This is a genomic window from Streptomyces sp. bgisy027, from assembly GCF_057710365.1.
In genome coordinates this window covers 56,717-112,964 of record NZ_JBYIVZ010000029.1, presented here as the reverse complement: position 1 = coordinate 112,964, position 56,248 = coordinate 56,717, and the positions used below count along the sequence as shown (strand labels likewise).

The window sequence follows — 56,248 nt, the reverse complement described above, 5'->3', positions numbered from 1 at the left end:
CTGCCCGCGGCGGAGACGTCGACATCGGGCTCGGCGGCCAGGGCGGCGGCGAGCGACTCGGCGAAGATGCGATGGTCGTCGACGACCAGAACTCGGATGCGAACCACGAAACCCCCTTCCCCAAGCTCTCGAAGAGCAGGGGATACCCCATCGCCGAAGGACGACACCGGGAGACGAACACCGTCGCGGGAACGACGTCCGAAGCGCGGATGGCGCACGGCCGCCGCCGTGCAGAAACAGCTACCCCCCACTTCGGGCGTCGAACCCGACCTGTCTCGCCCCCTGATCAGCACCGGCCCCCACCGGTGCTGTTCATCAGGGTACGGCCGGGGGGCAGGAGCGGAAGGTAATTTGCAGAACTGGTTGGCCGACGCGTTTATGGTGAGCCGCATGTTTCGTCTGGAGACAGAAGTCGACAAATCTCGGCACGATCTGCTTCGCCGTCGGCTGCGGGACGCCAACACCGCCGCCTCCCCGGTCCTGCGCGCCCTGCGCGGAACCCCAGGTGAACGTGAACTTCCGCTCCAGGTGTGGGCGTTGGACGACTCCGGCGCCGTGGCCGGCGGTCTGGTCGGCCACACCTGGACCAGTTGGCTTCACGTCACGTATCTCTGGGTCGACGAGAGCGCCCGCGGGACCGGTCTGGGTTCGCAACTGCTCGCACACGCGGAGGACACGGCCCGGTCCGAACGGGGCTGCACCGAGGCACGCGTGGAGACCTGGGACTTCCAGGCCCCGGGGTTCTACAGGAAGCAGGGGTACGACGTGGTCTGCGTGATCCCGGACTATCCGCCGGGCATCACGGAGTACACGCTGACCAAACATCTGGCCGACCCGGGCTGAGCGGAGGTGCCGCGACCAACGAACGGGGCCGACGAAGCCGCCCTCGGCCCCGCTGCCCCGTCCGGGCTCAGCGCACGCGTCGCGCCCCGGCGGCCGGTACCGCCTCGAAAACCCTCGGTGCCGTGAACCCGGCGGCGGCGAAGGCGTCCTCGACCGCCTTGGTGACGCTCTCCACGTCCGCCGCCTCGGCCAGCACGATCGCCGAGCCGCCGAAGCCGCCGCCCGTCATGCGCGCGCCCAGGGCGCCGCTCGCCAGGGCCGTGTCCACGACCAGGTCCAGCTCCGGGCAGGAGATGCGGAAGTCGTCCCGCAGGGAGGCGTGCCCCTCGGTCAGCACCGGGCCGATCGCCCGCGTCCCGCCCGACTCCAGCAGGGCCACGACCCGCTCGACACGCTGGTCCTCGGTGACGACGTGGCGCACCAGACGGCGCACCTCCTCCTCGTCGCCGAGCCGGTCGAGGGCCGCGGCCAGGTCGTCGTAGGCGATGTCGCGGAGCGCGTCCACGCCCAGCAGCGCGGCGCCCTTCTCGCAGCCCGCGCGGCGCTTGCCGTACTCGCCCTCGCTGTGGGAGTGCTTGACCCGGGTGTCGACGACCAGCAGCCGCATGCCCTCGGCGGCCAGGTCGAAGGGGATCTGCCTCTGGGAGAGGTCGCGGGTGTCGAGGAACAGCGCGTGGCCCGGCTCGCAGCACGCGGACGCCGTCTGGTCCATGATCCCGACCGGGGCGCCGACGTACACGTTCTCCGCGCGCTGGCACAGCCGGGCCAGCTGCCAGCCCTTGAGGCCCAGGTCGTACAGGTCGTTCAGGGCGAGCGCCACGACGACCTCCAGGGCCGCCGACGAGGACAGGCCGGCTCCGGCCGGGACCGTCGAGGCGAGGTGGATGTCGGCGCCGGTCACCGCGTGGCCGGCCTGGCGCAGCGCCCACACCACGCCCGACGGGTACGCCGTCCAGTCGCGGTCCGACTCGGGTTCGAGGTCGTCGACGCGCAGTTCGACGACGCCGCGCCCGACGTCCTGCGAGTGCAGCCGCAGTACGCCGTCGGTGCGCCGCGAGAGGGCCGCGACCGCGGTGTGCGGCAGCGCGAACGGCATGACGAAGCCGTCGTTGTAGTCGGTGTGCTCGCCGATCAGGTTGACCCGGCCCGGCGCGGCCCACACCCCTTCCGGCCGGGCCCCGTACAGCTCCTCGAACCGCTCGGCGACCGCGGCTGCCGTGTCGACGTTCATCCCCTGCCCCTGACCTTCCGTGCTGAACCGGCCGAAGCGGCCGGTGAGTTGACCGACCGCACGACCTGAGAACCTACGGCCGGCGGCACCGGCCGTAGAACTTAACCTGCGTCTCGCTGCGCGAACCCCCACGCATCCGCGACGATGCCCGCGAGGTCCGCGCGGGACGGGTTCCAGCCGAGCCGCTCGCGGGCGGTGTCGGCGGAGGCGACCAGGACCGCCGGGTCGCCGCCCCGGCGCGGGGCCACGACCTCGGGGATCGGGTGCCCGGTGACCTGCCGGACGGTCTCGATGACCTGGCGGACGGAGAAGCCGTTGCCGTTGCCGAGGTTGCAGATGAGGTGCTCGCCCGGGGTGGCGGCCCTGACGGCCAGCAGGTGGGCCTCGGCCAGGTCGGCGACGTGGATGTAGTCGCGCACGCAGGTGCCGTCCGGCGTCGGGTAGTCCTCGCCGAAGACGGAGATCGCGTCGCGCCGGCCCTGGGCGACCTGGAGGACGAGCGGAATCAGGTGCGACTCGGGGTCGTGGCGCTCGCCGTAGGCGCCGTAGGCACCCGCGACGTTGAAGTACCGCAGGGACACGGCACCGAGGCCGTGGGCCGCCGCCTCGCCGGTGATCATGTGGTCGACGGCGAGCTTGGAGGCGCCGTAGGGGTTGGTGGGCCGCGTCGGCGCCGACTCGACGATCGGCACCTCGGCCGGCTCGCCGTAGGTGGCGGCCGTGGAGGAGAAGACGAGCTTGCGCACGCCCGCCTCGCGCATGGCGCCGAGCAGTGCCATGGTGCCGGCGACGTTGTTGTCCCAGTACTTCTCGGGCTTCACGACCGACTCGCCGACCTGCGAGAACGCGGCGAAGTGCAGCACCGCGTCGAAGGAGGCGTCCAGCCACTTGGCGGCGTCGCGGATGTCGCCCTCGATGAAGGACGCCCCCGGCGGCACACCCTCGCGGAAGCCGGTGGAGAGATTGTCGAGGACGACGACCTCGTCCCCGGCCTCGATGAGGTGCTGCGCGACCACGCTGCCGACGTAGCCGGCGCCGCCGGTGACCAGAAACTTCCCACTCATCTACCCGCTACCTCTCGCAGTCGCTCGGCCGCGCGCTCCGGCGGCACGTCGTTGATGAACACATTCATGCCGGACTCGGAACCCGCGAGAAACTTCAGCTTGCCGGAAGTGCGGCGGATGGTGAAAAGCTCGAGGTGAAGCGCGAAGTCCTCCCGCACGACGCCCTCGAAGTCCTCCAGCTGACCGAACGGCGCCTGGTGCCAGGCGGCGATGTACGGCGTCGGAGGCTCACCGTCACCGAAGATCCGGTCGAAGCGCCTCAAGAGTTCCAGATAAACCTGGGGGAACTCTGAGCGCGCCTCCTCGTCGAGCGCGAGCAGGTCGGGCACCCGGCGCTTCGGGTACAGGTGGACCTCGTAGGGCCAGTGCGCGGCATACGGCACGAAGGCCAGCCAGTGTTCACTCTCCAGGACGACCCGCTCGTCGGCGAGTTCACGCTCCAGGACGGCGTCGAAGAGGTTCTGCCCGCCGGTCGCCTCCTTGTGCGCGGCGGCCGACCGCAGCATCAGGGCGGTGCGCGGGGTGGTGAAGGGATAGGCGTAGATCTGCCCGTGCGGGTGGCCGAGGGTGACACCGATCTCGGCGCCGCGGTTCTCGAAGCAGAACACCTGCCGGACGGAGGGGAGGGAGGACAGTTCCGACGTCCGGTCCGTCCACGCCTCCAGCACCAACCGCGCCTGCTCCTCGGACAGATCGGCGAAGGCCGCGCTGTGGTCGGAGGTGAAGCAGACGACCTCGCAGCGCCCGGAGTCGCCGGCCAGCGAGGGGAAGCGGTTCTCGAAGACCACGACGTCGTACGACGAGTCCGGGATCTCGCTCAGCCGGTCGCCCTCGGAGGGGCACAGCGGGCACTGGTCGGCCGGCGGGTGGTAGGTGCGCGCCTGCCGGTGCGAGGCGATCGCGACCGCGTCGCCGAGCAGTACGTCGTGACGGACCTCGGACGAGGTGACGGTCCGCTCCAGCGGGCGGCGGTCGACCGCGTCCCGCACGGCGTCGTCACGCAGGTCGTAGTAGATGAGCTCACGACCGTCGGCCAGTCGGGTCGAGGTCTTCTTCACGCCGGACTCCATTTCGAGCCACTCAGGGGTCTTCCGAGTCTCCATCAAACAGAACTAAACACAGCGAAACACAACTCACCACCTAAGTCAACATCACAATCAAACAAAGAGCATCACCAGATGTGTTCAATTACTGAACACCGGCGCGTAGGTTCCGCTCTGTATCGATTCGCGAGACGAAGCGAGCACGCATGCAAACCCCCACAATTTCCCCCACGCTTTCCAGCATCTCCCCCACCTCCCCCGCCTCCCCCACCTACCTCGCGGCCGAGCTGCGGCTCCCCACGAACTGGCTCGACTACACGCTGCTCGGCATCTACTTCGTGGTGGTGCTCGGCATCGGCTTCGCGGCCCGCCGCTCGGTGCAGACCACCCTCGACTTCTTCCTCTCGGGGCGCTCCCTGCCCGCCTGGGTCACCGGCCTGGCCTTCATCTCCGCCAACCTGGCCGCCACCGAGATCCTCGGCATGGCCGCCAACAGTGCCCAGTACGGTGCCTACACCGTGCACTGGTACTGGATCGGCGCCATCCCGGCCATGGTGTTCCTCGGCCTGGTGATGATGCCCTTCTACTACGGCAGCAAGGTCCGCTCGGTCCCCGAGTTCCTGCTCCTGCGCTTCGACAAATGGGCACACCTGCTCAGTTCGATCCTGTTCGGCTTCGCCGCGATCCTGATCGCCGGAGTGAACCTGTACGCCCTGGCGATCGTGGTCGAGGCCCTGCTGGGCTGGCCCCAGTGGGTGGCCATCGTGGTCGCCGGCTTCTTCGTCCTCGCCTACATCACCCTCGGCGGCCTGTCCTCCGCGATCTACAACGAGGTCCTGCAGTTCTTCGTGATCCTGGCGGCACTGATCCCGATCACCGTGCTGGCGCTGAAGAAGGCCGGCGGCTGGGACGGCCTGACCGACAAGCTGACCGAGGCCCACGGCGACAACTTCGTCACCGCCTGGGGCGGCACCGGCATCGGCGAGGCGAACCCGCTGGGCGCGAACTGGCTGACGATCGTCCTCGGCCTCGGGTTCGTGCTGTCGTTCGGCTACTGGACGACGAACTTCGCGGAGGTCCAGCGGGCGCTGTCGGCGAAGAACCTCTCGGCAGCCCAGCGCACCCCGCTGATCGCGGCGTTCCCGAAGATCTTCATCGTGTTCCTGGTGATGATCCCGGGACTGGCAGCCGCGGCCCTGGTCCCCGGCTTCGGCACCCAGGAGTCGGGCTACCAGTACAACGACGCCATCCCGTATCTGATGGAGGGGCTGCTGCCCAACGGTGTGCTGGGCATCGCGGTGACCGGTCTGCTGGCCGCGTTCATGGCCGGCATGGCGGCGAACGTGTCGTCCTTCAACACGGTGTTCACCACAGACATCTGGGCGAAGTACGTGGTGAAGGACCGCGAGGACTCCTACTACGTGCGCTTCGGCCGCCTGATCACGGCGATCGGTGTCATGGCCTCCATCGGCACGGCGTTCCTTGCCTCGTCGTTCTCGAACATCATGAGCTACCTCCAGACCCTGTTCTCCTTCTTCAACGTGCCGATGTTCGTGGTCTTCATCGTCGGCATGTTCTGGAAGCGGGCGTCGATGAGGTCGGGCTTCTGGGGTCTGCTGGCCGGCACGACGGCGGCGATGGTGAACTACTTCGTCCTCTACAAGCAGGACGTCATCTCGATCCCCTCCGACCAGGGCGCCAACTTCGTCTCCGCGATCGCGGGGTTCGTGGCCGGCGCGGTCGTCATGGTCGCCGTCTCCCTGTTCACCGCTCCCAAGCCGGCGGAGGAACTCCAGGGCCTGGTCTACGGCACCCTCCCCCAGACTTCGTCCGGGGGCACCCCCACCCCCGGGACGGCCGAGCCGCCCGCGCCGGGGGACGAGGCGTGGTACCGCAAGCCGGCGTTGCTGGGCTGGGGTGCGGTCGTGCTGGCGGCCGCCTGCTACATCCCGTTCTCGTTCTCGCTCTGACGACGGAGGACCGACACCATGACCGACCACCACTCCGAACACCCCAGGCACTCCGGGTACTCCGAGCAGGACGTCCAGCGCGAGGTCAGCGACCTGAAGGAGAAGTCGGCGACGGCCGCCCGGCTCTTCGACATCCGGCGCATCATCGGCGGCCTCTTCGTGCTCTACGGCGTGATCGTCACGATCGCCGGGCTCACCGACGACGACGCCGCGATCGACAAGGCCGAGGGCGTGAACATCAACCTCTGGACCGGGCTGGGGATGCTGCTCCTCGGCATCTTCTTCCTGGCCTGGCTGAAGTTGCGGCCCACGGCCCCGCCGCCGCCCGACGTGGAGCCGGGGGAGGAACCGGGGGAGGAACCGGGGACCGAGCCGAAGGGCTGACTCCGGGTCCTCCCGGCCCCGACCGGCGCTACGGCTCCCCCGGTGTCTCCGGCTGCGGCACCGGCCCCGCCCGGTCCAGCAGGCCCGTGCGGGCCGCCAGGGCCGCTGCCTCCAGGCGGGAGCCGACGCCGAGTTTCATCAGGACGCGCTGGACGTGGGTGCGGGCCGTGGACGGGGCGATGCCCATGCCGGCGGCGATCAGGCGGGTGTCCTCGCCGTCGGCCACCCGGACCAGGACCTCGACCTCACGGGGCGTGAGCATCTGGAGCAGGCGCTGGCCCTCGTCGTCCGGTTGCGCGGCCGGGTTGAGCAGTTCGCTGAACGCACCCTGGAGCAACTGCGGCGCCACCGCCGCCTCGCCGGCCCGCGCCTTCATGATCGCCCGCTCGACGCCCTCTATGCGCTCGTCGTGGCGGACATAGCCGGAGGCCCCGGCCGCGAACGCCGCCGCTATGCCGCGCGGGCTCGGTACCGGGCCGAGCACCAGCACCGCCACCTGCGGGCGTTCCCGCTTGATCTTCACGACCGGGTCGAACATCCCCGGCTCCGCGGGCGTCGCCGTCCCCAGCAGGCACACCTCGGGCGCCCGCGTGATCACCAGATCCGCCGCCCCCGCGGCGGGCGCCGCCGCGGCCAGCACCCGGTGCCCCCGCAACTTCAGTGCCGAGGCCAGCGCCTCGGCGAGCAATCGGTGGTCGTCGACCACCATGAGCCGAACTCCCATCGAGCAACCCCCCAGTCCCCCCAATGGATCCCCATCGACACCCAGGACCGCCTGCGCCGGTCCGGCTGCCCCACTATGGATGCCCACTGGTCCGCGCGGACAGAAGCCCCCTCCCGGCTCCCCCGCCCTTCATGCCCCCGGAAGCTACACGCTTGTTCGACGTTGCGCTCCCCCTACCGGCGAGAAGTGCCCCGGAACGGCGGATTTTCTGGCTTTCCGCGCATTCGAGGGCGATGAGGCGGTACGCGAACGGCTCCGCCCCCGAGCAGGGACGGAGCCGTCTGCACGACCGGGCGCGGCGGCCTCAGCCGCTCGCGCCGAACGCGATCACATGGGCCTTGCGGGTGTCCGAACTGCCCAGCTCGCTGGCGAACTTGGCGGACATGTACAGGTGCCCCTGGGCGTAGAGGATCTCGGAGTACTCCGGCGACATCCGCATCTCCACGTCCCGCACCGGCCTGGCGGACGGGTTCTCCAGCAGCTTCGTCTCCTTGAAGCTGCCGCCGTCGATGCTGACGATCTGCCCGCCCTTGTCGTACGGGGGCCGCTTGTACGCGATCACGTTGCCGCCGTCCATGCGCAGCGGGGTGATCGTGTACCGGTCGCCGGCGTCCGCGCGCTGGCCGGTCTGCTTGCCGGTGGCCAGGTCGATGGCGACGATCTCGTTGGTCTTGCCGTACTCGCCGCCGCCGTCGTGCTGTTCGGTCTCCACGTAGAGCCGGTCGTTGCCCACCACGACGCCCGTGCACGACTCGATCGTGGTGACGCCGGAGCAGCGGGCCGCGTACTGGTCGCCCGGCACGGAGATACGGATGCGCAGCTTGCCGGTCTTGTTGTCGATGGAGAAGGCGTCCGTGATGCCGATGGCGTCCTCGGACCGGCCGGCCTCGGCGGCCACCACGAGCGGGTCGGTGGAGATGACGCTGGCGTACTCGACGCCCTCGGCCATCTTGTACTCGGAGATCACCTTCCCGGTCTTCGGGTCGATGGTCTGGATGTGCAGCTGGGGCTGGTCGTAGGAGCCGCACTTGCGGACCGCGACCATCTTCGGGCCGCCCGCGTACCCGAGGTCGTAGCAGCTGTCGTCCGCCTTCGGGACCCACAGCGACTTGCCGGTCTTCAGGTCGAACGCGGCGCCGCCGCTGGTGCCGCCGGCCGCGACCGTGCCGCCGCTGACGGTGATGTTGTCGTAGCGGATCAGCCCGTCCTCGTTCCGGGCTGTCTTCGACCAGAGCTTCTTGCCCGCGTCGAGGTCGATCGCGGCGACCTGGGTACAGCCGTGCGAGGGCTTGTCCTTGGTCGGCATCGCGGGTTCGAAGGCGACGGCCGTCACGCCGTCCTCGCTGATGTGCTTGGCGGCCTGGCAGACCGGGCCGGGCAGCTTGACCGACCACAGCTTGGAGCCCTTGTCGGGGTCGTAGCCGACGATCTCCGCGACCCCGCTCTTGACGTACGCCTTGCCGGTCAGCCAGGAGCCGGACACCACGATGCTGGTGTCGTCGTCCACGTCGGGCGCCGGGACCTGGAAGAGGACCGAGGAGGCGGTGTTCGAGGGCACCTTCTCGGTGCCGTCGGGGGCGTCGAAGCCGCCGCCCTGCGAGTCGTCGCCCCCGCCGCCGGTGCCGCCGCTGGAGCCGGCGGTGTCGTCCTTGCCGCCCTGGTCACCGGACTTCGCGTACCAGACGCCACCGCCGATGATCAGGGCGATCACCACGACCGCGGCCGCGATGATCACGGCCAGCTGCGAGCTGGACCGGCCCCCGCCGGGCTGTCCGGGCTGTCCGGGCTGTCCGGGCTGGGGGTGCATCGGCACGGTCTGCTGCGGATAGCCGTAGCCGGGCGCCTGGGTGTACGGGTTCTGGGGCTGGCCGTAAGGGTTCTGCGGCTGGCCGTACCCGGTCGGCTGCTGGGCGGGATAGCCGTACCCGGCCGGCGGGGTGGCCTGGGGAGGCTGGGGGTAGCCGTAGCCGGGCCGGCCGGGTGCCTGCGGCGGCTGCCCGGGTGCCTGTGGAGGCTGTGCGGGCGGCTGCTGGGGGTGCTGCGGCTGCGCGGGCGGCGTCTGGGGTGCGCCGAAGCCGCCGCCCGGCTGCTGGGGCGGCTGGTCCTGCGGCGGGCCGAACCCGCCCTGCGGGGGCTGGTTGGGCGGAGGCGGCGGCTGGGTCATGGCGTGGGTACCTCAGGGGAGGGGGACGGCGGGAGCGACGGGCACGAGGGTGAGGGCGTGAGCGGTACGCGCCTCACTTGCCGAAGGCGAGCATCAGCTTCTCCTTGGCCTCGTCCTGGCCGCTCAGCCGGGTGCTGGAGAGGTAGAAGCGGCCGTCGGCCCAGGCGTAGGCCTTGGAGAAGAAGCCGTTCTCGATGTCCGCGGCGCTCGCCGGGTTCTGGAGCAGCTTCGCCGGCTGGTGGCTGCTCCCGGAGACCGGGATCGCCACGACCTGGCCGCCCGCGTCGTAGGACGCCTGGACGTAGGCGATGAGCTTGCCGTTCTCGACCTTGATCGGCAGCATCGAATCGTCGGCGGGGGACTTCACCCGCCACTTCTCCTTGCCGTTGCCGAGGTCGATGGCGACGATCTCGTTGGCGTCGGCGGTCGCCTTGGTCGGCATGTACAGCGTGTTCGCGTCGGCGACCACGCCGGAGCAGCCCTGAAGGTCACGCTGGAGGATGGCCCAGCCGCACTCGGCGCCGATTTCGAGGTCGACGTCGACCTGCGAGCGGATCTTGCCCGCGGAGTCGAAGGTGGAGATGTTCCACGCCTTCTTGTCCTTGTTGGTGCCGTAGACGACCAGCGGGTCGAGGGAGAAGACGCGCGCGACGCGCCAGCCCTTGTCGAAGCGCATGGTCCACTTCGCCTTGCCGGTCGACGGGTCGAGCTGCTGCACCTCGTCGTGCTCGTCGCTGCTGGAGGCGGCGCAGGACGCGACTGCGATGATCTTGTCGCCGCCCGCGAACGCGTCGGGGAAGCACTTGTCCCCGAACCGCGTCTTGTCCCACATCTTCTTGCCGCTGTCGACGTCGTACGCCGTGCCCGACTGCGAGCGGCCCACGAGCAACGTCTTGCCGGTGATGGACAGTTCGACGTCGAGGGTGCTGTCGAAGAGCTGGCCGTCGGCGACGCTGCCCTTCCAGCCCTTGTCGCCGGTGTTCAGGTCGATCTGCTGGAGCTGGTTGCACTTGGCACGGTCGCTGCTGCCGCTCATGTAGGCGACGACGATCTTGTCGCTCGCCGACTTCTGCGGGGTGACCGCGCAGATCTTCTCCGGGAAGGTGATCGGGTCCCAGGCGTCCTCGCCGTCGCCGACCTTGAAGCCGAAGACCTGCTTGTACGCCGCCTTCACCGCGGTCCTGTCGGTGATCCACATGCCGGGGGCGTCGGCGCCGGACTTGGGCGCGTCGGGCGCCGGCTTGTACCAGAGCACCTTCGACTCGCCCGCCTGGCGGCCCGCGTTGAGGTTCTCCGGGTCGTCGCCGCCCTCGCTGCCGCCGTCGCCGGACTCGGACGGGGAGCCGGAGCCCTTGGGGTCGTCGCTCTGCCGGGCGACCGGCTCGTCCTTCTTGTCGTCACCGCCGCGGGTCACCGCGAACACGGTGCCGCCGAGGACGAGCAGGACGGCGACCGCGGCACCGATGGCCACGGCGGGCTTGCCCTTGAAGGGGTTGCGCGAGCCACCGGGCGGGGTGCCGGGCGCGCCCGGGTACTGCGGCTGGGGCGGGTAGCCGTAACCCGGGGCGGGCTGCTGGCCGTAGGGGCCGGGCTGCTGCGGATAGCCGTACGGCCCCGGCTGCTGCGAGGGCTGGGCGTACGGGCCGGACTGGTACGGGCCCGGCTGGGCGGGCGGGCCCGGCTGCTGCGGGTAGCCGTAGCCGGGCTGCGGGGCGCCGGACGGCGGGGTCTGCGGGGGCGGCGGCGTCTGCGGCGCGCCCTGCGGCGGCGGGGGTGTCTGGGGGGCGCCCTGCGGCGGGGGCGGGGTCTGCGGCGCGCCCTCCTGGCCGGGCTGCGGCGCTCCGAAGCCGCCCTGCCGCGGATCCTGTGGTGCGCCGAAACCGCCCTGCGGCGGCTGGTTGGGCGGCTGGCTCATGAGCGGTTCCCCCTTGAGACCGGTGTGGTGCCACGTTCTGTGCCGTCGCGTTTCCGCCACACCAGCTTTTCTCAGACTGTTCTCAGGCGGCCTTTCTATCACCCGCCACCGACAGCACACCGGCCCCCATCCACCCCTGTTCCCAAGGGAGAACCGCCCCGTGATACCCCCGTTATGCGCCTTCACGCCCCCTTCACAGGGTGCGCGCGGACACCCGCGAACGGCGCCGCAGGCGCCTTCGAAGGGGCGCGGGGAAGTGCGCGACCAGCCCCCGCACCGACGCACCCGACACCCAACACCAGCCCGGCACTTCCGTGGTCACGGCCGGACCAGCGGAGCGCTCACGCGTCCTCCGCCAGTTCCAGCCAGCGCATCTCCAGCTCGTCCCGCTGCCCCGCCAGGTCCCGCAGCTCCGCGTCGAGTTCCGCGACCTTCCCGAAGTCCGTCGCGTGCTCGGCGATCTGCGCGTGCAGCTTGGTCTCCCGCTCGGAGAGCTTGTCGAGCTGCCGCTCGATCTTCTGCAACTCCTTCTTGGCGGCACGCGAGTCGGCCGAGCTCTTCTCCGGCACGGCCTTCTCGGCCGCCGGGGTCGCTGCCGCGGCGGCGACCTGCGCCTCCATGCGGTGCCGGCGCTCCAGGTACTCGTCGATACCGCGCGGCAGCATCCGCAGCGTGGCGTCCCCGAGGAGCGCGAACACCCGGTCCGTGGTGCGCTCGACGAAGAACCGGTCGTGGGAGATGACGATCATCGAACCGGGCCAGCCGTCGAGGACGTCTTCGAGCTGGGTGAGCGTCTCGATGTCCAGGTCGTTCGTGGGCTCGTCGAGGAAGAGGACGTTCGGCTCGTCCATGAGCAGGCGCAGCAGCTGGAGCCTGCGGCGCTCACCGCCGGACAGGTCGCCGACCGGCGTCCACTGCTTCTCCTTGTGGAAGCCGAACGTCTCGCACAGCTGACCGGCGGTCATCTCGCGGCCCTTGCCCAGGTCCACGCGCTCACGCACCTGCTGAACGGCCTCCAGCACCCGCCAGTTCGGGTTCAGCTCGGCCACTTCCTGCGACAGATAGGCGAGTCTGACGGTCTTCCCGACCGCGATCCGCCCACCGGCCGGCTGCGCCTCGCCCTCGGTCCGCGCGGCCTCGGCCATCGCGCGCAGCAGGGAGGTCTTGCCCGCGCCGTTGACGCCGACGAGGCCGATGCGGTCACCGGGCCCGAGCTGCCACGTCACATGCTTGAGCAGCACCTTGGGGCCGGCCTGGACGGTGACGTCCTCCAGGTCGAACACCGTCTTGCCGAGCCGGGAGGAGGCGAACTTCATCAGTTCGCTGCTGTCGCGCGGCGGCGGCACGTCCTTGATGAGCTCGTTGGCGGCCTCGACCCGGAAGCGCGGCTTGGACGTCCGTGCGGGGGCGCCGCGGCGCAGCCACGCCAGCTCCTTGCGGACCAGGTTCTGCCGCTTGACCTCCTCGGTCGCGGCGATGCGCTCACGCTCGGCACGCGCGAAGACGTAGTCGGAGTAGCCGCCCTCGTACTCGTGGACGTCACCGCGCTGGACGTCCCACATGCGGGTGCAGACCTGGTCGAGGAACCAGCGGTCGTGGGTGACGCACACGAGCGCCGAGCGCCGCTCCCGCAGGTGCTGGGCGAGCCAGGAGATGCCCTCGACGTCGAGGTGGTTGGTGGGCTCGTCGAGGACGATCAGGTCCTGCTCCTCGATGAGCAGCTTGGCGAGCGCGATCCGCCGCCGCTCACCGCCGGAGAGCGGGCCGATGACGGTGTCCAGGCCCTGCGGGAAGCCGGGCAGGTCGAGCCCGCCGAAGAGGCCCGTGAGCACGTCCCGGATCTTGGCGTTGCCCGCCCATTCGTGGTCGGCCATGTCCCGGATGACCTCGTGCCGCACGGTCGCCGCGGAGTCGAGGGAGTCGTGCTGGGTGAGCACGCCGAGGCGCAGCCCGCCGGAGTGCGTGACCCGGCCGGTGTCGGCCTCCTCCGCCTTGGCCAGCATCCGGATCAGGGTCGTCTTGCCGTCGCCGTTGCGTCCGACGACGCCGATGCGGTCGCCCTCGGAGACGCCGAGCGAGACACCGTCGAGCAGGGCACGGGTGCCGTACACCTTGCTGACGTTCTCGACATTGACCAGGTTGACGGCCATTTCTCTCCTGCCCAGGGGGACGATCGACCTTCCAGGGTAGTCGCGCCCGCCGACAGCCCCGCACGCCGCCGTCCGCACAGCCGTGCGGCCGTGCGGCCGTGCGGCCGTGCGGCCGTGCGGCCGTGCGGCCGTGCGGCCGTGCGGCCGTGCGGCCGTGCGGCCGTGCGGCCGTGCGGGCATGACCTGGCCGGGGCACTCGGTGCCGAAGTGAGATCGGGCGGAGAACGCGTACTTGTGAGTACGGCGTCACGCCCCGGCGGCGCGCACGACCGTGGCGCCCTGCGCGGGCCCCGCCGCCGTGCGCACCGCACGGCAAGTGCCGGACGTGCGCAGGGTGTCGGCCACCTTGTCGGCCGACTCGGCGTCCCGGGCGAGGAAGGCCGTGGTCGGGCCCGAGCCGGAGACCAGCGCCGTCAGCGCGCCCGCCGCGAGACCCGCGGCGAGGGTGTCGGCGAGCTCCGGGAACAGGGAGAGCGCGGCGGGCTGGAGGTCGTTGGAGACGGCGGCGGCGAGCGCGTCCGGGTCGCCCTTGGCGAGGGCGTCGAGCAGCGGCTGGGAGGCGACGGGCTCGGGGATGAGCGTGCCCTCGCCGAGCCGGTCGAACTCACGGAAGACCGCGGGCGTGGACAGTCCCCGCCCGGCCATCGCGAACACCCAGTGGAAGGTGCCGCCCACGTCGAGCGGGCGCAGCTTCTCGCCCCGCCCGGTGCCGAGGGCCGCGCCGCCGACCAGGCTGAACGGCACGTCGCTGCCCAACTCGGCGCAGATGTTCAGAAGTTCCTCGCGGGAGGCGTTCGTGCCCCACAGCGCGTCGCAGGCCAGCAGCGCGCCGGCGCCGTCCGCGCTGCCGCCCGCCATGCCGCCGGCGACCGGGATGTCCTTGGCGATGTGCAGATGCACGTCGGGGGCGAGGCCGTACCGCGCGGCGAGCGCCTCGGCCGCGCGGGCCGCGAGGTTCGTACGGTCGAGGGGGACCTGGTCGGCGTCGGCGCCGTCACAGGTGACGCGCGGGCCGCCGGGCGAGGGGGTCACGGTGACCTCGTCGTAGAGGCCGACGGCGAGGAAGACGTTGGCGAGGTCGTGGAAGCCGTCCGGGCGAGCGGCACCGACCGCGAGCTGGACGTTGACCTTGGCCGGGACGCGTACGACGACGCTCGCGCTCACTTACTCGGACTCCTCGTGCTCGGCGGCGAACCGTACCGGCGGGGCGGTGGCCGGTGTCTCCCGGCGGGTGCTCGATGTCTCCTGGCCGACGGCCTGGGTGTCCTGGCCGGCGGCCGACACGTCCTGGCCGGTGGCCGACACGTCCTGGCCGGTGGCCGACACGTCCCGGCCGACGGCCCCGGTGTCCCGACCAGCGGCCGACACGTCCCGGCCGACGGCCCCGGTGTCCCGACCAGCGGCCGGCACGCCCTGACCGGTGGCGTGCTTGTTCTCGGCGATGGCCTGCCTGTTCTCGGCGATGGCCGCGAACTCCTCGACCGTCAGGGACTCGCCGCGTGCCTGCGGGGAGACACCGGCGGCGACCAGGGCGGCCTCGGCGGCGGCCGCCGAGCCGGCCCAGCCGGCGAGAGCCGCGCGCAGCGTCTTGCGGCGCTGGGCGAAGGCGGCGTCGACGACGGCGAAGACCTCGCTCCTGGCCGCGGTGGTCTTGATCGGCTCGGTGCGCCGGGTCAGCGCCACCAGCCCGCTGTCGACGTTCGGCGCGGGCCAGAAGACGTTGCGTCCGATGGCGCCGGCCCGCTTGACCTCGGCGTACCAGTTGGCCTTGACCGAGGGCACGCCGTACACCTTCGAGCCGGGTGCGGCGGCGAGGCGGTCGGCGACCTCCGACTGCACCATGACGAGGGTGCGTTCGATGCTCGGGAAGGTCGCGAGCATGTGCAGCAGGACCGGGACCGCCACGTTGTACGGGAGGTTGGCGACCAGCGCGGTGGGCGGCGGGCCGGGCAGCTCGTCGACGTGCATCGCGTCGGAGTGCACCAGCGCGAACCGCCCGGCGCGCTCGGGCATCCGGGCCGCGATGGTCGCGGGCAGCGCGGCCGCCAGGACGTCGTCGATCTCGACGGCGGTGACACGGTCGGCCACCTCCAGCAGCGCGAGGGTGAGGGAGCCGAGTCCCGGACCGACCTCCACGACCACGTCGTCGGGCCGCACCTCGGCGGTGCGGACGATACGGCGGACCGTGTTCGCGTCGATGACGAAGTTCTGGCCGCGCTGCTTGGTGGGGCGTACGCCGAGGGCGCTCGCCAGCTCACGGACGTCGGCGGGGCCGAGGAGGGCGTCGGGGGTGGGGCTGCTCACCCGACAAGGGTACGGGTCGCCGCGCGGCCGGCCCGCCCCTCACCTGTGCAGCCGCGACCCGCAGTGCGGCCAGGGGCTGGTGCCCTGCCGCACGTACAGCTTCTTGGCCCGCATCGTCTGCTCCTCGGCCGGGGCGTCCTGCGGCCGGCCCTTGCCGCCGAGGTCGCGCCAGGTGTGGGTGTCGAACTGGTACAGCCCGCCGTACGTCCCCGACGAGTCCACGGCGTCCGCCTGCCCCCCGGACTCGCACGCCGCGAGCCCGTCCCAGTTCAGCCGGCTCGCGCCGCTGACGGAGGTCGGCAGGGGCTTGGTGCCCACCTTCACCACCTGCGTCTGCGGCTCGCGCACCACCTCGGTCCTGATCCGCCGCGGCTTCTGCCGCACACCGTTGACCGTGCGCAGCGAGTACGTCATCCGCCGCAGCCCCGCCTGCCCCGCACGCTCGACGACCTCCGTGCCCTTGAAGACCGAGGGGTCGTCGACGCGCTCCACCGCGAACGGGATCGCCTCGTCGCGGATCTCCTTGCGCCCGGTGATCCGCAGCACGGTGACCGTCTGCCCGTCCCGCGGGAAGCTCTCCAGGGGGACGGAGGTGGCATCCTGCCCGCGCAGGGTGATCCCGGCCTGCTCCACGACCTCGCCCACGCTCGCGGCGTTCGTCCGCATCGTGCGTGCCCGGCCGTCGGCCATGACGGTCACCGCCCGCTCGGTGCGCACGTCCAGCGCGAGCCCCTCCCGTCCGATGCGCCGGGAGCGCGACGTCGACAGGTACGCGCCCTCCGCACGCACTCCCAGCTGGGTGAGCGCCTCCTCCACCGTGCGGGCCGTCGTCCACACCTCGCGCTTCTGGCCGTCGATGGTGAGCCGCACGGGGCGCCCGTAGTGCACCGCGACCTCGTCGCCGTTGCCGAGCCCCGCGTCGGGACCGGGCGCGACCATGTCGTGCGCCCCGACGTCGACACCCTCCTCGGCCAGCAGGTCACCGACGTCGTCCGCGAAGGTGTGCAGGGTGCGCGGCCTGCCGCCGTCGACGCTCAGCTCGACCGCCTTGTCCTTGGCCACGAAGGCGCTGGTGCCGCCCGCGAGGAACGCGACGACCAGTGCCTGCGGGACCAGCTTGCGCATGGTGGCGTCACCGCGCTCCGCGGCCCGCGCCCGGCGCCGGTGCGCGGCCCGCCGGCCGCTCCTGGGGCGCGCGACGGGCGCGTGCGCCGCCTCGGCGATCTCGTACGCGGGCCGGTAGGTGTCCTCGTACGCCGCGTACGACTGGTGCGAGGCATGCCGGTCGTAGCCGGTTCCGTAACTGTCCGTACGCGTCGTGTACGGCGCCGGCACCCCGTACGCCAGCGTCTGTGCGCTGTACGGGTCGAAGCCGCCGTACCCCTGGGGCTCATGGGCCGGGGTCGGGCCGTACGTCTCGAACTGCGCGTTGCTCACGACGACACGCTCCACCGGAGGGGTCCGTTTCGGGCCACCAGAACCTAGCGGAGGGGTCGGCACTCTCCAAAGCGACGCGACTACTTAGCGTGGCCGTCGGTCGGTGGTGAGCCCGCGCGAGCGTTACCGCGCGGTTATCGGTCAGTAGCCGAAGGCATGGGCCGTGTTCGTTCCGAGGGCCGTCGCCAGCGTGTCCTCGTCGATGCCCCGCACGGCCGCCAGGGCGCGCACCGTGATCGGAATGAGATACGGCGCATTGGGCCGTCCGCGGTACGGCACCGGCGTGAGGAACGGCGCGTCGGTCTCCACCAGGAGCAGTTCCAGCGGGGCGATCGCCACCGCGTCCCGCAGATTCTGGGCGTTCTTGAAGGTGACGTTGCCGGCGAAGGACATGAAGTATCCGGCGCGGGCGCACACCTGCGCCATCTCCGCGTCGCCGGAGTAGCAGTGGAAGACGGTCCGTTCGGGAGCGCCCTCCTCCTTCAGGACACGCAGCACGTCGGCGTGGGCGTCGCGGTCGTGGATGACCAGGGCCTTGCCGTGCCGCTTGGCGATCTCGATGTGGGCCCGGAACGACGCCTCCTGCGCCTCCTTGCCCTCGGGCCCGGTGCGGAAGTAGTCGAGGCCGGTCTCGCCGACTCCCTTGACCTGCGGGAGTGCGGCGAGGCGGTCGATCTCGGCGAGCGCCTCTTCGAGCGCCCGCGCGCCACCCGGTTCACGCGCCCCCTGCCGCGACCAGCCGTCGGGGTCGCCGTGCACGATGCGCGGCGCCTCGTTGGGGTGCAGCGCGACGGTCGCGTGCACGGCGTCGTACTGCGCGGCCGTCTCGGCGGCCCACTGCGAGCCGCGTACGTCGCAGCCCACCTGCACGACCGTGGTCACCCCCACCGACGCCGCCTTGTCGAGCGCTTCGCGCACGGTGCCGGACTGCATGTCGAGGTGGGTGTGCGAGTCGGCGACCGGTACCCGGAGCGGCTCCGGGAGGGGCGGGGCGGCGTGCTTGTCGGCGGCGTTCGAAGGCATGCCCCGATCCTACGAAAGGGGCACGCCCCGCCGGCCGGGCGCTCGGCTCAGCTCGCCTTGCGGTGGAAGACGTGCAGCAGGTCGGACAGATGCCAGTGGTGGTGCGGCTCGGCCGGCGCCGACTCGCTCTCCGTCTCCGCGTCCGCCCCCGGCTTCTGCTGGGTGGGGACCGGGGCGGGGCGGTGCAGGGAGTTCTGCACGGAGGACACCTGCCCGGCGGCCATGATCCGCACGATGTGCCCGTCGCAGTTGTGGCACGTGGGCCGGCTGAGCGGGGACGGGACGACCTGGCCGTTCGCCACGTACATCACGAACTCACGGCCGTCGCCGTCCAGGTGGTGCTCTATCTCGTACGACTGCTCCCAGCCGTGCCCGCAGCGCATGCAGGCGAAGGAATACGACTCGTGGACGACGGCGGTCGCGGCGCTGCGAAGGCCCGTGGTCTGCTGTGCGATCTCACTCATGCCAGCTCCTGTGGTCCGCTGGGTGGGACGGGTCACGTCCCCCAACCCAGTGGACTCCCCCGCAGGAGTGAACGCACGCGATCTGTCCAGTGTTGGCGCCGACTTGGACGTTCCTTGCCGTTGGGCCCGCGCTGCTTTACCCCGGCATGGGGCGCACGCTCATGCGATATACGCCCTGCTCACACGGTGTTTCACGCCCCCGCGTTCTTCGCCGCCACGACGGCGTCGAACACTTCCCGCTTGGGCAGTCCGGCCTCCGCCGCCACCGCCGCGATGGCCTCCTTGCGACGCTCCCCGGCGTCTTCACGGACGCGAACCCGGCGCACCAGCTCCTGCGCGTCGAGCTCCTCGGGCCCCTTCTCCGGAGCCCCTTCGACGACGACGGTGATCTCCCCGCGCACCCCCTCGGCGGCCCATTCGGCGAGCTCCCCGAGTCCGCCGCGCCTGACCTCCTCGTACGTCTTGGTCAGCTCCCGGCACACGGCGGCCCGCCGGTCGGCGCCGAACACCTCGGCCATCGCGGCGAGGGTGTCGTCGAGGCGGTGCGGTGCCTCGAAGTAGACGAGCGTGCGCCGCTCCCCGGCGACCTCCTTCAGCCGCGACAGCCGCTCCCCCGCCTTGCGCGGCAGGAACCCCTCGAAGCAGAACCGGTCGACGGGCAGCCCGGACAGCGCGAGCGCGGTGAGCACGGCGGACGGCCCGGGCACGGCGGTGACCTTGATGTCCTTCTCCACCGCCGCCGCGACCAGCCGGTACCCGGGGTCGGACACCGACGGCATCCCCGCGTCGGTCACCAGCAGCACCCGCGAGCCGGCAAGGAGCGCCTCGACCAGCTCCGGCGTACGGGCCGACTCGTTGCCCTCGAAGTACGACACGACCCGCCCCGACGGCTGCACGCCCAGCGCCTGGGTGAGGCGCTTGAGCCGCCGGGTGTCCTCGGCGGCGATCACCTCCGCGCCCGCCAGTTCCTCGACCAGCCGGGGCGGGGCGTCCTTGACGTCGCCGATGGGGGTGCCTGCCAAAACAAGGGTTCCTGTCACGTTTCCATCCTCGCAGGGCGCATCCACGCGACTCCCACAGACGTGTTCCCTACGATGGCGCGGTGACCAGTACAGCGTCGTCGATGGACTCCACGGACATCCAGCAGGGCCAGGCACCGCACGAGCAGCGGCCGTCGTGGCAGCAGCGGCTGCGCCGATTCGGCTACACGGCGGCGCCCAGAGGCGACGTACGCGACCAGCTCGTGCCGCCCTACGTCCGGCCCGGCCCGCGGATGTGGCAGTTCCTCGGCATCTCGCGGCCGCTCGCCGAGCGGGTCGCGCGCTGGTCGGCCTGGGGCGGTCCGCTGCTGGTGACGCTGCTGGCCGGGGTGCTGCGGTTCTGGAACCTGGGCAACCCCAGGAAGGTGATATTCGACGAGACGTACTACGCGAAGGACGCGTGGGCGCTCGTCCACCGGGGCTTCGAGGTCGACTGGGACAAGAACGCCAACGACCTGGTGCTGCGGCTCGGCGACCAGGTGCCGATCCCGACGGACGCCTCGTACGTGGTGCATCCGCCGGTGGGCAAGTACGTCATCGGCCTCGGCGAACTGGTCTTCGGGTTCAACCCGTTCGGCTGGCGGTTCATGACGGCGCTGCTCGGCACGCTCGCGGTGCTGATGCTGTGCCGCATCGGCCGCCGTATCTTCCGCTCGACGTTCCTCGGCTGTCTCGCCGGCACGCTGATGGCGGTGGACGGGCTGGCGTTCGTGATGGCGCGCACCTCGCTGCTCGACGGGGTGCTGATGTTCTTCGTGCTGGCGGCGTTCGGCTGCCTGGTCATCGACCGGGACCGGGCCCGCGAGAGACTAGCCGCCGCGCTGCCCGTCGACGCCGACGGCCGGGTCCGCCCCGACGCGCACATCGCCGAGACCCTGCGCCTCGGCCGGCGCCCCTACCGCTGGCTGGCCGGTCTGATGCTGGGCCTGGCCATCGGCACCAAGTGGAACGGCCTGTACTTCCTGGTCGCGTTCGGTCTGCTGACGGTGCTCTGGGACGTCGGCGCCCGCCGGGTCGCGGGCGCGCACCACCCGTACACGGCGGTGATCAAGCGCGACCTGGGCCTGGCCTTCGTGGCGACGGTCCCGGTGGCGATCGTCACGTACCTGGCGTCCTGGACGGGCTGGATCCTCTCGCCCACCGACGGCAGCGGCGGCTACTACCGCGACTGGGCCACCGCCAACGGCCGCAGCAGCAACTGGTCGTGGCTGTTCCCCGACTGGTGGCTGAGCCTGTGGCACTACGAGCACCAGGTGTACGACTTCCATGTGGGCCTGTCGTCCCCGCACACCTACCAGTCCAACCCGTGGAGCTGGATCGTCGCCGGCCGCCCGGTGTCGTACTTCTACGAGTCCCCCACGCCCGGCAAGGACGGCTGCCCCGTCGACGCGGGTGAGAAGTGCGCCCGCGAGGTACTGGCCCTCGGCACGCCTCTCCTGTGGTGGGTGGCCGCCTTCGCGGTCCTGTACGTCCTGTGGCGCTGGCTCTTCCGCCGCGACTGGCGCGCCGGCGCGATCGCCTGCGGCATCGCCGCCGGCTACCTCCCCTGGTTCCTCTACCAGGAACGCACCATCTTCTTCTTCTACGCCGTCGTCTTCCTCCCCTTCCTCTGCCTGGCCGTCGCCATGCTCCTCGGCGCGATCATCGGCCCACCGGGCTCCAGCGACACCCGCCGCGTGGCAGGCGCGACGGGCGCGGGCGTCCTGGTCCTGCTGATCGCCTGGAACTTCATCTACTTCTGGCCCCTGTACACCGGCCAGGCGATCCCGATCGACGACTGGCGGTCGCGGATGTGGCTGGACACCTGGGTGTAGCGAGCACGAATCGGTCACACATTCGGACAACAAAAGGAAACAACTCCCTCTGGTTTCCCGCATGTCACTTACAGTGCGGAGGACATAACGGGGAGGGGACCATGCCCAAGGGGGTCAAGATCGCCGTCATAGGCGGCGTGTTCGCGGTGATGGTGGGCGGAGCGGGCTACGGCGCCTACAACATCGTGTCGGCATTGAACGGCGGTGGGGCGACGGGGTCCGCGGGGCCCGCACCCGAGCGGACCGGGCCACCCGATGCGCAGGAGGTCGAGGACACCACGGCCAAGTTCTTCACCGCGTGGGAGAAGGGCGAGGCCGCGCAGGCCTCGGCGTACACGAACAACGACGCGGCCGCCGAGGCGCTGCTGTCCTCCTACGGCGAGAAGGCCCACATCACCGGCGTGAAGATCACGCCGGGTGCCGCGCGCGGCACCACGGTGCCGTTCACCGTGCAGGCCAAGGTGTCCTACGAGGGCAGGTCCGAGCCGCTCACCTACAAGAGCGAGCTCACCGTGGTGCGCGGACGCACCACCGGGCGGGCCCTCGTCGACTGGCAGCCCAGCGTCGTCCACCCGCAGCTGAAGCGGCACGACACCCTCGTCACCGGCGAGGCGGCGAACCCGCCCATCGAGGCCCTCGACCGCGACGGCGCCGTGCTGACGAAGGAGAAGTACCCCTCCCTCGGCCCGGTCCTGGACGCCCTGCGCGCCAAGTACGGCGACAAGGCGGGCGGCGAGCCCGGTGTCGAGCTGTCGATCCGGCATGCCGACGAGTCGCCGGACACCTCACTGCTGACCCTGTCGAAGGGCGAGCCCGGCAAGCTGGAGACGACGCTCAGCGCGAGTGTGCAGGCGGCCGCCGAGAAGGCCGTGAAGAAGTACGCCGAGTCCTCCGTCGTAGCCCTCAAGACCGGCACCGGCGAAGTGCTGGCGGTGGCCAACCATCGCAGCGACGCCTTCAACGCCGCCTTCGAGGGACGCGTCGCTCCCGGCTCCACGATGAAGATCCTCACCGCCGCGATGCTCATCGACAACGGCGTGACCACGATGAACGGCCCGGCACCCTGCCCGTCCACGGCCACCTGGCAGAGCCAGACCTTCAAGAACCTCGACGGTCTGAAGCCCGACGAGAGCGCGAACGCCACGCTCGCCAACGGCTTCCTGCGCTCCTGCAACACGGCCTTCATCAAGCTCGTCGACGAGGACCCGCTCACCGACGCCTCGCTGACGAACGAGGCCCAGGAGCGCTTCGGGCTCGGCCGCGACGACTGGAAGACCGGCATCGTCTCCTTCGACGGCAGCGTTCCCGCCTCCGCCGGCCCGGACCGCGCGGCCAACGCCATCGGCCAGGGCCAGGTCCAGATGAGCCCGCTGAACATGGCGTCGGTCACCGCCACCGCGATCACCGGCGACTTCCGGCAGCCGTATCTGATCTCGCCCGCGCTCGACGGGCGCCGACTGGCCACCGCCAAGGGGCTGCCGGCGAGCACCGCCGCCCAGCTGAAGCAGATGATGCGGCTGACCGCGACCCAGGGCACCGCGAGGCCGGCCATGTCCGTGGTGGGCGGTGACATCGGCGCCAAGACGGGTTCCGCCGAGGTCGACGGCAAGGCCACCTCGGACAGCTGGTTCACCGGCTTCCGCAACGACGTGGCCGCCGCGGCCATGGCCCAGCAGGGCGGACACGGCGGCGACGCGGCGGGGCCGATTGTCGCAGCCGTGCTACGAGCGTCCGGCTGAACTTATCCCTCGCGGCACGGGACTCTAGGGTGGGCCTCGTCGTTGGTATGCGTGAGGTCGGCGGGGCGGCGGGGGCCCCTGAATACGCGAGGGAACGGAAAGCAGTGGGCAACAGAAGGCGCGTCGCCGAGCGACGGAAGACCAACCCCGCCGTGCTCGGCGGGATGATCGCGGTCGTCGTCGGCGGCGCCGGGTTCGGTCTCTACGCGCTGCTCGGCAGCGGCGCGGCCGCCGAGAACGGGCCGGAGCCCGGCTCCGGGCAGAAGTCCAGGTCCGTCAGGACCGGGCCGCTCTCGGCGACCGAGGTCACCACCGCGGCCCGGGACTTCCTCACCGCCTGGCAGGCCGGCAAGGTGACCGAGGCGGCCGCCGCCACGGACGACACCACCGCCGCCAAGACCCTGCTGACCGGCTACGCCAAGGACGCCCACATCAAGGACGTCACCCTGACCGCCGGCACCCGCGCCGGCGCGAAGGTCCCCTTCTCCGTGCAGGCCACGGTGTCGTACAAGGGCACCACCAAGCCGCTGACCTACGACAGCGCGCTGACCGTCGTCCGGCGCGCCGAGGACGGCAGGCCGCTGGTCCAGTGGCACGCGGCGGTCGTCCACCCCGACCTCAAGGACGGCGACACCCTCGCGACCGGCGCGTCCGGCACCCCGCCGGTCAAGGCGCTGGACCGCGACGGCGGCGAGCTGACGGAGAAGGAGTACCCCTCGCTCGGCTCGGTCCTGGACGGGCTGCGCGAGAAGTACGGCGAGAAGGCGGGCGGCAAGGCGGGCGTCGAGCTCCAGGTGGTCCGGGGCAAGGAGTCCAAGAAGGCCGAGCTGTCGGACAAGACGCTGCTGGAGCTGAGCGAGGGCACACCGGGCACGGTGAAGACGACGCTCAGCCCGTCGATGCAGGCCGCCGCCGAGAAGCAGGTCGCCGCGAAGGAGAAGGCGTCCGTGGTCGTGCTGCGGCCCTCGACCGGCGAGATCCTCGCGGTCGCGAACTCCTCGCACGGCTTCAACACCGCCTTCCAGGGCTCCCTCGCACCCGGCTCCACGATGAAGGTCATCACCTCCTCGCTGCTGATCGAGAGGGACCTGGCGTCGGTGAACAAGGAACACCCCTGCCCGAAGTACTTCACGTACGGGCACTGGAAGTTCCAGAACGACGACAAGTTCGAGATCAAGGGCGGCACGTTCAAGGCGAGCTTCGCCCGCTCCTGCAACACGGCTTTCATCAGCCAGGCGCCCGAGCTGGACGACGACAGCCTCACCAAGCAGTCCCAGCAGGTCTTCGGTCTCTCCCTGAACAACTGGTCCGTCGGCGTCCCCACCTTCGACGGGGCCGTCCCGGTGCAGTCGCAGGCCCAGATGGCGGCCGAGCTCATCGGGCAGGGCGGGGTGCGGATGAACCCGCTGAACATGGCGTCGGTGTCGGCGACCGTGAAGACGGGCACGTTCCGGCAGCCGTACCTGGTCTCCCCCGACGTCGACGGACGGCAGCTCGCGACGGCGTCGCGCACCCTGTCCGCGGCCACGCTGTCCCAGCTGCGCGAACTGATGTCGTACACGGCGGCCTACGGCACGGCGGCGCAGGCGATGTCCGGGGTCGGCGGTGACGTCGGCGCCAAGACCGGCTCGGCGGAGGTCGACGGCCAGAAGAAGCCGAACGGCTGGTTCACCGCGTACCGCGACGACCTGGCGGCGGCGGGCGTCGTCCAGGCGGCCGGCCACGGCGGCGACACCGCGGGCCCGATCGTGGCGGCACTGCTGAAGTCGGGCGGCTGAGGCTCAGCGGCCCAACTGGGCCTCGCGTTCCACGGGTACGGCCGCGGCCAGATAGGTCCGCCGCAGGAACCGCATCAACGCCTTCGTCTCGAACTGCACCACCGACACCCCCTGCGCGGAGTGGATCTCCACCACGGCCTGCACCCGCCCGCACGGCCACACCCGGACGTCTCCACTGCCCGCGGGGGCGCGCAGCCCCTGCTCCAGGAGTGAGCGCGAGAAGCTCCACTCATGGGCTTCACGCCCGGGCAGCCCGATCCGCACCGAGCGGGGGTCGGACTCCGGGTCGTACCGGAGCATCACCGGCACCGCGTCCTGGTCGACCGCCAGGCTGTCCGCGTCCGTGACGATATGGGCTCGCGCGTACTGCTCGACTACGGACATCGGTCGACCCCTTACGCTGCGCATCCTTTGCGAAAGCTGTACTTCCGCACCCCTTCCAATGTCGCATATTTCCTGGATCCTGCCCTCCGAGGAAAAGGGCATCCGGCCGCAGTTCCCAGCCCCTCGCTCTTGCAAGAGGTTCGCAACAAGCCACTATCATCGAACGGTGCACGTACCTGACGGATTCATAGACGCCCCCACCTCCGCCGTGACCGGAGTGGTCGCCGCGACCGCGGTCGCCGTGAGCCTGCGCGGCGCACGCCGTGAGCTCGACGAACGCACCGCGCCGCTGGCCGGCCTGGTGGCGGCGTTCATCTTCGCCGTGCAGATGCTGAACTTCCCCGTCGCCGCGGGAACCAGCGGCCATCTGCTCGGCGGGGCGCTCGCGGCGATCCTCGTCGGCCCCTTCACAGGGGTGCTGTGCGTCTCGGTCGTCCTGCTCATGCAGGGCATCCTGTTCGCGGACGGCGGCCTGACCGCCCTCGGCGTGAACATCACCAACATGGCCATCGTCACGACCGTCGTCGCCTACGCCGTCTTCCGCGGCCTGGTGAAGGTGCTGCCCCGCAGCCGCCGTTCGGTCACCGTCGCCTCCTTCGTCGCCGCCCTGCTGTCCGTACCGGCGGCCGCACTCGCCTTCACGCTCATGTACGCGGTCGGCGGCACCACCGACGTCTCCATCGGCAAGGTCGCCGGCGCCATGGTCGGCGTGCACATCCTGATCGGCATCGGCGAGGCCACCATCACCGCCCTGACCGTCGGTGCCGTCGTCGCCGTACGCCCCGACCTCGTGTACGGCGCCCGCGATCTGCGCCGGCGTCTTCAGCTGCGGGTGGGCGGCGAGTTGGTGGACGCGCCCGCCGCCGAGCCGGCCGCCCCGGTCGCCGCGCGCTCCCCGCGCAAGGTGTGGGCGGTGGGCCTGGTCACCTCCCTGGTGCTCGCCGGGTTCGTCAGCTTCTACGCGTCGGCCGACCCCGACGGCCTGGAGAAGGTCGCCGCCGACCACGGCATCGACAAGAAGACCGAGGACCACTCCACCGCCGACTCCCCGCTCGCCGACTACGGCGTCAAGGACATCACCGACGCCCGTCTGTCCGGCGGCCTCGCGGGCGTGATCGGCGTCGGTGTCACGGTGGTCGCGGGCAGCGCGGTGTTCTGGGCGGTGCGCAGGCGCCGCACGGACGACGTCTCGCCGTCGAGCACGAGCACCACCGCGGGTTCGAGCGCCTGACATGGGGGCGGGGCACGCACACCGGCTCTACCGGCACGGGCACTCGCCCGTGCACGGTCTGCCGCCGCACACCAAGCTCGCCGCGACGTTCGCGTTCGTGGTCGTCGTGGTGTCGACGCCGCGGGAGGCGATGTGGGCGTTCGGCCTGTACGCCGTCCTGCTCGCGCTCGTCGCGTACGCCGCCCGGGTGCCGGCCGGCTTTCTGCTCAAGCGGCTGCTGATCGAGGTGCCGTTCGTCGCGTTCGCCGTGCTGATGCCGTTCGTGGCGGAGGGCGAGCGGGTCGAGGTGCTCGGCATGTCACTGAGCGTCAGCGGGCTGTGGGGCGCCTGGAACGTGCTCGCCAAGGGCACTCTGGGCGTCGCCGCCTCCGTCCTGCTCGCCTCCACCACCGAGCTGCGTGAACTGCTGCTCGGCCTCCAGCGGTTGAAGCTGCCGCCGCTGCTGGTGCAGATCGCGTCCTTCATGATCCGCTACGGCGACGTCATCGCGGACGAGATGCGGCGGATGCGCATCGCGCGGGAGTCACGCGGCTTCGAGGCGAAGGGCGTGCGCCACTGGGGCGTCCTCGCGAAGTCCGCGGGCGCGCTGTTCATCCGGTCCTACGAGCGCGGCGAGCGGGTGCATCTGGCCATGGTCAGCCGCGGATACGCCGGTTCGATGCCGGTGATCGACGAGGTGACCGCGTCCCGGGCGCAGTGGTCGTACGCCCTGGCGCTCCCCTTCTCCGCCCTTGTCGTCTGTCTGCTGGGATGGATGCTGTGACAGTGACAGCTTCTCTTGAGGTCTCGGGCCTCGCCTTCGCCTACCCCGACGGCCACCAGGCCCTGTTCGGCGTGGACTTCTCGATCGCGCGCGGCGAGCGGGTCGCGCTGCTCGGCCCGAACGGCGCCGGCAAGACCACCCTCGTGCTGCATCTCAACGGCATCCTGACCGGCGGCACGGGCCAGGTGAAGGTCGCCGGACTGCCCGTCGGCAAGCAGCACATGGCGGAGATCCGGCGCCGGGTCGGCATCGTCTTCCAGGACCCGGACGACCAGCTGTTCATGCCGACGGTCCGCGAGGACGTGGCATTCGGCCCGGCGGCGGCCGGGCTCAAGGGGCCCGAACTGGAGGAGCGCGTCGACCGGGCGCTGGAGCGGGTCGGCATGGCGGAGTTCAAGGACCGTCCGCCGCACCACCTCTCCTTCGGGCAGCGGCGCCGGGTCGCGGTGGCGACGGTGCTCGCGATGGAGCCGGAGATCCTCGTCCTGGACGAGCCCTCCTCCAACCTCGACCCCGCGTCCCGCCGCGAACTGGCAGACATCCTGCGCTCGCTGGACGTGACGGTCCTGATGGTCACGCACGACCTGCCGTACGCCCTTGAGCTGTGCCCGCGCTCCCTGATCCTCAGCGAGGGCGTGATCGCGGCGGACGGCAGGACCGGTGGCCTCCTCGCGGACGACGAGCTGATGCGCGCCCACCGGCTGGAGCTGCCGTTCGGCTTCGACCCGCGGTCCGTGGCAATGGGCGCGTGACGCAGCTGGAGGACGCGGGGTCGCTGTCCCCGCCGGTGCTGGACGCGGACCTCGCGGAGCAGCTGGTGGACGCAGCTCACGACGTCCGTCCGTACTCCGACGCCACCCGGGGGAACATCGACGTCACCGTCCTGCTTGGGTAGAAGGGCACCCGCACAAGGCAGGACGAGGAGAGGGACGTGGACGTGAACGGCACAGTCGCCGAGGGCTTCGAGCCGGTCAGGGACGCGTTCGTCCGGAACTTCGAGACGCTGGGCGAGCGGGGCGCGGCCCTCGCGGTGTACCGGGACGGCCGCAAGGTCGTCGACCTGTGGGCCGGCACGAAGGACGTCGACGGCACCGAGCCCTGGCAGCGGGGCACCGCGCAGGTCGTGCGCTCGGCGACGAAGGGCGTCGCCGCCGCCGTACTGCTCGCCCTGTGGCAGCGCGGGCAACTGGACCTGGACGCGCCGGTCGCCGAGTACTGGCCGGAGTTCAAGGCCCGCGGCAAGGAGCGGGTGCTGGTCGGGCAGGTGCTGAACCACCGGGCCGGGCTGCCGGTGCTGGACCGCCCGCTGACCCCGGAGGAGTCGCTGGACCCCCTGCGCGGCCCGGAGGCGGTCGCCGCGCAGGCGCCCGTGTGGGAGCCGGGCACCGAGCACGGCTATCACGCGCTGACCTACGGCTGGATGCTCGACGGGATCGTGCGGCGGGTGACCGGGAAGGGCACCGGCGAGTGGATCGCGGACGAGATCGCCGGGCCGCTGGGTGCCGAGCTGTGGCTGGGGCTGCCGGCCGCGGAGGAGGCGGCCGGGCGGGCGGGCCGGGTCGGGCGCGTCGAGGCGCCGGAGCCCGCGTCGGGGGCGGTCCTGAAGGCCCGTCCGAAGCGTTCGGTCACCGATGCCTACACCGACCCCGACTCCCTCACCCGCCGGGCCTTCGCCGCGATCACCCCGTTCCCCGACCAGAACGACCCGGCGTACCGGGCGTCGGCGCTGCCCGCGACCAACGGCATCGCGACCGCCGACGGTCTGGCCCGCGTCTACGCCGCGCTGATCGGCGAGGTCGACGGCGTACGGCTCCTGGACGCGGCGACGGTGGAGCGGGCGAGGGCCGAGGAGTCCTCCGGCCCGGACCGCGTCCTGGTCGTGAACACCCGCTTCGGCCTCGGCTACATGCTGCACGGCACCGCGTCGCCCCTGCTGGGCCCCGGTTCCTTCGGCCACCCCGGACGCGGCGGCGCCCTCGGCTTCGCCGACCCGGAGGCGGGAATCGCGCTCGGCTACGTGACGAACGGCTTCCGCAAAACGGTGACGGCGGATCCGAGGGCGCAGGGACTGATACGGGCGCTGCGGGCCTCCCTCGCCGGGTAGGGGGGGGCCGGTTCACACGTGAATCGGGTGCGACGTGCGCCCGGAAGCCGCGTCGATCTCGCCGTGCGCCTTCGTGAGCATCTGCATCGCGAGCTCGTTCAGTGCGCGGGCACCGGCGATCTCCTCCCCGACGCGTGGCTGATTGGAGTCCGTGTGGTGCCGGGCGGCGTGCCCGTGGGCCCGTACCTCGGTCCCGTCGGGCAGCCGCACCATCGCGACCGCCTTCGTGTGCTCGTCGTCCTCCATGAACTCCATCTCGACATGCCATCCCACTGCGGTGTGCATCATGACGATCACCTCCGGAAGTACTGCTTCCAGGGTGCGCCTCCCGAGGGCGGCGGACTAGTCGGCTGCGGCGAAACCCGCGAGTCGGCCGCGGCTGCTCCCCCGAGACCGCCCCTGCGCACGATCTGTCCCTCTTCGCACCCCCGCCCCACCGGTCACACACCAGGACGAAGCCCGCAACCCGGGATCAGGTGAGACTCGGCACACTCGCTTCGGCAGGCGGTCCCGGCCTGCTTCCATGGAGATGTCGCGCGCCGGCCCTGGCCCCGCCGCCACCGCCACGTCCCCTGTTCACCACTCCGGGCCACATGAAGGACATGCGCTGCTGCTTCTCCGCCCATCTCCCCGCTCTCGCAGCACTGTCGGCCTTCCCCGGCCCCTGCGAGGTGCTGCGCTCCGGTGCGCGCCTCGCCCCCGCCCTGGTGCGTTCGGCCTCCGCGGCCGTGCGCCGGGTCCGCTCGTGGCACCCCGACGACCTCACCGCCGTCAACCTGGAACTGGTCACCCTGACCGAGGACCGCGCCGTCATCACCTGGTACACCGGCATCCCCGGCACCGATGACGGCCTGGGCCACCCGCTGCCCGCGATCACCGAGGGCGAGGTCGTCTACGGCACCCACCCCGCGCGGCTGAACCGCACCGCCTCCGAGGGCCGGGCGACCGCCCACCACCAGGTCGAACTCACCGGCCTGGAGCCCGGGCAGACGTACTACTACCAGGCCCGTTCCAGGGCCGTCGCCGCCGTACCCACCTCGCTGCACCTGGTGCGCGGCAACGCCGTGGGCACCTCCACGTTCGGGCTCGGCTCGGGCGGCGGGCCGTACTCCTTCACCACCCCGCAGCCCCCGCCCGGCCGGCACCTGCTGTCGATCGCGCTCTGCAACGACCTGCACCTCGGCGAGACCACCGCCGGCCTGGTCGGCGGCCTGCCCCTGCTGCGCGGCGTGGTCCAGCAGCCGGGCCGCGCCCCCTACCCGGAGCTGATGAGCCGCGCCCTGGTCGCCGAGGCCCGGCGGCGCGGGGCGGACCTGCTGCTGGCCGGCGGCGACATCTCGGCCGGCGGGTCGGCGCACGACCTCGGCGAGGCCCGGCGGATCCTGGACGGCTTCGGCGCGCACGGCGAGGACTACTTCGTCGTACGCGGCAACCACGACCGTTCCCGGGACGACGGTGACGACTCCTTCCGCACCGCGTTCCCGGGCGGGGGCGAGGGGCCCGGGTACTTCGCCCGGGACCTCGGCGGGCTGCGGATCATCGGCCTCGACACCTACGCCAAGTCGGGCAACGGCGCCGACGCGGGCGGCCTCGGGGCCGAGCAACTGGCGTGGTTCCAGGGGCAGCTGCGGCAGCAGCCGGACCAGCCGACGCTGGTCTTCGGGCACCATCCGCTGACCGTGCGGGACTCCCTCTTCCCGGTGACCCGCGGCCAGTGCCTGGAGCGCCGCCAGGCCCGTGCCCTCGTCGACGCCTACGCCTCCGCGCCCGGCGTCTTCCTCCACCACGCCGGCCACACCCACCGCAACAAGCGGACCGTGCTGACGCGGGCGCCGCACGTCACCCATCAGGAGGTCGCCGCCGCCAAGGAGTACCCGGGCGGCTTCACCCTCGTGCGCATCCACTCCGGCGGCTACGCCCTCAACCACTTCAAGGCCGGCGACGTGGCCGCCCGGCAGTGGAGCGAGCGCAGCCGGCGGGTGGCGGCGGGCCTGTGGCCGCACCATGCGCTGGGCCGCTCGGTCACCGACCGCAACAGCGTCCGGGCGCACGACCTGTCCGGGGTCATGACGTTCGCGGGCCGTGAATAGCGCGTCACCGTGCGTGCTCGTAGCCTCGAACCATGGCGACCCTCTGGGACCTCATGCGGGACTGCATCCCCGACGACCACGCCCGGCAGGTCACCTCGCGCTACTACGTCGACGAGGTGATGGCCGGCCCCGGCCCGCCCGGGGTGGTGGTCGACCTGGGGTGCGGCCGCGGCACCTCGGCCGCGCTGTTCCGCAAGCACGACCCCGAGGTGCGGTGGATCGGCGTCGACATCCGTGACTCGCCGGAGGCCGGGCAGCGCACCCCCGGCGGTGACCCGGTGATCCATTACGACGGCGTCCATCTGCCCCTCGGCTGCGGTTCGCTGCCGCTGATCTACTCCCACCAGGTCTTCGAGCACGTCGCCCGGCCGCGCGAGCTGCTCGCCGAGATCGCCCGGGTGCTGCGGCCCGGCGGCCGCTTCATCGGATCGACGTCGCAGTTCGAGCCGTACCACTCCTTCAGCCTGTGGAACTACACGCCGTACGGCTTCCGCAGGCTGGTCGAGGAGGCGGGGCTGGTGCTGGAGGAGATCCGGCCCTCGCTGGACGGGGTGGCGCTGATCATGCGCAGCTATCTCGGCAGGCCGCCGGAGTACAGCCGGTACTGGGACACGCAGTCGCCGCTGAACGACGAGATCGACCAGTGGGCGCGACACGGGCGCCGGCGGACGGCGCTCGTGAACCTGCGCAAGCTGACGTACTGCGGGCAGTTCGCGTTCCGGGTGGGCAAGCCGGCGCTCTCCTGATCCCTAGAACAGCGCCTCGATCCCGCCGATCAGCGGCAGCGTGATCCGTCACATGCCCCGCAGGTTCCACAGCAGGCTTCAGCCGGCGCGCAGCATCAAGGCGATCCCGACGACCAACAGCCCCGCCGCCGCGATCCGGGGCGCTCCGAAACGCTCCTTGAAGACGACCGCCCCGATGGCCGCCCCCACGAGGATCGACGACTCCCGCAGCGCGGAGATCGGGGCCAGTTCCGCCTTGGTCTGGGCCCACAGGACCAGCGCGTACGCGGCGACGGACAGAGCCGCGCCCAGCAGTCCCAGCCAGGCGAACGGGCGCAGCACCGCGAGGGTCTCCCCGCGCAGGCGCCATACCGCGTACGCCGGGATCGCCAGGCCCTCGACCGCCATCAGCCAGGCGATGTAGCCGAGGGGCGAGCCGGACGCCCGCACGCCCAGGCCGTCCACGACGGTGTACGCGGCGATGGTCAGCCCGGTCGCCAGCGCCGCGCCGATCGCCGCCCAGTTCGGCCGGCGCCCGCGCAGCCCCCACAGGGCGACGCCGGTGAGTCCCGCGCAGGACAGCGCGATCCCGGCGGCCCCCCAGCCGTTGGGCACCTCGTGCGCGAACAGCGCCGCGAACACGGCGACCACGAGCGGCGCGGTGCCGCGCGCGATGGGGTAGGCCTGCCCGAAGTCGCCCAGCCTGAAGGACTTCATCAGCAGGGCGAAGTAGACGATGTGGATGACGGCGGAGGCCAGGAGGTACGGCCACGCCCGCGCCGCCGGGAAGGCCCCGAAGGGCATCAGCACCAGCCCGATCAGCACCCCGCCGCCCGCGATGAGCGTGAACCCGGCCAGCTTGTCGGTGATCTTGTGCGCGATGGCGTTCCAGCCGGCGTGCGTGACGGCGGCCAGCAGGACGGCGGAGGTGACCAGCGGGGTCACGGAGTCTGCTCGCGCACGTCCACCAGGGTCGCGCCGGCGTGGGCGACGAGGTCCTCGGGCGCCATGGGGAACACGGCGTGCGGGTTGCCCGCGGCGGCCCACACGACGTCGTGCTCCAGCAGCGAGCGGTCGGCGAGCACCCGCGTCCTCGTGAGGTGCCCGAAGGGCGGTACGCCGCCGATGGCGTACCCGGTCGTCTCCCGTACGACGTCCGCCTTGGCCCGCGTCACCTTCTCGGCCCCGAGCTCCTGCCGGACCCGCTCCAGGTCGACCCGGGAGGAGCCGTCCATGAGGACCAGCACCGGCACGCCGTCGGCCGCGAAGATGAGTGACTTGCAGATCTCGCTGAGCTCGCAGCCGATCGCGGCGGCGGCCTCGGCGGCGGTACGGGTCGCGTCCGGGAAGCGGCGGATCCGCCCCCGCAGCTCGCCCAGGCCCAGCTCGTCGAGGGCGGCGGCGAACCGGGGGTGGGCTCCGGAGTGCGTGCTGTCGGTCGTCGTCATGCAGGCACGCTAGCGGTGCGTGTACGGGACATGCGACCGAGTTCGGCGCCCGGGCCGGTCGAAGCGGAACGGCTCCAGTACCTCCGGACGACGGCCGCTCAGGACGTACTCGGCGAGCCGGTGGCCGGTGGCGGGGCCCAGGGTGACGCCGAGCATGCCGTGGCCGGTGGCCGTGAAGACGTTGTCGTGCCCCGGCAGACGGTCGATCACCGGAAGCCCGTCGGGGAGGAAGGGCCGCCCGCCCACCCAGGGATCACGGATCCGGCTCACCAGGTCGTCCGGGTCGTCGAACCAGCGGCCCAGGTAGTGCCGGCTCGCGAGTGCGACGGCGACGATCCGGCGCCAGTCGAGCCGGTTGTTGTTGCCGCTCAGCTCCATCGTGCCGCCGATCCGGGTGGTCCCGCCGATCGGTGAGGCGACGGCCCGGCGCTCGCCGAAGTACAGCGTGTGCCGGGGAGCGGGGTCCAGGTCCACCGAGAAGCTGTACCCCTTGCCCGCCTGCAGCGGCAGCCGGTGCCCCAGGGCGTGCAGCAGCCGGGGGGTTCGCATGCCGGCCGCGACGACGACGGCCGAGCAGGGGATCTCGCCCTGGTCCGTCACCAGCGCGCCGATGTGCCCCGACGCGGACCGGAAGCCGGTCACCTCCGCGTTCTCGTGGACCTTCACACCTACGGCGGCCAGTGCCTCGCCCAGCCCGAGCGCGAAGGCCTCCGGATCGACCACCCCCTCGCCCTCCACGAGATAGGCCGCCCGCACTCTGTCCGACAGGGCGCTGTCCAGCTGACAGGCCTCGGTGCCCGTGGTGACGTCGTCGGGCAGCGAGTAACGGCCGTCCGCCATCTCCCGCTGGATCGCGAGGTGGTGGCGTGCCTCGGCCGGTGACAGGAACGCGTGCACCATGCCGGGCCGGGTCAGTGTCGTGGCCACCCCCGCGTCCGCCAGGCCGTCGAAGAGGCCGAAGGTGTCGCGGTTCAGCTCGGCAATCGCCGTGTATCCGCGCCGGAACGCGGCCGGTGTGCTGCTGCGCCAGAACCGCCACAGCCACCGCAGGAACGCCGGGTCCGGGAGCGGCCGCAGATACAGCGGAGAGTCCGGGCGGCCGAGGGAACGCAGCGCGTAGCGCAGCACGCCGGGGGCGGGGACCGGGGTCGAGTGGCTGAGGCAGACCCAGCCCGCGTTGCCGCGGGACACGCCCGAGCCCAGCCCGCGGCGCTCCACGACCTCGGTCGGCACACCGGCCGCCGCCAGGTAGTACGCGGTGCACAGCCCGATGACACCGCCGCCGACGACGACCACGGGGGCCGGGCCCGTCGGTCCTGCCGTACCGGTCATGACCGGGATCCGTAGGAGGCGAGGAACTCCCGGGTGCGGGCCTCGGCGGGGGTGTCGAGGACGTCCTCCGGCGGGCCCTCCTCCACGATCCGGCCGCCGTCGACGAAGACGACGTGGTCGGACACCTCCCGGGCGAAGGGCAGTTCGTGGGTGACGAGCATCATCGTCATCCCGTCCGCGGCCAGTTCCCGCATGACGCCGAGCACCTCCCGGGTGGCCTCGGGGTCCAGTGAGGACGTCGGTTCGTCGAAGAGCAGCAGTTCCGGTTTGAGGGCCAGGGCCCGTGCGATGGCGACGCGTTGCTGCTCGCCGCCGGAGAGCTGTTCCGGCTGGGCGAGGGCGCGGTGGGCGACGCCGACGCGGCGCAGCAGGGCGACGGCGTTCTCCAGTGCCTGCTGTTCCGGGATGCCCGCCCTGCGCTGGGCCAGGACGACGTTCTCCACGGCGGTCAGGTGCGGGAACAGGTGGAAGCGCTGGAAGACCATGCCGACGGTGCGGCGCAGCCGGGGCAGGTCGCGGCAGACCGTACGGCCGTCGCGGTGCACGACCTCGCCGGCGACCTCGATGGTGCCCCGGTCGGGCCGTTCCAGGAGGTTGACGCAGCGCATCAGGGTGGTCTTGCCGCCGCCGCTCTGTCCGATGACGGTGACGATCCGGCCGCGGTCGATCTCCAGGTGGACGTCGTCGAGCACGAGTCGGCCGTCGAAGGACTTGCTCAGCCCTTCGATCCGTACGACGGCCTCGGGCCGCGCGTCCCCGGTGTCGGCCTTGGCTGCGGTGACCGGCCCGGTCATACGGCACCTGCCTTCACGGTGGTCTCCGGTTGTTCGGCGAGCAGGGCGCGCGCCGCCTTCAGGCGCCGGCGTCGCCCCGGGGAGAGGGCGACGCCGGCCCGCACCTTGCGCTCCAGCAGCAGAAGGAGCTGGGAGAGCGGGTAGCACATGGCGAAGTAGACGGCGGAGATGACCAGATACACCTCCAGGGCACGGAAGGTCGCCGAGGTGATGAGCCTGCCCTCGCTCATCAGCTCGGCGGCCGAGATCGTCACCAGGAGGGACGTGGACTTCAGCAGGTCGACGAGGAAGGTGTTGGTGCCGGGCAGGGCCTGGCGGACGGCCTGCGGAAGGATGACGTGGGCGAAGATGCCCGCCCTGCCGAGGCCGAGTGCCTCGCCCGCCTCGGTCTGGCCCGCGTGCACCCCGCTGATCGCGGAGCGGAAGATCTCGGACAGGTAGGCGGCGTAGAACACGATCAGGCTGACGCAGCCGGCCGTGAACACGTCCAGCCGGAGCCCGGCCGAGGCGAGTCCGAAGTAGGCGAGGAAGATGATGGCCAGGAGCGGGATGTTCTTGAACACCTCGGTGTAGACGGCGGCGACGGCGCGCGCGAACCACACCTTGCTCAGCCTGAGCAGCGCCACCGTGAGACCGAGCAGCACCGCACCGGCGAAGCTCACCACCGTGTAGGAGACGGTGCGCCAGAGCGCGTCCAGCAGATCGGGCCGGTATTCGGACCAGGGGACCTGGAAGAGGCCGGACATGTCATCCCCTCACTTCGCGATGGACGGCGGCGTCCAGTCCTGCGACCGGTCCACACCCCGGCGTGCGGTGGCGACGTCGGCGGCCGGCTTCAGGAACTGCTCGGGATCACCGCCGTACTTCTTCACCAGCTCGGCCATCTCGCCGCTCGCGTACATCGCGTCGATCTGCTTCGAGATCGCCTTCTCCAGCTTGGTGGCCTGCTTGGGGAGGTAGAAGCCGGTCTGGTACGGCTGGAAGTACGCGTAGGCGGGCTGGGCCTTGACCTGTTCGGCGGTCGGCGGCGTCATGTACTGGGTCTCGATCTTCAGATCCGGGCGCTCCTTCTGCGCCGCGATGATGATCAGCGGGTCGAGGAAGCCGACCTTGACGCGGCCCGCGCCGAGGTCGTCGAAGACGCCGTTGGCGTCGGGGTAGGCGTGCAGCTTCGCGTCGGGTACGGCCTGGATCGACTTGACCCAGACATAGCCCTCGACCGTGCCGAGGTCCAGGCCCTTGAGATCGTCGACCGTCTTGTACGTCTTGTCGCCGGCGACCGCCATCGCCGGGGGCGAGTAATAGGGCGGGTCGGTGAACAGCCCCTGTTTCTGCCGGTCCTCGGACCAGGCCACGCCGCCGACGGTGATGTCCACGCGCCGGGACTGCACCCCGGCGAGCATCCCGGCGAAGTCGGTCACCTGGGGCTCGACCTTCAGGTCCAGTCTCTCGGCGACGCGGGTGAGGATGTCGCCGTCGAGCCCGACGATCTTGCCGTCCTGGACGCTGGTGTAGGGCGCGTAGGGCTGGACCGCGACCTTGATGACGCCGGGGGTGAGCGTGCCGAGCGCGGCGGCCTCGGCAGACACGTTCTCCGGTTCGTCGTCACCGCCCGAGCCGCAGGCGGAGGCCGTCAGAAGGAGCAGAGTCGCGGACAGAACGGAAGCGAGCGGACGTATGCGGATCATGGCCTGGGCCTTCCGGATCGGCGCTGAACGAACCCGCCGTTCACCGCGCTGTGCCCCCGGCGGGGAGGTGATTGGGGCCATACGCTACGAACAGCCCCGGCGTACGTCACCGGTCACTCCGTACGAACTTGTGGCTGAGATCGCGCGACCCGCTGTACGGTGCGTCCAGCCGCGGCCGTCCCCCGCAGCGGGAGGAATCCCATGCTGAGCCCTGCCCTGGCACAGGAGATCGCCGGGGACACCACCGCCGTCATCGGCTTCAACGTGCTGATCACCGACGCGGAGGGCATGGTCATCGGCAGCGGCGACAGCAGCCGGGTCGGCTCCTTCCACGAGGCGTCCGTGGAGGTGATCCGCACCCAGGAGCCCGCCACGCACAACGCCTCGCAGGCACAACTGCTGCGCGGCGTACGTCCCGGTGTCACACTGCCGCTGGTCTCGGACGGCACAGCGGTGGGAACGGTCGGCATCACCGGGACGCCCGCCCAGGTCCGCCGTTTCGGGCTGCTGGTGAAGCGTCAGACGGAGATCCTGCTCCGGGAGTCCGTCATGCTGCGTTCCCGGCTGCTCGCCGAACGGGCGGCGGAGAAGCTCGTCACCGAGATCGCCTCCTACGATCCCCAGGTCGTGGAGGGCGAGTTCCTGATGTTCCGGGCCGCCGAACTCGGCTTCGACCTACGGCTGCCGAGGGTCGCCGTGGTGCTGGAGGTGACGGTGCCGGCCTCGGGAACCCGGCGTCCGGCCGCTCCCGGCCGGAGCATGACGCTGGTCCGCTCGGAGCTGCTCCGCACGGTCCGCGAGGTCTTCGCGGACCCGCAGGACATCGTCGCCGTCACGACCCCCGGCTGGATCGGCGTACTGCATCGGCTTGCGCCCTCCCGCGGGGCGGGGCACCTGGCCGACGACTGCCGGCGCATCATCGACGTCATCGCCGCGCAGGACGGCCTCGCCGCCCGCGCGGGGACCGGTGAACCAGCCACATCTCTGGGCGGCCTGCGCGACTCCTACCAGGACGCGTGCGACGCACTCCGTCTCGGCACCCGCGTGGCCGGCGACGCCCCCGTCCACCTCATCACGGACCTGCGGGTCCACCAGCTCCTCACGGCGGTGGGCCGGCCCGCCCGCGACCGTCTGATCGAGCGGGCCGCGGCGGACCTGCGGGCCCAGCCGGACTGGCCGGTGCTGCGGGACACGATCACCGCGTGGTGCGAGAACGGCTTCAACCTCGTACGGGCGTCCACCGCCCTGCACATCCACCGCAACACCGTCGTCTACCGGATGAACAAGATCGAGCAGATCACCGGCCGTCCCCTGCGGGAGCACCGGACGACCATGGCCCTGTACCTGGCGTGCCTGGCCGACCGCCTGGGCACCGGAACGGGCGACCTCACTTCGTGACGTGCGTGAGGAAGTCCGTCCAGGTGGTGGGGGCGACGGTGAGGTGGGCGAAGCGCGGGATCTTGGAGTCGCGGATGTGGATGGTGGCGGGGGTGGTGGCGACTTCGACGCAGTCGTTGCCATTGCTGCTGTCGCTGTAGCTGCTCTTGAACCAGTGGAGTTCCGGGGTGCTCATAGTTCTCCCAGCGTGTGCTCGATGAAGGCCAGAGACTCCCCTGGCGTGAGCGCCTGAGCCCGGATAATGCCATACCGCAGGTCAAGCAGCCGGAGCTGCCTCGGATTGGAGACCGGCCGGCCTCCGAAGTCGCCGTCGGTGCGCCCTACTCCGGTGCCGTCGCCGAACTTCAGCACCTGAATCCGGCCCCCCGTCCCAGGGTGGTTCGCACGGGAGGTCGGCATCACCTGAAGCTCCACGAACGGCAACTGGGCTACCTCCAACAGGTGTTCGAGCTGTCGGCGCAGCACCATTGTGTCGCCGATCGGGCGTCGCAGCGTCACCTCTTCCTGGACAAAGCTGAGCTCGGGCGCCGGAGACCGCTCGAAGATGGACTTGCGGGCCATGCGCCCCGCCGCCATCCGCTCCAACTGGTCCGGCGAGTAAGCCGGACGCCACGTCGCAAGCAGCGCTCGCATGTACTCCTCGGTCTGCAGCAACCCATGGAGATTGTGGTTGCCGTACATCAACAGCTCGACCGCACGACCCTCCAGGTCCGCGAGTTCCCGCACCTTCTTCGGGTACCGCGCCTGCTCCATGTCCCGCTTGAACGCCTTGAGGTGCCCCTGTGCACTCAGGACCTCGTCCGCCCTGTCCAGGAACTCGGGTCGCGGAATCCGCTGCCCCCGCTCCATCTTGCGGATCATGTCCTCTCCGTAGCCCATGACCTCCCCGAGCTCGGCCGCCCGCATACCCGCCGCCTCCCGGCACACCTTCAGCAGCCGCCCCACCGCCTGGACCACCGGCTCGATCTCGTCCCCTGGTTCGACATCCCAACCGGCCTCGTCCGCAACCTCGTTCATGCCCCACCTCCAGCGCGCAGTCGTACCCGTGCAACCCCTGAGACAGCCGAGACAGTGCGAGACAAAGTCGGGACAGTCTCGCTACGCACGGCAGCGATCACTCACCCAGGGAAACCGGTCACGCCACTCTGAGTGACATGAACCGCGAGATGACTGCCCCTGAAAACGAACTCACCTCCCCCACCCTCAACTTCAGCGTGCTGCTGTCCCCCACACCCCGCGGCGCCCGCCTCGCCCGCCTCCTGGTCGCCGAGCAACTCCGCAGCTGGGGCCTCCCGTTGAACCCCGCCGAGCAGATCGTCGCCGAGCTGGCCGCCAACGCCGTCACCCACGGCCGCGTCCCCGGACGTGACTTCCGGCTGACCCTGTACGCCGTCGGTGGCGCCCTCCGCATCGAGGTCACGGACACCCGAGGGGATCACCTCCTCCGGCACACGCCGACCGCTCCGGACGCGGAATCCGGCCGGGGCCTCCTCCTCGTCGACGCCCTCGCCAGCCGCTGGGGCATCGCGGCGGGGTCGTACCCGCGCAAGACGGTCTGGGCCGAGCTCGATGCATGAAGAAGCCGGTGAGGGCTCCCCGTCCCCACGGGGCCCTCACCGGCCGGTCCTCTTCAGGTGTGACCGGTCAGACGCGTACCAGCGCCCGGTCCTCGTCGGGGTCGCCGTCCTTGCGGGATTCGCCCTGCGTGCGCAGGCCCTCGCCCTCCACGTCCACGTTCGGCAGGGCGCGGTCCAGCCACTTCGGCAGCCACCAGGCGCGGCGGCCGAGCAGGGCCAGGACGGCCGGCACGATGGCCATCCGCACCACGAAGGCGTCGAAGAAGACGGCGATCGCCAGGCCGAAGCCGATCATCTTGACCATGGACTCGGACGAGCCGATGAAGCCCGCGAAGACCGCCATCATGATCACGGCCGCGGCCGTGACGACCCTGGCGCCGTGCTTGAACCCGGTCACCACCGCCTGGCTCGGCTTCTCGCCGTGGACGTACGCCTCGCGCATCCGTGTCACGAGGAACACCTCGTAGTCCATCGCCAGGCCGAAGACCACGCCGACCATGAAGATCGGCATCATGGACATCACCGGGCCGGTCTCCTCCACGCCCATGAGGCCCGCGAACCAGCCCCACTGGAAGACCGCGACCACCGCGCCGAGCGCCGCCATCACGCTGAGCAGGAAGCCGAGCGCGGCCTTCAGCGGGACCAGGATCGAGCGGAAGACCACGATCAGCAGCAGGAAGGCGAGGCCGACCACGAGTGCCAGGTACGGCAGCAGCGCGTCGTTCAGCTTCTGCGAGACGTCGATGTTCATCGCCGTCGAGCCGGTGACCAGCACGTCGGCGTCGGTGTCGGCCTTCACCTCGGCGCCCTTGTCACGGATGGAGTGCACCAGGTCCTCGGTCGTGACCGACGACGGCTTCGACTTCGGGATGACCGTGATCGTCGCGGTGTCGCCCGCCTTGTTGGGCGCGGCCGGCGTCACCGTCACGACGTTCTTCAGGCCCTTGATGTCGTCGCCGACCTGCTGGAAGACCGCGTCCGGGTCGTCCTGGCCCTTGGCGTCGACCACGACCATCAGCGGGCCGTTGAAGCCCGGCCCGAAGCCGTCGGACAGCAGGTCGTAGGCCCGGCGCTGGGTGGTGGACGTCGGCTGCGAGCCGTCGTCGCCGAGGCCGAGTTCGAGGGAGCTCGCCGGGATCGCGGCGGCGCCGAGCCCGATGACGCCGAGCAGCAGCACGGCGATCGGACGGCGTACGACGAAGCTGGCCCAACGCGTGCCCATGTTGGGCTTCGCCTTGCCGGAGGCCGCCTTCCTCTCGGCCCGGTTGCCGCCCATCCAGCGGCTCTTGCTGCCCGCCGGGCGCACCTTCTTGCCCGCGTATCCGAGCAGGGCCGGAATCATGGTCAGCGCGATCAGCACGGCGATCACGACGGTGCCCGCGGCCGCGATGCCCATCTTGGTCAGCATCGGGATGTTGACGACCGACAGTCCGACCAGCGCGATGACGACGGTCAGACCGGCGAACACCACCGCGGAGCCCGCGGTGCCGACGGCCCGGCCGGCGGCCTCCTCGCGCTCGCGGCCCTCGGCCAGCTCGGCGCGGTAGCGGGAGACGATGAACAGGGCGTAGTCGATGCCGACCGCGAGGCCGATCATCATCGCCAGCGTCGAGGTCGTGGAGCCCAGCTCCAGCGCGTTCGCCAGCGCGGTGATCGTGGAGATGCCGATGCCGACGCCGATCAGGGCGGTCAGCAGCGGAAGCCCTGCGGCGATCAGTGAGCCGAAGGTGATGACGAGGACGACCGCGGCGACCGCGATGCCGATGACCTCCGTGGCGCCGGTCTCCGGCGTGGTCTGGAGCGCGTCACCGCCGACCTCCACGGTCAGCCCGGCGTCCCGCGCGTCCTGCGCGGCGTCCTCAAGCGCCTCGCGGGAGGCGTCCTTCAGCTCCATGCCGGAGACCTCGTACTTCACCGAGGCGTACGCGATCGTGCCGTCCTTGCTGACGGCCTTCGCGGCGTACGGGTCGGCGACGGAGACCACCTCGGAGCCGTCGGACAGCTCCTTGACGGTGTCCTCGACGGTCGCCTTGTTACCGGCGTCGGTCATCTTCTGGCCGTGCGGCGCCTTGAAGACGACCCGGGCGGTGGCGCCGTCGGCGCTCATGCCGGGAAAGCGCTGGTCCAGCAGGTCGAAGGCCTTCTGGGCCTCGGTGCCGGGGATCGAGAAGGACGTGGTGCCCGCCGCGGGCGCACTGGCCGCGCCCACACCCGCGAGGGTGAGCAGCGCGACCCATATCAGGGCGACGAAGTGCCGTCGCCTGAAGGCGAGCCGGCCGACTTTGTAGAGGAACGTGGCCACGAGGGCGACTCCCGGTCAGGTCGTGGTGTTGGGGCGCCCGGCCGGGGTTCCGGCACGGGCCCCGGGGCAGGGGTGATCAGCCCGACGACGTGAGCGGGTACGTCAGGAGGAGGGCTAGCTGAAGGGGACTCGTCAGTTGACGGGAACGCCGAGGGCGGGGAGGACCACGGCGTCGATGTACGAGGTGAGGAAGGACTGCGTCGGCGGCTGGTCGTCGATCAGCGTGCGCGTGGCGAACGCGCCGACGAGCATGTGCACGACGTACTCCAGCGCGGGGCGGTCGGCGCGGATCTCGCCGCGGTCGACGGCCCGCTGCACCACCCGGTGGAACTCCTCCATCTCGGGCTCGATGAGGAGCTCCTTGAACGCCTGGAGAAGGTCCGGGTTGCCGTGCACCGCCATGAACAGTCCCCGCATCAGCGCGGCGTTCTGCTGCATGGAGCAGTCGTCCTCACGGGAGGTGAGGGCGTGCAGGTCGCCCCGCAGGGATCCGGTGTCGACGTCGGAGATGCTGCCCGGCTTGTTGTGCCGGATCGCCTTCGCCACCAGCTCCGGCTTGCCGCCCCACTGGCGGTAGAGCGTCGCCTTGCTGGACCGGGTGCGGGCCGCCACGGCGTCCATGGTGAGGGCGTCGTAGCCGACCTCCCGGAGCAGGTCGAGCACGGCCTCGTACAGCTCGGCCTCGCGCTCGGGGGTGATCCGGCTGCGACGTGCAGTTGCGACCTCGGCCACCGAACTCACCTTCCCACTCCGAACGACACGGTTTCGTACACCAACGACGATAGCGCACCCGCAAGCGAAACGAAACGGTTTCGTTCGTGTTCTGGCTCACGCCGGGCCGGGACGGCATGAGATGTCACGAGTTGCTGCGATCCGTTCGCGGGAAAAGCATGGGGAGGTGAGCTATCTGCGCCTGCCTCATCTCCATGACGACCTGCTGTGCTTCGTGGCCGAGGACGACCTGTGGCTGGCTCCCCTCGACGGCCCCGGCCGCGCCTGGCGCCTCACCGTGGACCGCACCAAGATCGGCCACCCCCGCTTCGCGCCCGACGGCCGCCGCATCGCGTACACGAGCTGGCGCAGCCTGGTCCCCGAGATCCACCTGGTGCCGGTCGACGGCGGCCCGGGACGGCAGCTCACCCACTGGGGCTCCGCGGACACCCAGGTGTGCGGCTGGACCCCCGACGGGGTGATCCTCGCCGTCGCCTCGCACGGCGAGCCCTTCTCCCACTACACCTGGGCCTACAAGGTCCGCCCCGACGGCGACCCCGGCCGCAAACTGCCCTGGGGCCCCTGCTCCGACATCCAGGTCGCCGACCTCGACGACGAGCGCAGGACCCTGCTGCTCACCGGCACCCCGCCGCACGAGCCGGCCTCCTGGAAGCGCTACCGGGGCGGCGCCACCGGCCGGCTGTGGCTGCACTGCGAACGCCTGCTCCCGGACATCGACGGCCATCTGGCCTCCCCCATGTTCGTCGGCGGCCGGATCGCCTTCCTCTCCGACCACGAGGGCGTCGGCAACCTCTACTCCTGCGCACACGACGGCTCCGACCTGCGCCGGCACACCGACCACGACGCCTTCTACGCCCGGCACGCCGCCAGTGACGGCACCCGGGTGGTGTACCAGTGCGCGGGCGACCTGTGGCTGGTGGACGACCTGGCCGCCGGCTCCGAGCCGCGCCGCCTCGACGTACGGCTGAGCGGGCCGCGCCCCGGGCGCCGTAGGTACCAGGTGCCCGCCGCCCAGCACGTCGACGGCGTCTCCGTCGACGAGACGGGCCGCGCGAGCGCCGTCGTCGTACGCGGCAGCCTGTACTGGCTCACCCACCGCGACGGCCCGGCCCGCACGATCACCGACACCGCCGGGGTACGGGTCCGGCTCCCGGAGATGCTCGGCTCGGTCGGCCAGGTCGCCTATGTGACGGACGCGGAGGGCGAGGACGCGATCGAGATCGCCCACCTGCCCCGCGCGACCGGCGACCGCGCCCCGCGCCGGCTGGCCTCGGGCGAGGTGGGCCGGGTCCTGGAGATGGTCTCCGACCCGGGCGGCGAGCGCCTCGCCATCGCCGCGCACGACGGGCGGCTGCTGCTCCTCGACGCCACAGAGGACTCTGGGGGCACCTCCCGGACGAAGTCTGGGGGAGGGGAGGTCACCGAGCTGATCCGGTCGGTCAACGGGCCCGTGCGGGACCTGGCGTTCTCCCCGGACGGGACCTGGCTGACCTGGTCGCATCCCGGGATCGGCCGTTCCCTGCGCCAGATCAAGCTGGCCCGTATGAAGGACCGCCTGATCGTGGACCTCACCGGCGGCCGCTTCGAGGACGAGAACCCGGTGTTCACCCGGGACGGCCGCTACCTCGCCTTCCTGTCCTGGCGGGGCTTCGACCCGGTGTACGACGTCCACACCGGGGACCTGTCCTTCCCGCTCGGCTGCCGCCCCTACCTGGTGCCGCTGTCCTCCGCGACCCCCTCCCCCTTCGCCCTGAACCCCGAGGGCCGCCCGGCCGCCGGGGGCCTGGACCCGGTGGAGGACGACGAGGGCGACGGCGGCGGCGCGACGATCGTCGAGGTCGAGGGCCTGGAGAGCAGGGTCACCCCCTTCCCGGTCGCCGCCTCCAAGTACTCGGCGCTGTACCCGGTCTCGGGCGGCGGCCTCGTCTGGCTGCGCTGGCCGATCTCGGGCGCGCTCGGCGAGACGTTCGCCAACCCGGACGACACGACCGGGCGGCCGACCCTGGAGCACTTCAACATCAGCAAGGCCAAGAAGTCCGAACTCGTCGACCACCTCGACTGGTTCACGGTCAGCGGCGACGGCACCCGGCTGGTCGTGGTCGACGAGGGCGACCTGCGCGCGGTCCCCGCCACCGAGTCCGGCGACAGCGACTCCATCGTGTGGATCGACGCCCGCCGCATCCTGCACGAGGTGGATCCGGGGGCGGAGTGGCGGCAGTCGTACGAGGAGGCGGGCCGGCTGATCCGGGCGTACTTCTGGGAGCCGGGCATGTGCGGCATCGACTGGGACGCGGTCCTCGACCAGTACCGGCCCCTGGTCGAACGCGTCGCCTCCCCCGACGACTTCGCCGACCTGCTGCGCGAAGTGCTGGGCGAGCTCGGCACCTCGCACGCCTATGTCACGGCCGCCCGCCGCAACGAGGGCCCGCCGCACTACCAGCGCTGGCAGGGCCTGCTCGGCGCCAACTTCGTACGCCGCGACGACGGCTGGACCATCAGGCGCATCCTGCCCGGCGAGTCGTCGGACTCCAAGGCCCGCTCCCCGCTGGCGGGCACGGGCATCCGGGAGGGCGCGGTCCTCACCCACGTCGACGGCCGCCCCGTGGACCCGGCCGCCGGCCCCTACCCCCTCCTGGCCGGCGCCGGCGGCACCACGGTGGAGCTGACGTTCACCCCGGCGGAGGGCGTGGCCGGCCGGGCGCGCCGGGTGGCCGTGGTCCCGCTGATCGACGAACGCCCCCTGCGCTACCAGGACTGGGTCGCCAAACGCCGAGAGGTGGTACGGGAGTTGAGCGGCGGCCGCTGCGGCTATCTGCACATCCCCGACATGGGCGGCTCGGGCTGGGCCCAGTTCAACCGGGACCTGCGGATGGAGGTGTCCCGGCCCGCGCTGATCGTCGACGTGCGCGGCAACGCGGGCGGCCACATCAGCGAACTGGTGGTGGAGAAGCTGACCCGCACGATCCTCGGCTGGGACCTCACCCGCAACGCCCAGCCGGTGTCGTACGCCTCCAACGCCCCGCGCGGACCCGTGGTCGCCCTGGCCGACGAGTCGACCTCCTCCGACGGCGACATGATCACGGCGGCCTTCAGACTCCTCAAGCTCGGGCCCGTCGTCGGGCAGCGCACCTGGGGCGGAGTCGTCGGCATGACCGGCCGCCACCGCCTCGGCGACGGCACGGTGATCACGGTCCCGATGAACGCGGCCTGGTTCGACGCGTACGGCTGGAGCATCGAGAACAGGGGCGTCACCCCCGACCTGGAGATCCTCCGCACCCCCCTGGACTGGGCGGAGGGCCGCCACGCCCAGCTCACCGACGCGGTCGAACTGGCCCTGGAACTCCTGGAGTCCAACCCGGCGGCGACACCTCCGGACTACTCACACGTACCGGACCGGTCACGTCCGAAGCTGCCGCCACGTACAACCTCCTAGGGGCGCGGGGAACTGCGCGAAGAACCCCCACCGGCCCGCACCCGACAACGCACCCCGCACCCGCACCCGCAACGCAAAACGCGGGGCACCCACCGAACCGGGGCACCCCGCGTCGCGTTCAGCGCGGCGACCGACTACCGGTCGTAGTCCTGGTCGAACCGCTCCTCGTCCTCACGCATCCGCTCGGGCTCGCGGTCGCGCTCCGGCCGCTCCGGACGCTGGGGGCGACCCCGCTCCGGCTGACCCTGCGGGCGACCCCGCTCCGGCTGGCCCTGCGGACGCCCGCGCTCCTGCTGACCGTGCTGACGCGCACGCTCCTGAAGCTGCTCGGACTTCTCCTTGAACTGGTCCTTCATGCCCATGTGGGTTCACTCCCGTAGTGGGTGGGGATTGGCCCCTCGGTGGGGCCTCGACCAGATTCACACGGGCGATAACCCTGCGCATGTCGATCAGTCACGCCGCGTGATGCGCTCCTGTTCATCGGCCGCGCCACCCGCTCCGACCAGCCCCGTGCGCATGCCCTCCAGCCGGTCCGCGAACCGCCGCATCTCCCGCTGCCCCACCGTCCCGATGAGCGCGGGCAGATACCCGCGAACCCCCTGCATCCCGCGCAGCCACCACTGCCCGTACACATGGCTGGACCGCCGCTCGATCCCGGCCACGATCCGGTCGACCGCCGGCCCCAGCGGATAGGTCTTGTTCGACGGCCACGGCAGCCGCTGCCTCAACTCCCGCATGACGTCGTCCTGATCGGCCCCGCGCACCATGTCGGTGTCGGTCCACGACAGATAACCGACCCCGACCCGCACGCCCTTGTAGCCGACCTCGGCCCGCAGGCTGTGCGCGTACGCCTCCACACCCGACTTGGACGCGCAGTACGCGGTCATCATCGGCGCCGGCGTGATCGCCGCGAGCGAGGCGATCTGCAGCAGATAGCCCCGGCTCTCCATCAGCACCGGCAGGAACGCGCGGGCCGTCACCGCCGACCCGATGAGGTTGACCTCGATGACCCGCCGCCAGGCGTCCGGGTCGGAGTCGACGAACGGACCGCCGGTCGCGACGCCCGCGTTGGCGACGACGATGTCGACCTTCCCGAACCGCTCCTTGACCTCCTGCGCCACGCGCGCCATCGCCTCGTGGTCGGTGACGTCGGCGTACCAGTGGTCGCTGTCGCCGTGCAGCCGCTCGGAGACCTGCTTGAGGGCGTCCCGCTCCAGCCCGACGAGCGCCACCGACGCACCGCGTGCGGAGAGCTTGCGCGCGAGCAGTTCCCCGACGCCCCGCGCCGCTCCGGTCACCACGGCGACCTGTCCTTCGAGGCTCACCTTGCTCATGCGCCCTCCTTCACCTGCGTGTTCTTCGTGGCCTTGGGGGCGGTGGTGACGAGTTCCCGTATCTTCGCGGTCACCAGCTCGGGCGCCTCGACGGGCGTCATGTGCCCGAGGCCGGGCACTTCGGTGACGTCGACGAGCTGCGGCAGCGCGGCGGCGAGGGAGCGCGTGTGCACCGGCGGCGTCATCCGGTCGGCGCTGCCGACGAGCACCGCGGTCGGCACCGTCAACTGGCGTACGCCGTGGTCGAGATCGAGCAGGTCGAGCACCCGCGACCAGGCGTGCCGCACCTTGCGCGGGCAGGCGTGCACGATCCGCGCGCACGCCTCCACCATGTGCGGAGCCGAACCGGGGCCCATCGTCGCGTACTTGAGAATCGCCCGAGCGGCCGGCGTGACCGGGCCGAGCGGCGCCCGGGAGCCGAGGACGCGCGCGGTCAGCCAGGTGCGCAGCCGGCCCGCGCGTATGGGTATGACGGTCGACTCGGCGACCAGCCGCGAGGCGCCGGTGCTGCACAGCAGGACGGCGGCGGCGTGCTCGCGGAAGCCCGGGCGCGCGGCGGCGGCCATCACCGTCATGCCGCCCATGGAGTGCCCGGCGATCACGGCCTTCTCGCCGGGTGCGAGGGTCTCCTTCAGGACGGCTTCCAGGTCGTCGGCGAGGGCGTCGGCGGTGCAGGCAGGGCTCGCCGGGCTGCGACCGTGCCCGCGCTGGTCGTAGGCGATGACGCGGTGATCGACGGCGAGTTCACGGATCTGCGCCGCCCAGAAGGCGGTCGAGCAGGCCCAGCCGTGCGCGAGGACGACGGCGGGCACGTCGGGGTCGTCGACGCGGCCGTGCACCTCGACGTGCAGCCGGGCGCCGTCGGCGGACACGACCGTCAGCTCACGGGCGGGGGCGGGCGGTGCGTACGGCCCGGACGCGACGTTCATCAGGCGGCTCACGCGGACACCTCCGTGCTCTCGCCGGTCTTCGCGCTGAAGCCGGTCTCCTCGCGCGCGCCGGCGGACGCCCGCACGACGGCGTACTCGGCGAGGTCCACGCGCCGGGTGGCCCGCCGGAACTCGCTCGTCGTGCCCGGCCACACGGTGGTGTTGCGGCCATTGGCGTCCAGGTACCAGCTGGTGCAGCCGCCGGTGTTCCACACCGTCCGCTTCATGCGCTCCTGCACCCGCCGGTTCCAGGTGTGCACGGCGCTGGGCCGCGCGTCGAGGGCGACCCGGCCGCCGAGGACGTCGAGCTGCCGTACGAAGTCGGCCATGTAGTTCAGCTGGGACTCGATCATCAGGATCATCGAGGAGTTCCCGAGGCCGGTGTTGGGCCCGATGATGGTCATCCAGTTCGGGAACCCGGCGGCGGAGGCGCCGCGCAGGGCCTCCATCCCGCCCTTCCACACCTCGGCGAGGGTCTTGCCCTCCGCACCCACCACACGGTCCGCGATGGGCATGTCGGTGACGTGGAACCCGGTACCGAAGACGATCGCGTCGACCTCGGCCTCGGTGCCGTCGGCGGCGACGACGGTCGAGCCGCGGATCTCGCTGAGCCCGCCGGCGACGACGTCCACGTTGGGCCTGGCGAGCGCCGGGTAGTACTCGCTGCTCAGCAGGATCCGCTTGCAGCCGATGCGGTAGTCGGGGGTGAGCTTGGCGCGCAGCGCCGGGTCCTTGATCGCGCGGGCCATGTTCTGCTTGGCCAGCCGCTCGATGAAGCCCAGCTCGCCCGGGTGCTTGGTGAACGCCTGGACCTGGAGCTCCCGGATGCCCCACAGCAGCCCGCGGCGCAGCCGGCCGGTGAAGGGCAGGGCCCGGTGCAGGGAGCGCTCGGCTCCGCTGATGGCGCGGTCGACGCGGGGCATGACCCAGGGCGGGGTGCGCTGGAAGAGTGTGAGCCGCTCGACCTCGGGCTGGATGGACGGCACGATCTGGATGGCTGAGGCGCCGGTGCCGACCATGGCGACACGCTTGCCGCGCAGGTCGAAGTCGTGGTCCCAGCGGGCGGAGTGGAAGACCTTGCCGGGGAAGGAGTCAAGACCGGGGATGTCGGGCGTCCTGGGTTCGGACAGCGGCCCGGTGGCGGAGACGACGAGGTCGGCCGACAGACTTCCGCTGCTGGTCTCGATGTCCCAGCACAGCCGCTCGCCGTTCCAGGTCATCCGCTTCACCTCCGAGTCGAAGCGGATGTGCGGGCGCAGTCCGAAGGTGTCCGTGACGTGCTCCAGGTAGGCGCGGATGTGCTCCTGCCCGGAGAATGTGCGCGGCCAGTCGGGGTTGGGCGCGAAGGAGAAGGAGTACAGGTGGGACGGCACGTCGCAGGCGCACCCCGGATAGCTGTTGTCCCGCCAGGTGCCGCCGACGCTGCCGGCCCGCTCCAGGACGACGAAGTCGGTCACGCCCTCGCGCCGCAGCCGTACGGCGGCTCCCAGCCCGCCGAACCCGGACCCGACCACCGCGACCCGCACATGTTCGCGTTCGGCCATGCCTGTGCCTCCACACTCGAACCGGAACCACGCCAGTGAACACTGGCGCAATGGGGAGAGTAGAGGAGGTCCGTACCGACCGGTAGGGGGTGGGGCGAGGAAAGTTACCGCCGGTACGATCTAAGGTGCCGGGGTGACCGAGAAGCGTGAATACCGCATGGAGGAGCTAGCCCGGCTGGCCGGCATAACGGTGCGCACCCTGCGCTTCTACCGAGAACGCAAGCTGATCCCGCCACCGCGCCGCGAGGGCCGCATCGCCTGGTACGACGAGCACCACCTGGCCCGGCTGCGCACCATCGCGGCCCTGCTGGAGCGGGGCCACACCCTCACCGGCATCGCGGAACTGGCGGAGGCCCTCGACCACGGCCGCGACGTCGCCGACGTCCTCGGCGTCACCCCGACCGAGGAGGAGCCGGTCCGCCTCACCCCCGAGGAACTCGCCGCCCGCTTCGAGGGCCAGGTCACCCCGGAGAACCTCGCCGCCGCCCTGGACCTCGGCTACCTGGGCACCGACGGCGACGAGATCGTCCACATCAGCCGCCGCCTGCTGGACGTCTCCTCGGCCCTGGTGCGCGAGGGCATCCCGCTCGCCGAGGTCCTGGCCGTCGGCGCACGGGTCCGCGAACACGTGGACGCCCTGGCGGAGATGTTCGCCGAACTGGTCCTGCGCCACGCCCAGGAGGAGGACCTGCACCGCCTGCGCCCCCTGGCCCGCAGCGTGGTGGACGCGGAACTGTCACTGGCACTGGACCGTCGACTCCGCAAGCATTAGCGCCCCCTGAGGGCACGGGAAACCGCGCGATCGCCCCCACGACGAAACCGCGGACGCACGACGGCCTACCGGTCGTAGACCACCGTCACCGGCGCATGATCCGACCACCGCTCGGCATGCGTCGCCGCGCGCTCGACGTACCCCTTGACCGCCCGCGCGGCGAGCCCCGGTGTGGCGACCTGATAGTCGATGCGCCATCCGGTGTCGCGGTCAAAAGCCTGCCCCCGGTACGACCACCACGAGTACGGCCCCTCCACCTCCGGATGCAGCGCCCGCACGACATCGACGTACCCCCCGTCCGCCGCGTCGAAGACCCGCGTCAGCCACTCCCGCTCCTCCGGCAGGAAGCCGGAGTTCCTGGTGTTGCCGCGCCAGTTCTTCAGGTCGGCCTTCTCGTGCGCGATGTTCCAGTCGCCACACACGACCACCTCACGGCCGTCGGCTGCGGCGCGCTCACGCAGGTCCTTCAGGTAGGCGAGGAACTCGCCCATGAAACGGACCTTCTCGTCCTGCCGCTCCGTGCCGACCTCGCCGGAGGGGAGGTACAGCGAGGCGACCGTCACACCCGGCAGATCGGCCTCGACATAACGCCCGCTCCCGTCGAACTCGCTCGACCCGAAGCCGACCTGGACGCGGTCCGGCTCCCGGCGGGTGCAGAGCGAGACACCGGCACGCCCCTTGGCGGCGGCGGGGGCGTGCACGACGTGCCAGCCCTCCGGCGTACGGACGTGCTCGGGCAGCTGCTCCGGCTCCGCACGCACCTCCTGAAGGCACAGCACATCGGCGCCGGTACCGGCGAGCCACTCCACGAAGCCCTTCTTCGCGGCGGCCCGCAGCCCGTTCACATTCGCAGAGGTCACAGTGAGCACCACGGCACCCTACCGGCACACTGGACGGCGTCCGATATCGGAACCCCTTGATCTTGAATTGATATACGGTATCCAGCATGCATATACACCACGTCCCCTTCGACCACCCCGACGCCGTCAAGCTCAGCGACCAGGTCCAGGCCGAGTACGCAGTCCGCTACGGCGACGACGGCGACGCCACGCCCCTGGCCACGGCCGACTTCGCCCCGCCGAACGGCCTGTACCTGATCGCGTACGACGAGCAGGGCACCCCGGTCGCGTCCGGTGGCTGGCGGGCCCAGGACGCCAACGGCGAGGGCAACCAGAACGGGGACGCCGAGCTCAAGCGCATGTACGTCGTCGAGGCGATGCGCGGCCGGGGCCTGGCGAGACGCATCCTGGCGGCGCTGGAGGACGACGCCCGGACGGCGGGCCGTGTCCGCATGGTGCTGGAGACCGGCGCCAAGCAGCCGGAGGCGGTGGCCCTGTACAGGTCGAGCGGCTACGAGCCGTGCCGGAAGTTCGGCTACTACCGCTTCCACGACCTGAGCCTGTGTTTCGCCAAGTCGCTGTGAGGGGTCACTTCCCGGTGGCGTTGATCCCGGGCGCGTTGATCCCGGGCGCGGTGATGCGGTACACGTCCCGCACGCACAGGTTGAGGACGACCGCGGCGACGACGAGCCCGGCGCACGCCACCAGTACCGTCCGGTTGTCCCACAGTCCGGCCGCGAGCGCGGTCAGCAGATAGCCGAGCGGAATCGCCAGCCGCTCGCCGACACTGTTGAACGCGCCGAGGCGCCCCAACTCGCCCTGCGGCACATGCTGCTGAAACGCCGTCGCCCAGTTGACGATGGCCACGTCGAGGCCGATCCCCGCGAGCAGTGCGGCCAACAGCACCCAGGGCAGCGGCAGTCCCCACCCCATCGCGAGCAGCGGCGCGGCCAGGGGCGCGCCGCCCGCGACGGCCACGGCCAGCAGCCGGTACGGCCGCCAGCGCAGGCACACCACCGTCCCGGCCAGCAGTCCGGCCGCGAACGCCCCCTGCACCAGCCCCCAGTCACGCGCTCCCGCGTACCGCTCCGCCGCGACGACGGGGCCCAGCAACTGGAAACCGGCGAGCCAGGCGGCGACGAGGACGCTTCCGGCTGCCGTATAGGTCCACAGCCAGGTCCGCGACCAGAAGCCCGCCCATCCCTCGCGCAGATCGGTCAGCGCGCCGGTGACGGTGACGGGTGCGTCCAGGCGCAGCCCGAGCAGCAGGACGGCGGCGACGGCGAAGGTGAGCGCGTCCCAGGCCAGTGCCCAGGCCGGGCCACTGACCGCGACGACGACACCGCCGACGGCCGGCCCGAGCACCTTGACGGCGTTGCCGGGCAGCCGCAGTACGGCGTTGGCCTGCTGCAACTGCTCCGCGGGCACGATCTGCGCCACGGCCCCCTGGTTGGCGGGCACGGTGAAGGCGACGGCCGTCCCCGAGACGAAGCCGCAGACGGCGACCGAGGTCGTGGTCGCCTGCCCCACGGCGACGATCACGGCGAGCGAGCCCTGGGCGGCGGCCGCGAGCAGATTGCCGAGGAAGAGCATGCGACTGCGGGACATGCGGTCCGCGAGCACGCCGCCCATGACGAGGAAGACGATGGTCGGAACGGTGTTTGTGGCGAGCACCACACCCAGGTCCCCGGCTCCGCCGCCCTCGCCGATCACGGCGTAGGCGAGCGCGAGGGGCGCCATCGCGGACCCGGTGGCCGAGATCAGACTGGCGGTCACGAACCGCCGGAAGGCCACGATCCGCAGCAGTGCCGTGCGCCCGGTCGGTAACGGTGCGGCCGTCTTCTCCACGCTCCCCCTCAGGACTGGGCTCCCGGCCTCATGGGCGCAACAAAAATCCCGCCCGATCAACCGATCGGACGGGATCTCGCCAACTCCCGGGTTTCCCTGGGGAGTCGTTGCTGTGGACCTGAGGGGATTTGAACCCCTGGCCCCCTCGATGCGAACGAGGTGCGCTACCGGACTGCGCCACAGGCCCTTGCAACGAGTGAAACTTTAGCACCCCGATCGCGCTGCTTGGAAATCCGTTCCCGGTCGGCCGCCTGCTCACCGCGGGGGCGGGTCACTCGTTCGCCGCGCGCGGCCGGTCGCCGTCCTCGTACTGGTCGAACAGTGGCGTACGGCCCCGTTCGCGTGCCCGGCGGGCGGAGGCACCCGTGGGGTTCCCGCCGCGCGAGCGGGTGCGGGCGCGTGGGAGGGCGTCGCCGCGGCCGTCCTTCTCGCCCTTTTCGTCACCGCGTGCCGGCTGCGCCTCGTGCGCGGCCTCGTCGGTGTCCTCGACGCCCGTCTCGCGGTCCCGGGCGACGGGGCTCGACCGTGCCGAGCTCCAGGCGTCCGGCGCGCCGAGGTCCACGTCGGAGGAGGCGCGGGGCGCGACGGGTGCCGTCACGTACGTCGGCAGCGGCACCGGGACCGGGTCCCAGCTGTCCCCGTGGCCGGGCCGGCGCTGCCGCTCGCGCTGCTGGTCGACCCACTCGGCGTGATCGGTCTGCTCGACGAGGGCGCGCCGGTCCGCGGCGAGCGCGGACATCCCGGTCTCGGTGCCTGGTTCGGGCCCCTCGTCGGGCTCGTCGGCGCCGGCGCCGGCCCCGGCGTCGGCGCTCCCGCGGCGTCGGGACTGGCGTGCGTGCTCACGCAGCCGCTGCGCGGCGGCCTCGGCCTGGCGCCGGTCCATCTGGTAGGCGAAGCGGCGGCGCTCCTGCGACCGCAGATACGCGATGTAGCCGCTGAGCAGCAGGGCGGGGATGCCGGGCGCCCACAGGAACGCGAGTCCGCCGACCGCGGCGACGATCGCGCCGAGAGTGAAGGCGAGGAAGAGCACGACGGTGGTGCGCCTGCGGCGGGCGAGCGCCTTCGTGCGCCGGGCCCGCGCCGCGGCCGCCGCCGCTGCCGCTTCCCCCGAGGGGGGACGCCGGGCCGCCGGCACTCGCTTGCGTGCCCCCTCCGGGGAGGCCGCCGCGGGTCCGCCGGCCCGTTCGGGCGACGGCTTGGCCGCCGGGCCCGTGCGCTCGGACGCCGGCTTGGCCGGCGCCTTGGCCGCCGGTTCCCGGGCGGGTTCTCGCGTCGGATCCGGGCGTGCGGACGCCTGCGCCTGAGCCGTCGCCTGGGTCTGCGGACGGGTCGGAGGTACGGCGAAGGCCCGGACGTCCACCGACTCGGTGACGTCGCCCGGGTCGTCGGCGCTGGGCTCCCCCTCGGCGGTGGAGCGCGCGCGCAGGTCCTTGGCGTACCGGCGCTCCATCCCCGCCCGTCCGGACAGCAACCGGATGGCCGTGCTGAAGCGTTCCGTCGGACGGGCCTCGTTCAGCTCGTCCTGCCTACGGAGCCACATCGGCACCAAGTAGGCGGCCCAGGCCCCGACAATGACTGCGTAGATGAGGCCGCTGCTGCTCACGTCTCACACGGTAGAGGGGTTTGCGTGAGGCCATCCGCCAATTGAGCCGGTGTGTCGCACGATCTGGCTGATATTTCGAACTTTTTTTGTGACCGATGCGATCAGCAGCCCGCTAGGCGCGCGAATTTAATGCCCTGAGCCGGTCATCCGGCGATCAATTTCGAACATACATTCAATTACCGGGCTATGCGGGATTCCTCTTCTGGGAGCGTGTCCGCTGCCAGCGGCCCAGCAGCCCTTCCGGGACCTCTTCCGCGGTGAGCGCGAACACGAGATGGTCGCGCCAGGCTC

Annotated in this window: 50 protein-coding genes, 1 tRNA gene and 2 pseudogenes (2 of these 53 cut by a window edge); 18 read left to right on the top strand and 35 right to left on the bottom strand. The window is 71.5% G+C overall.

Features of this window, described 5'->3' with window-relative positions; genetic code table 11:
* On the bottom strand, positions 1–107 hold the 5' end (the start) of the coding sequence (locus AC3ETA_RS27960) for a LuxR C-terminal-related transcriptional regulator (protein WP_093746306.1). Its footprint begins 667 nt before the window's first position; 107 of the gene's 774 nt are visible here — the first part of the coding sequence; it begins with the start codon at positions 105–107; the stop codon falls past the left edge of the window.
* Between the two features lie 271 nt (positions 108–378).
* Here AC3ETA_RS27960 and AC3ETA_RS27955 point away from each other — a divergent pair, with 271 nt between their 5' ends.
* A complete protein-coding gene (locus AC3ETA_RS27955; RefSeq protein ID WP_432195684.1) occupies positions 379–843 on the top strand; it encodes a GNAT family N-acetyltransferase in 465 nt (154 codons plus the stop codon).
* Between the two features lie 67 nt (positions 844–910).
* Here the strand turns inward: AC3ETA_RS27955 and galK are convergent, their stop codons facing one another.
* The 3 genes from galK to galT form a co-directional block, all read right to left on the bottom strand.
* Entirely contained in the window at positions 911–2,074 is a 1,164-nt protein-coding gene (galK, locus tag AC3ETA_RS27950) for a galactokinase (protein ID WP_432195665.1), read from the bottom strand.
* Positions 2,075–2,175: 101 nt separating this feature from the next.
* Positions 2,176–3,138: a UDP-glucose 4-epimerase GalE gene (gene galE / locus AC3ETA_RS27945; protein ID WP_432195664.1), complete on the bottom strand. Its 963-nt coding sequence runs from the start codon at positions 3,136–3,138 to the stop codon at positions 2,176–2,178.
* A complete protein-coding gene (gene galT, locus AC3ETA_RS27940; protein ID WP_432195663.1) occupies positions 3,135–4,196 on the bottom strand; it encodes a galactose-1-phosphate uridylyltransferase in 1,062 nt (353 codons plus the stop codon). Before galT ends, galE begins: the two co-directional genes overlap by 4 nt.
* Positions 4,197–4,387: 191 nt before the next feature.
* On the opposite strand from galT, the gene AC3ETA_RS27935 reads away from it, so the two are divergent.
* On the top strand, positions 4,388–6,151 hold the full coding sequence (locus AC3ETA_RS27935; protein WP_432195662.1) for a sodium:solute symporter family protein: 1,764 nt from the start codon (positions 4,388–4,390) through the stop codon (positions 6,149–6,151).
* An 18-nt stretch (positions 6,152–6,169) separates the two neighbouring features.
* Positions 6,170–6,535: a hypothetical protein gene (locus tag AC3ETA_RS27930; RefSeq protein ID WP_432195661.1), complete on the top strand. Its 366-nt coding sequence runs from the start codon at positions 6,170–6,172 to the stop codon at positions 6,533–6,535.
* Between the two features lie 28 nt (positions 6,536–6,563).
* Here the strand turns inward: AC3ETA_RS27930 and AC3ETA_RS27925 are convergent, their stop codons facing one another.
* From AC3ETA_RS27925 to rsmI, 10 genes and pseudogenes are all read right to left on the bottom strand, one after another.
* The gene (locus tag AC3ETA_RS27925; protein WP_432195660.1) at positions 6,564–7,259 is read right to left on the bottom strand and encodes a helix-turn-helix transcriptional regulator; all 696 of its coding nucleotides are present in this window, start codon (positions 7,257–7,259) and stop codon (positions 6,564–6,566) included.
* Between the two features lie 304 nt (positions 7,260–7,563).
* Positions 7,564–9,423 carry an outer membrane protein assembly factor BamB family protein gene (locus tag AC3ETA_RS27920; protein WP_432195659.1) on the bottom strand — a complete coding sequence of 620 codons (1,860 nt, stop codon included), beginning with the start codon at positions 9,421–9,423 and terminating at the stop codon, positions 7,564–7,566.
* Positions 9,424–9,496: 73 nt separating this feature from the next.
* A complete protein-coding gene (locus AC3ETA_RS27915) occupies positions 9,497–11,338 on the bottom strand; it encodes an outer membrane protein assembly factor BamB family protein (protein WP_432195658.1) in 1,842 nt (613 codons plus the stop codon).
* 341 nt (positions 11,339–11,679) lie between these two features.
* Entirely contained in the window at positions 11,680–13,488 is a 1,809-nt protein-coding gene (locus AC3ETA_RS27910; protein WP_432195657.1) for an ABC-F family ATP-binding cassette domain-containing protein, read from the bottom strand.
* A gap of 246 nt (positions 13,489–13,734) precedes the next feature.
* Complete coding sequence (locus tag AC3ETA_RS27905) at positions 13,735–14,652, bottom strand: 4-(cytidine 5'-diphospho)-2-C-methyl-D-erythritol kinase (RefSeq protein WP_432195656.1); 918 nt, start codon at positions 14,650–14,652, stop codon at positions 13,735–13,737.
* Between the two features lie 279 nt (positions 14,653–14,931).
* Positions 14,932–15,792, bottom strand: a pseudogene (gene rsmA / locus AC3ETA_RS27900) (16S rRNA (adenine(1518)-N(6)/adenine(1519)-N(6))-dimethyltransferase RsmA); the annotation flags it as partial.
* Between the two features lie 39 nt (positions 15,793–15,831).
* The gene (locus AC3ETA_RS27895; RefSeq protein WP_432195655.1) at positions 15,832–17,229 is read right to left on the bottom strand and encodes a resuscitation-promoting factor; all 1,398 of its coding nucleotides are present in this window, start codon (positions 17,227–17,229) and stop codon (positions 15,832–15,834) included.
* 141 nt (positions 17,230–17,370) lie between these two features.
* Entirely contained in the window at positions 17,371–18,252 is an 882-nt protein-coding gene (locus tag AC3ETA_RS27890; protein WP_432195654.1) for a TatD family hydrolase, read from the bottom strand.
* A gap of 47 nt (positions 18,253–18,299) precedes the next feature.
* Positions 18,300–18,716, bottom strand: coding sequence for a hypothetical protein (locus tag AC3ETA_RS27885; protein ID WP_432195653.1), 417 nt, complete (start codon positions 18,714–18,716; stop codon positions 18,300–18,302).
* Between the two features lie 191 nt (positions 18,717–18,907).
* Positions 18,908–19,756 carry a 16S rRNA (cytidine(1402)-2'-O)-methyltransferase gene (gene rsmI, locus AC3ETA_RS27880; RefSeq protein ID WP_432195652.1) on the bottom strand — a complete coding sequence of 283 codons (849 nt, stop codon included), beginning with the start codon at positions 19,754–19,756 and terminating at the stop codon, positions 18,908–18,910.
* A 62-nt stretch (positions 19,757–19,818) separates the two neighbouring features.
* Here rsmI and AC3ETA_RS27875 point away from each other — a divergent pair, with 62 nt between their 5' ends.
* The 3 genes from AC3ETA_RS27875 to AC3ETA_RS27865 all read left to right on the top strand — a co-directional run bounded on the left by AC3ETA_RS27875 (position 19,819) and on the right by AC3ETA_RS27865 (position 25,087).
* Positions 19,819–21,570 carry a dolichyl-phosphate-mannose--protein mannosyltransferase gene (locus tag AC3ETA_RS27875; protein WP_432195651.1) on the top strand — a complete coding sequence of 584 codons (1,752 nt, stop codon included), beginning with the start codon at positions 19,819–19,821 and terminating at the stop codon, positions 21,568–21,570.
* A 101-nt stretch (positions 21,571–21,671) separates the two neighbouring features.
* A complete protein-coding gene (locus AC3ETA_RS27870; RefSeq protein ID WP_432195650.1) occupies positions 21,672–23,309 on the top strand; it encodes a penicillin-binding transpeptidase domain-containing protein in 1,638 nt (545 codons plus the stop codon).
* A gap of 104 nt (positions 23,310–23,413) precedes the next feature.
* Positions 23,414–25,087 carry a penicillin-binding transpeptidase domain-containing protein gene (locus AC3ETA_RS27865; protein WP_432195649.1) on the top strand — a complete coding sequence of 558 codons (1,674 nt, stop codon included), beginning with the start codon at positions 23,414–23,416 and terminating at the stop codon, positions 25,085–25,087.
* A gap of 3 nt (positions 25,088–25,090) precedes the next feature.
* On the opposite strand, the gene AC3ETA_RS27860 is transcribed toward AC3ETA_RS27865, so the two are convergent.
* On the bottom strand, positions 25,091–25,471 hold the full coding sequence (locus tag AC3ETA_RS27860) for an SsgA family sporulation/cell division regulator (RefSeq protein ID WP_432195648.1): 381 nt from the start codon (positions 25,469–25,471) through the stop codon (positions 25,091–25,093).
* 166 nt (positions 25,472–25,637) lie between these two features.
* On the opposite strand from AC3ETA_RS27860, the gene AC3ETA_RS27855 reads away from it, so the two are divergent.
* The 5 genes and pseudogenes from AC3ETA_RS27855 to AC3ETA_RS27835 all read left to right on the top strand — a co-directional run bounded on the left by AC3ETA_RS27855 (position 25,638) and on the right by AC3ETA_RS27835 (position 29,569).
* Positions 25,638–26,702, top strand: a complete 1,065-nt coding sequence (locus AC3ETA_RS27855) for an energy-coupling factor ABC transporter permease (protein WP_432195647.1) — start codon at positions 25,638–25,640, stop codon at positions 26,700–26,702.
* 1 nt (position 26,703) lies between these two features.
* Positions 26,704–27,465 (top strand): cobalt ECF transporter T component CbiQ, encoded by a 762-nt coding sequence (gene cbiQ / locus AC3ETA_RS27850; protein ID WP_359440740.1) that lies wholly within the window; start codon positions 26,704–26,706, stop codon positions 27,463–27,465.
* Positions 27,453–28,217, top strand: coding sequence for an energy-coupling factor ABC transporter ATP-binding protein (locus tag AC3ETA_RS27845; protein ID WP_432195646.1), 765 nt, complete (start codon positions 27,453–27,455; stop codon positions 28,215–28,217). Before cbiQ ends, AC3ETA_RS27845 begins: the two co-directional genes overlap by 13 nt.
* Positions 28,218–28,237: 20 nt before the next feature.
* Positions 28,238–28,360: pseudogene (locus AC3ETA_RS27840) on the top strand (organic hydroperoxide resistance protein); the annotation flags it as partial.
* 36 nt (positions 28,361–28,396) lie between these two features.
* A complete protein-coding gene (locus AC3ETA_RS27835) occupies positions 28,397–29,569 on the top strand; it encodes a serine hydrolase domain-containing protein (protein WP_432195645.1) in 1,173 nt (390 codons plus the stop codon).
* Between the two features lie 12 nt (positions 29,570–29,581).
* On the opposite strand, the gene AC3ETA_RS27830 is transcribed toward AC3ETA_RS27835, so the two are convergent.
* Complete coding sequence (locus AC3ETA_RS27830) at positions 29,582–29,857, bottom strand: DUF1876 domain-containing protein (protein WP_381450969.1); 276 nt, start codon at positions 29,855–29,857, stop codon at positions 29,582–29,584.
* A 314-nt stretch (positions 29,858–30,171) separates the two neighbouring features.
* Between AC3ETA_RS27830 and AC3ETA_RS27825 the strand changes: the two genes are divergently transcribed.
* Positions 30,172–31,659, top strand: a complete 1,488-nt coding sequence (locus tag AC3ETA_RS27825) for a purple acid phosphatase family protein (RefSeq protein WP_432195683.1) — start codon at positions 30,172–30,174, stop codon at positions 31,657–31,659.
* Between the two features lie 32 nt (positions 31,660–31,691).
* Complete coding sequence (locus AC3ETA_RS27820; protein WP_432195644.1) at positions 31,692–32,405, top strand: class I SAM-dependent methyltransferase; 714 nt, start codon at positions 31,692–31,694, stop codon at positions 32,403–32,405.
* Positions 32,406–32,483: 78 nt separating this feature from the next.
* On the opposite strand, the gene AC3ETA_RS27815 is transcribed toward AC3ETA_RS27820, so the two are convergent.
* From AC3ETA_RS27815 to AC3ETA_RS27790, 6 genes are read right to left on the bottom strand one after another with little or no spacing between them, the layout of a single operon-like run.
* A complete protein-coding gene (locus tag AC3ETA_RS27815; protein WP_432195643.1) occupies positions 32,484–33,329 on the bottom strand; it encodes an EamA family transporter in 846 nt (281 codons plus the stop codon).
* Positions 33,326–33,832 carry a YbaK/EbsC family protein gene (locus AC3ETA_RS27810; RefSeq protein WP_229914770.1) on the bottom strand — a complete coding sequence of 169 codons (507 nt, stop codon included), beginning with the start codon at positions 33,830–33,832 and terminating at the stop codon, positions 33,326–33,328. Before AC3ETA_RS27810 ends, AC3ETA_RS27815 begins: the two co-directional genes overlap by 4 nt.
* Before the next feature lie 9 nt (positions 33,833–33,841).
* Complete coding sequence (locus tag AC3ETA_RS27805) at positions 33,842–35,164, bottom strand: NAD(P)/FAD-dependent oxidoreductase (protein WP_432195642.1); 1,323 nt, start codon at positions 35,162–35,164, stop codon at positions 33,842–33,844.
* Entirely contained in the window at positions 35,161–35,958 is a 798-nt protein-coding gene (locus AC3ETA_RS27800; protein ID WP_432195641.1) for an amino acid ABC transporter ATP-binding protein, read from the bottom strand. Before AC3ETA_RS27800 ends, AC3ETA_RS27805 begins: the two co-directional genes overlap by 4 nt.
* Positions 35,955–36,704, bottom strand: a complete 750-nt coding sequence (locus AC3ETA_RS27795) for an amino acid ABC transporter permease (protein WP_432195640.1) — start codon at positions 36,702–36,704, stop codon at positions 35,955–35,957. The genes AC3ETA_RS27800 and AC3ETA_RS27795 overlap by 4 nt, the downstream gene beginning before the upstream one ends.
* A 9-nt stretch (positions 36,705–36,713) precedes the next feature.
* A complete protein-coding gene (locus AC3ETA_RS27790; RefSeq protein ID WP_432195639.1) occupies positions 36,714–37,646 on the bottom strand; it encodes a substrate-binding periplasmic protein in 933 nt (310 codons plus the stop codon).
* A 201-nt stretch (positions 37,647–37,847) separates the two neighbouring features.
* Between AC3ETA_RS27790 and AC3ETA_RS27785 the strand changes: the two genes are divergently transcribed.
* Entirely contained in the window at positions 37,848–39,044 is a 1,197-nt protein-coding gene (locus AC3ETA_RS27785) for a CdaR family transcriptional regulator (RefSeq protein WP_432195638.1), read from the top strand.
* Here the strand turns inward: AC3ETA_RS27785 and AC3ETA_RS27780 are convergent.
* Complete coding sequence (locus AC3ETA_RS27780) at positions 39,034–39,219, bottom strand: DUF397 domain-containing protein (protein ID WP_432195637.1); 186 nt, start codon at positions 39,217–39,219, stop codon at positions 39,034–39,036. The two genes, AC3ETA_RS27785 and AC3ETA_RS27780, sit on opposite strands and share 11 nt — an antisense overlap.
* Positions 39,216–40,061, bottom strand: coding sequence for a helix-turn-helix domain-containing protein (locus AC3ETA_RS27775; RefSeq protein ID WP_432195636.1), 846 nt, complete (start codon positions 40,059–40,061; stop codon positions 39,216–39,218). The genes AC3ETA_RS27780 and AC3ETA_RS27775 overlap by 4 nt, the downstream gene beginning before the upstream one ends.
* A gap of 137 nt (positions 40,062–40,198) precedes the next feature.
* On the opposite strand from AC3ETA_RS27775, the gene AC3ETA_RS27770 reads away from it, so the two are divergent.
* Positions 40,199–40,621, top strand: a complete 423-nt coding sequence (locus tag AC3ETA_RS27770) for an ATP-binding protein (RefSeq protein ID WP_432195635.1) — start codon at positions 40,199–40,201, stop codon at positions 40,619–40,621.
* Positions 40,622–40,688: 67 nt separating this feature from the next.
* Here the strand turns inward: AC3ETA_RS27770 and AC3ETA_RS27765 are convergent, their stop codons facing one another.
* Both AC3ETA_RS27765 and AC3ETA_RS27760 read right to left on the bottom strand, forming a co-directional pair.
* A complete protein-coding gene (locus tag AC3ETA_RS27765; RefSeq protein ID WP_432195634.1) occupies positions 40,689–42,923 on the bottom strand; it encodes an MMPL family transporter in 2,235 nt (744 codons plus the stop codon).
* A 132-nt stretch (positions 42,924–43,055) separates the two neighbouring features.
* A complete protein-coding gene (locus AC3ETA_RS27760) occupies positions 43,056–43,655 on the bottom strand; it encodes a TetR/AcrR family transcriptional regulator (protein ID WP_432195633.1) in 600 nt (199 codons plus the stop codon).
* A gap of 166 nt (positions 43,656–43,821) precedes the next feature.
* On the opposite strand from AC3ETA_RS27760, the gene AC3ETA_RS27755 reads away from it, so the two are divergent.
* Positions 43,822–47,088 carry a S41 family peptidase gene (locus tag AC3ETA_RS27755; protein WP_432195632.1) on the top strand — a complete coding sequence of 1,089 codons (3,267 nt, stop codon included), beginning with the start codon at positions 43,822–43,824 and terminating at the stop codon, positions 47,086–47,088.
* A gap of 134 nt (positions 47,089–47,222) precedes the next feature.
* Here the strand turns inward: AC3ETA_RS27755 and AC3ETA_RS27750 are convergent, their stop codons facing one another.
* From AC3ETA_RS27750 to AC3ETA_RS27735, 4 genes are all read right to left on the bottom strand, one after another.
* Positions 47,223–47,450, bottom strand: a complete 228-nt coding sequence (locus AC3ETA_RS27750; protein WP_107905865.1) for a hypothetical protein — start codon at positions 47,448–47,450, stop codon at positions 47,223–47,225.
* A gap of 87 nt (positions 47,451–47,537) precedes the next feature.
* The gene (locus AC3ETA_RS27745) at positions 47,538–48,422 is read right to left on the bottom strand and encodes an SDR family oxidoreductase (RefSeq protein ID WP_432195631.1); all 885 of its coding nucleotides are present in this window, start codon (positions 48,420–48,422) and stop codon (positions 47,538–47,540) included.
* Positions 48,419–49,363, bottom strand: a complete 945-nt coding sequence (locus tag AC3ETA_RS27740; RefSeq protein ID WP_432195630.1) for an alpha/beta fold hydrolase — start codon at positions 49,361–49,363, stop codon at positions 48,419–48,421. Before AC3ETA_RS27740 ends, AC3ETA_RS27745 begins: the two co-directional genes overlap by 4 nt.
* Complete coding sequence (locus AC3ETA_RS27735) at positions 49,360–50,895, bottom strand: flavin-containing monooxygenase (RefSeq protein ID WP_432195629.1); 1,536 nt, start codon at positions 50,893–50,895, stop codon at positions 49,360–49,362. Before AC3ETA_RS27735 ends, AC3ETA_RS27740 begins: the two co-directional genes overlap by 4 nt.
* Before the next feature lie 133 nt (positions 50,896–51,028).
* On the opposite strand from AC3ETA_RS27735, the gene AC3ETA_RS27730 reads away from it, so the two are divergent.
* Positions 51,029–51,667: a MerR family transcriptional regulator gene (locus AC3ETA_RS27730; protein ID WP_432195628.1), complete on the top strand. Its 639-nt coding sequence runs from the start codon at positions 51,029–51,031 to the stop codon at positions 51,665–51,667.
* A 65-nt stretch (positions 51,668–51,732) separates the two neighbouring features.
* Here the strand turns inward: AC3ETA_RS27730 and AC3ETA_RS27725 are convergent, their stop codons facing one another.
* Positions 51,733–52,536 (bottom strand): exodeoxyribonuclease III, encoded by an 804-nt coding sequence (locus tag AC3ETA_RS27725; protein WP_432195627.1) that lies wholly within the window; start codon positions 52,534–52,536, stop codon positions 51,733–51,735.
* Positions 52,537–52,613: 77 nt separating this feature from the next.
* Here AC3ETA_RS27725 and AC3ETA_RS27720 point away from each other — a divergent pair, with 77 nt between their 5' ends.
* The gene (locus AC3ETA_RS27720) at positions 52,614–53,090 is read left to right on the top strand and encodes a GNAT family N-acetyltransferase (RefSeq protein ID WP_432195626.1); all 477 of its coding nucleotides are present in this window, start codon (positions 52,614–52,616) and stop codon (positions 53,088–53,090) included.
* A 4-nt stretch (positions 53,091–53,094) separates the two neighbouring features.
* Here the strand turns inward: AC3ETA_RS27720 and AC3ETA_RS27715 are convergent, their stop codons facing one another.
* The 4 genes from AC3ETA_RS27715 to AC3ETA_RS27700 all read right to left on the bottom strand — a co-directional run.
* Positions 53,095–54,354, bottom strand: coding sequence for an MFS transporter (locus tag AC3ETA_RS27715; RefSeq protein WP_432195625.1), 1,260 nt, complete (start codon positions 54,352–54,354; stop codon positions 53,095–53,097).
* Positions 54,355–54,467: 113 nt separating this feature from the next.
* A tRNA-Ala gene (locus AC3ETA_RS27710) sits at positions 54,468–54,541 on the bottom strand.
* Positions 54,542–54,625: 84 nt separating this feature from the next.
* A complete protein-coding gene (gene sepX / locus AC3ETA_RS27705; protein ID WP_432195624.1) occupies positions 54,626–55,957 on the bottom strand; it encodes a divisome protein SepX/GlpR in 1,332 nt (443 codons plus the stop codon).
* 184 nt (positions 55,958–56,141) lie between these two features.
* Positions 56,142–56,248: the end of a GNAT family N-acetyltransferase gene (locus AC3ETA_RS27700; RefSeq protein WP_432195623.1), read on the bottom strand. It continues 499 nt past the right edge of the window; 107 of the gene's 606 nt are visible here — the last part of the coding sequence; its start codon lies beyond the right edge, outside the window; its stop codon occupies positions 56,142–56,144.

Excerpts from the sequence above, each read along its gene's own strand:
- AC3ETA_RS27800 (WP_432195641.1), bottom strand. The coding sequence starts at position 35,958 with ATGACCGGGCCGGTCACCGCAGCCAAGGCCGACACCGGGGACGCGCGG.
- AC3ETA_RS27845 (WP_432195646.1), top strand. The coding sequence starts at position 27,453 with ATGGATGCTGTGACAGTGACAGCTTCTCTTGAGGTCTCGGGCCTCGCC.
- AC3ETA_RS27795 (WP_432195640.1), bottom strand. The coding sequence starts at position 36,704 with ATGTCCGGCCTCTTCCAGGTCCCCTGGTCCGAATACCGGCCCGATCTG.
- AC3ETA_RS27745 (WP_432195631.1), bottom strand. The coding sequence starts at position 48,422 with ATGAGCAAGGTGAGCCTCGAAGGACAGGTCGCCGTGGTGACCGGAGCG.
- AC3ETA_RS27860 (WP_432195648.1), bottom strand. The coding sequence starts at position 25,471 with ATGTCCGTAGTCGAGCAGTACGCGCGAGCCCATATCGTCACGGACGCG.
- AC3ETA_RS27910 (WP_432195657.1), bottom strand. The coding sequence starts at position 13,488 with ATGGCCGTCAACCTGGTCAATGTCGAGAACGTCAGCAAGGTGTACGGC.
- AC3ETA_RS27890 (WP_432195654.1), bottom strand. The coding sequence starts at position 18,252 with ATGCCTTCGAACGCCGCCGACAAGCACGCCGCCCCGCCCCTCCCGGAG.
- AC3ETA_RS27775 (WP_432195636.1), bottom strand. The coding sequence starts at position 40,061 with ATGAACGAGGTTGCGGACGAGGCCGGTTGGGATGTCGAACCAGGGGAC.
- AC3ETA_RS27770 (WP_432195635.1), top strand. The coding sequence starts at position 40,199 with ATGAACCGCGAGATGACTGCCCCTGAAAACGAACTCACCTCCCCCACC.
- AC3ETA_RS27805 (WP_432195642.1), bottom strand. The coding sequence starts at position 35,164 with ATGACCGGTACGGCAGGACCGACGGGCCCGGCCCCCGTGGTCGTCGTC.
- AC3ETA_RS27825 (WP_432195683.1), top strand. The coding sequence starts at position 30,172 with ATGCGCTGCTGCTTCTCCGCCCATCTCCCCGCTCTCGCAGCACTGTCG.
- AC3ETA_RS27915 (WP_432195658.1), bottom strand. The coding sequence starts at position 11,338 with ATGAGCCAGCCGCCCAACCAGCCGCCGCAGGGCGGTTTCGGCGCACCA.
- AC3ETA_RS27870 (WP_432195650.1), top strand. The coding sequence starts at position 21,672 with ATGCCCAAGGGGGTCAAGATCGCCGTCATAGGCGGCGTGTTCGCGGTG.
- AC3ETA_RS27785 (WP_432195638.1), top strand. The coding sequence starts at position 37,848 with ATGCTGAGCCCTGCCCTGGCACAGGAGATCGCCGGGGACACCACCGCC.
- AC3ETA_RS27790 (WP_432195639.1), bottom strand. The coding sequence starts at position 37,646 with ATGATCCGCATACGTCCGCTCGCTTCCGTTCTGTCCGCGACTCTGCTC.
- galK (WP_432195665.1), bottom strand. The coding sequence starts at position 2,074 with ATGAACGTCGACACGGCAGCCGCGGTCGCCGAGCGGTTCGAGGAGCTG.
- AC3ETA_RS27720 (WP_432195626.1), top strand. The coding sequence starts at position 52,614 with ATGCATATACACCACGTCCCCTTCGACCACCCCGACGCCGTCAAGCTC.
- AC3ETA_RS27920 (WP_432195659.1), bottom strand. The coding sequence starts at position 9,423 with ATGACCCAGCCGCCGCCTCCGCCCAACCAGCCCCCGCAGGGCGGGTTC.
- AC3ETA_RS27750 (WP_107905865.1), bottom strand. The coding sequence starts at position 47,450 with ATGGGCATGAAGGACCAGTTCAAGGAGAAGTCCGAGCAGCTTCAGGAG.
- AC3ETA_RS27810 (WP_229914770.1), bottom strand. The coding sequence starts at position 33,832 with ATGACGACGACCGACAGCACGCACTCCGGAGCCCACCCCCGGTTCGCC.
- AC3ETA_RS27820 (WP_432195644.1), top strand. The coding sequence starts at position 31,692 with ATGGCGACCCTCTGGGACCTCATGCGGGACTGCATCCCCGACGACCAC.
- AC3ETA_RS27955 (WP_432195684.1), top strand. The coding sequence starts at position 379 with ATGGTGAGCCGCATGTTTCGTCTGGAGACAGAAGTCGACAAATCTCGG.
- galE (WP_432195664.1), bottom strand. The coding sequence starts at position 3,138 with ATGAGTGGGAAGTTTCTGGTCACCGGCGGCGCCGGCTACGTCGGCAGC.
- AC3ETA_RS27930 (WP_432195661.1), top strand. The coding sequence starts at position 6,170 with ATGACCGACCACCACTCCGAACACCCCAGGCACTCCGGGTACTCCGAG.
- AC3ETA_RS27925 (WP_432195660.1), bottom strand. The coding sequence starts at position 7,259 with ATGGGAGTTCGGCTCATGGTGGTCGACGACCACCGATTGCTCGCCGAG.
- AC3ETA_RS27830 (WP_381450969.1), bottom strand. The coding sequence starts at position 29,857 with ATGATGCACACCGCAGTGGGATGGCATGTCGAGATGGAGTTCATGGAG.
- AC3ETA_RS27935 (WP_432195662.1), top strand. The coding sequence starts at position 4,388 with ATGCAAACCCCCACAATTTCCCCCACGCTTTCCAGCATCTCCCCCACC.
- cbiQ (WP_359440740.1), top strand. The coding sequence starts at position 26,704 with ATGGGGGCGGGGCACGCACACCGGCTCTACCGGCACGGGCACTCGCCC.
- AC3ETA_RS27780 (WP_432195637.1), bottom strand. The coding sequence starts at position 39,219 with ATGAGCACCCCGGAACTCCACTGGTTCAAGAGCAGCTACAGCGACAGC.
- AC3ETA_RS27735 (WP_432195629.1), bottom strand. The coding sequence starts at position 50,895 with ATGGCCGAACGCGAACATGTGCGGGTCGCGGTGGTCGGGTCCGGGTTC.
- AC3ETA_RS27885 (WP_432195653.1), bottom strand. The coding sequence starts at position 18,716 with ATGAGTGAGATCGCACAGCAGACCACGGGCCTTCGCAGCGCCGCGACC.